The organism is Bacillus sp. B1-WWTP-T-0.5-Post-4 (genome assembly GCF_009183795.1).
GTDB lineage: Bacteria > Bacillota > Bacilli > Bacillales > Bacillaceae_G > Bacillus_A > Bacillus_A cereus.
On the sequence record NZ_WEIJ01000020.1, the window covers coordinates 1 to 42,844 of the forward strand.

A 42,844-nucleotide genomic window follows, 5' to 3' on the forward strand; every position below is an offset into this window, starting at 1 on the left:
TGTTTATCTTTTTAACAAACACTCTACCGTGTTCTTTATTATGGCAATCCACACAGACTGTTTCTAAGTTATCTATTTCTAATGCAAGTTCTGGATGATGTTCTAGTTCTTTTATATGATGGACAACAAGTTGAATCTTCTTACGCTTTGCACTCTCACTGTATTCATTCGTGTCTGTTTGTACTCGACCATTGCGCTTACACTCTTGGCATTCATAGTTGTCACGCTTCTTTACTTGTTCTCGTATACTCTTCCACTCACCACTGTCATAGAACTTACGCTTCTGTTGTTTGGTTTTGTATTCTTGTTTCAATCATTGCACCACCACATTCGAAATGTTTACAACGTAATCCATCCTTAGTTCTAGCTTGTCTCTCAGTGTATTGAACTGTATATCCACATGATACACATCTAAACTTTACAACCTTCTCACGATCATTTCTTTTCGATAACTCATGCACTAACTTACCAAGCAGACTTGTTATAGCCTCTTTCTTCTCTTCCGGCTTTGTTCTCTTATGCAATTTACTTAGAACTTGAACTACCGATCGCAATGATTCTAATTCCACGTAATCTTCAATTTCGTTTTCACCAATAGAATTAAGGATTGTTCCAAGAACAATTGCTTTCTCTAGTTTAGTTAATTGCATCTTTTCTTTTCTCCTTCCTCAATCTTTCCGCGGAATTGAATATCAAGACATTTTTCACAATAGAAACTCCCCAAGATATGGATAGATACTTGTCTGTTATCAGCTTGTATCTGTGTTGTTTTACTATCCATCAATCGATATTTATGTTCACATTCTTTATGCTGATTGATATGTTGTTTGTACTTCTCTAACTTCCACATATCTACAAAAGCACCATTACACTTAGGACAAACAGTAACTTCTTGATATTCTTCTTTAGATGGATAATTTACTCTATCCTGATGACCGCACACTAAACATTTAGAAGTATGATAATAGTTAATCTCATTTCGAACCTCACACATCTATCTCACCCCTTACACTTAAATCCTTTCTCCATTTATCTTTTTCCAACAATTCCTTTATTGATGTTTGTTCCAGGTATTCCACAGAATAAAACATAGGCTTCCCACCATAGAGCTTATAATACTTAACATCTAATCCAGACTTTTTATGCGCTTTTTCAAGTGGTTTAAGATATTTGATATATGCTTTCTTATCAATAGACATAAGACCAAGTGCAGCAATCTTACCGTTTAAAACGCTATCCAATTATCCTCACCCCTTTTTAAAGAATATTCCAATTATATATTTACCAAATAAATACAAGTTGTTATAATAAGGTTAACATTGCCATCAGGAAAAGTGATTCGCACCCCAATGCGAGTTGCTTTTCCTTTTTTTATGGCTATTGTTCTAAGAATTCATCCACCGCTTTTTCAAGCAAACTAACCATTGCTTCTCTCTTTTGCTTTGGTGTTGTATTATCTTGCATTTCATTAAAGATAGGAAGTACACTTTCTAATTTCTTTTTATCAATGCGCTCATTTACAAGATCCTGTCCCAGCATCGAAATGAATGTACCAATTACAACTGCTTGTTCTTGTTTAGTTAGTTTCATTTGTCATCACCTCTGATTAAAATCTTTCTTTAGTATTAGTAAAATCACTAACTTTTTTAGCTATTTCTTTACCATTCAAAGTAATTGGAACTTCTAAAAGTAAAGAACCTTGTTTATCAGATTGTTTGATCAATTTTTGAACATGATTTATATCAGTTTTCATTGCTAATCCTTGCTCTAACATACTAATTTTTCGAATTAATCCCTCTACGCTTGTAGAAACACCAAGTAACGCTTGTTTCAGACCTTCATTATCTCTTTGTAGATCGCTAACGGTTTTTTCTAATCCATCAACTCTCATTTTAAGAAATTGATTATCCATCCTTTATCCTCCTCCAAAATAAAAAGCACCCAAATGGATGCTAAAAGAATCTTATTTTAATAATTTTGTAGTCTGATTTAATTTATACAGGGAAATGAATTAAATATACACAATGACTTCCTATAATATTATTTATGTTGATTAGATAAATCGGGAAATGACTGTTATATCAATATTTGTCTAGTTTACATAAGATATAGTGTTATGCAATTCTTATACATTGGCTTTAAATCAACGTTTTCAGCACTCAACATTTAAGATTTATTGCATAAACTTCACCTTGTTAACTATCCATACTTTTATTCATTTCTTTTAAATGTTTCTCTACGCGTTCATTTCCTAACGTCCAATAACCCTCATCTAACTCAAACCCTATATAATTCCGATTGGTATTAATACATGCGATAGCGGTTGTAAAACTACCCATGCAATTATCTAATACTGTTTCGCCTTCGTTCGTATATGTTTCAATTAGATATTCAAACAATGCAACTGGTTTTTGTGTGGGATGAAACGTCTTACTATCTCTAGGAAAATCAATAATCGACTTTGGATAGTTTTTATATTTAGTTACATGCGGTTTATTCATTGATTCCATATGATCCCCTAAAATACCTAAATTTTTAGGTTTTGTTTTTAAAATTGGCTTATCTAATTTAATTAACCCCTGAGGATTATAAGTAGGAAGTTTTTTATAAAATACTAAAATATTCTCATGATTCTTTAGTGGCATTCTGTTAGCATTTGGGAAACCTGTTGAATGTTTTCCTTTCTTCCATATCCATTCATAACGGAATAATTTAATATTTGATTCAATTAACTTCGTTGTAAATGGTTGGCTTGCTGTTAGTACGATAGCGCCATTATCTTTTATGATTCTTTCGTATTGTTCCCATAACAGATTAAACGGTATAATCTCATCCCAACGACAGGAAGTCGTTCCGTAAGGCAAATCACACAAGATTAAATCAATTGTTTTATCCTCAATCATTTTCATACCTTCTAAACAATCCATATTGAATACTTCATTCAGCAAATACTATCCCTTCCATTTCTGCAGTTAAATTGTATTGAATGTTTTATATTATTTTATAATCCGGTACGTGATATTTTAATATCCACTTATAAACAAAAAGAGCAACCGATACATTCAGTTACCCTTCCGTCAAATCTTTATGTTATTACTATAAACCCTTTTTGCAATAGTTAACATGAACTGAAGTGAACTTAACATTTTGTTAACTTAACTTCTGAGCATATTCAATCATTCGTTTTATTTGTGCGTGTTTATTATAGATATAACGTGGACTGTAATCTAACTCTTCAGCAAGCTTTTCTAATGTCTTGCCCTCCACATACTTACCATACATTATCTTGTGCTCCAAACCGTGGAATGTACTAATTACCTTTTTGAAATCAAACATGTCATTCATCTTGTGAGCTAAGTCATGTTCGCGTACAGCAATACGATCTTCCAGTTTCCCTCCTTCTGAACCTTCAGTTAATCGAACTTCTTGTAAGTCGCCATACACCCACCTTTTCAGTTCACGTTTACTTCTATCTAAATCATTTTCCAAATAGATAATTTCATCTTCTAATTTTTGATAGTCTTTTAACCATTCTAGCAATGTGTATGCCACCTCACTTATTTTAGGATGCCAGCTTGTACAAATATTTTTCTCCATGCCGTTTCAACACGATATTTTTCTACTAATTTACCTCTTCGAGCAATCGCCTTCTTCGTTTTCCGTTTTTTAAGCTTTTTCATCGTTTTTCCCCCTTTGTTTTCACCTCAAAACGTATGAATCATTTTATACACTGTTATTACACGTTTTTAGCTGTTCTAATGCCCACAAGACCTATTGCATTCAGAATTAATTTAAACGTTTAATTTCCTTATTATATAGAGCCATTTTTTCGTAAGAAATGAAAATTAACTTTTTCCATTCCTCTAACTCCTATTTTTCAGAAACATATTCATAAAATTCGATTTCTTTATCGATTTTTTCAATTGACCATTCATCAAAATAATTAAATTCAATATTTGCGCCTTCAACGAATTCAATCAAAGACATTAAATATAAAATCTTTTTATATCTATTCATTCCTCTACCTCCTATTTCAAATCCTCAACCATCCATTGGACATGTTTCACCATTTCATGAATATCAAAATCATTTTCTTTACAAATTTTAATAGTTTCCATTTCTAATACTTGTAAGCTTCCACAATCTATAAAAATATCTGTTAACCTCCTAACGTGGTCATCAAATGTTTTACAATCTTGTTTATTTATCGGTTTACAGTACATTCTTCTAACCTCGCTTTCTATTCAAATGAGGCATTTCAGTCATTCCAATTATGAAAGTATTGATATTTTCAGGTGTTCCAGTAACAATGATCTGTCCTACATCAACAGTCACTTCATCCTCTTTTCGAGATAGGTTTATTACGGTTTCTGGCTTCTTATTAATAATTCTTAACTTGCTTAATATCTTAAAAGTAAGGTTTTTCATATCTCATTCTCCTTTTCTAATAAAATAACGCTTTTGTTTAGTTTTCTTTATCGATATACATCATCACTTCTTCAAAATTAAACATTTCTTTAATTAAAGGATGTATCCATTGTTCCCATGCCACTTCATACGAACAATTAAAAATACGCGCTTGCTCTTTTAATGTTTTCGCTGTTTTTTCAATGCTCATTAAACCTTTAAACCCCATTTAACCTCAACCCCATTTCTTAACAAAATTCAAATTTTGTCTTACTTCACTCTAGATTTAGCTAAACGTTCTGCAGCTTTTTGTCTTTGTTCATCCGACATTACTCGAATTTGTTTCATACTGACTTGTTTTTCTTGCAATACACCTTTTACCGCTATTGCTTGCCCGTCCTCTTCTTCTAAGGTCTGTAATTCACATAGATTGCTAAGTTTTCGAATGTGTTTAGGAACAGTAGAGTAAACCATCCATTTCTTTGTACTGTTGTCAAAAACTAGAGTTGTTTCTTGTTCTTCGCGAGGATATGCCATTGTTTATTCTCCCTTTACATCCACACGATTCTGACTTGCTTCTCGACTAAAACCATCCGGATATCTTTTAGCTAATTTTGCGATATTCATTTCCGCAATATCTTGCAGTGTATATCCCATTTCGTGGGCCATAATACCTACGTAATACATAATGTCTCCCAGCTCTAAAGCTAATTTATAAGTATTTCCGTCTTCTTCTCCTGGACAATGAGACGGTTGAAATCCATGCCCATGATAGATAGCTTTTTTGACTAGATCAGCAACTTCACCAGCTTCCCCTGTAAGCCCTAAAGCTGCATTTGAAACACGTCCGCCAAAATCATTTTTCTTATTCCAAGTACGTAATGTCGCTTCCTGATATTCATCTAAACTAACGATTTTATTTTTATTCATTTCAGCTTGTCCTTCCTTTGATTTATTGATTAATTTAGTTACTTCCATTACACCGTTTGCCATTGCTTTCATTTTGATTTCCCCTTTATATTTGAATTTTAGAAAATACCTGTTTTAAGATAATGTCTAGCTTGATAATAAAAATGATGATAAATCCAATTACCACTGTATTTCTTATCTAAATACACAATTTCAAAATTGTATTTTGCTTTAAATGTGTTAAGTCTTCCAAGTAATGCTAAAGGTTTGTATCTTGAAACATATTGACCTTTTAGCATCTTTTCGTATCCGTTTAGGTCTTCCACAATTAGAGTGAATGGAATTTCCTTACTGCGAATTAATTCATTTTCAAATGCTGTTTGTTTATCCTTTTGTAAGTTACCTGTAATTTCATCCATGTGGGCTTTTCGTTCTACTCGACTATCTAAGTAAATATCACGAGGTATTCCCAACTCTTCATTTTTAGGAATCATACAGCCATAATCACCGGTATCTAACTTTTGATTTTTAAACGGTATACCCTTTTGATGTAAGTAATCACGGATATGGTCATTTACATTCTCACGAGTATCAATCACGATTGTTAGTGTTTTTAAGATCTTATCTATTTCTTTATCTGTGTAATGGAAACGAATCATTTAGATACCCCTTTCTTAAAATATGTCATCGCACGATTATATAAATTGAATGAAAGCTTGTCCGTTAATTCATTTTCATAGTTGGCCACAGATTCTTTTACATATAACCAACCATTCAGCGAAAAATTTAAAGTTAACTCCATAACCATCCTTGCTGCATCCTCGTCATTGTTAAACCAATCATTTATTTTTGGGTTCATATCCTGTTCAATACCAATAAAGAAATTTATGATTTTATCAACGGTTTGCTTTACTGCATGCTCCTGGTCTGAATAATTACCTTGTAAATATTTAACGATCCGTAGCTTATATTCTTTTATTACTGATTCAACTTCAGGGCCAATCTTTTCAGGATTTTCAATAAATAAATCATTTCCATCCAGGATGAGTTTTGCACCCATCGACTGGACATCAATACAAATTTGTTTAGGATGCAAAAACATTCACTCCTTCAAAAAGTTACTTAGTTACCAAAGTTATCGGAAATAGTATTAAAGCTCTATATAATATATTTATTTTTTTATTTATTTATTTTTATGAAGGGGAACAGGTAAAATAAGTAACAAAAGTAACTGTTAATAAATTACAAAACTTAATAAAACCTTATATACCAACGCTTACACCTTTTTTCGATTAATGTTCGTTACGTTGTCAGAGTTACTTTTTGTTACTTCCTCCAGGTGCAAATGATACTGTTCTCCAGAAACTCCAATGCCATAAAAGAAAATTTTATTGCCAGTACCTCGCTTTTTCTTGAATCCTCTTGTTTCTAACTGCCGATAAAATTGACGGTTTTTTATTTCCATTTCATCATTTTTAAAACACCATTCTTTATAAAGTTTATATATCCGTTTCGCTTCTACTTTTGCGTTTTTATCAACCACACATATCTCTTCAAAGAATGGCCCTAACATATCCATGTCTTCACGGTAATCATTAGTTGCTTTCTTAATAGCAGCCGACTCGCCTAGTCCACTAGCCAACCACTTCAGGCAACCTTCCACAGCCCAACGAAGAACACCAGGCATTTCTTTTCGTAACTTTTCAGGAAGATCATAATCAATCTTGTCTTCTGGAATGGTTACGGTGAAAGGAACTAATCTAACTCTTCGCCAAATACCTTCGTCATTATTTTTGATAATTGGTTTATGGTTTGTTGTGAAGAAAACTTTAAACTGTGGTGTAAATTCAAAGTATTCTTGACGTAAGAAACGCGCTGACATCTTCTCTCCACCTGTAATTTGTTTAACAAGTGATTCTGCTAATTGCTGGCCTTCTTCACTCTCAACAGCTGATACAAACCGCGCCCCATCAAGTCGAGCGACATCGTTATTAATACCACTATCATTTTTCTTTTTGATAAAAGTATCACTGTTTGTTTGTCTGCCGTAATCACCCATTAAATCTTGGATGACATTTATAAAAGTTGATTTACCATTTCGTCCATTTCCGAATAGGAAAAACATTACTTGTTCTTTTGTTTCCCCTGTTAAGGAATAACCAATTGACCTTTGAAGAAATTCAATTAACTCATAATCCGGTTCACCTGCAGGTGTTAGGAATATACTTTCTAAGAATGAAATCCAATTCGGACATTTTGCATTTCTGTCATATTCGACTGGTGATATTTTAGTAATAAGCAATTCTCGATCATGTGGCGTTAACTCGCCTGTTTTTAAATTAATAACCCCATTTTCACAGTTGAAAAGGAAACTATGAGAATCTAACTCTTTCTTTTTAACTGATACCATTGGTCTTACGTCCAATATGCTACTAACTCGTATTGAACGCTTTTCACACTTTTTTGCCCAGCTATAAAGTTGTTTAGAAAGTTTTTCATTTTCTTCTTGTTCGGCTTCTTTGTAAAGCCCTCTCAATGTTTGAGCGGTTATAGCTTCAATTTTCCTTTTGCTATCCTCATTCCATTGCTTACCGTTCCAAATAAGCCATTCTAACTCGTTACAGTGACGAATATTTTTTCCATGATAATAAGTAATACGTTCTGCATTTCCTAACTCAGTTAAATGAAACTTAGGTATTTCATCAATAATTTCCTCAGTATCTTCAATTGTTGATATGCCATCAGAAATGTATATTTCATAAGGCTTTTCTTGTGGTGGCTCATAATCAGCTATTGTGGAAGGAGTAGAAAGAATGGCCATTTCAATTGTTTTTTGCCCGTATGTACTGCCATCACTATGATGAATATTGTCCCATTTTTCTCGAAGTAAGTTTGATTCCCTAAACATTGAATCCATTTTGACTGAATCTTTATCTGTCCAGAAAGCTAAGTGATTGCAAAGAGCCATGTCAGTAGAAGAATGATCACCATTTATTAGGTTCCCTTGGAATAAATCTTTAATACTTCCGCCGTTTTTACTATTAAACATCCGTTCCCACAATTCCGAATTAGTAAGGCTGCTTATGTCTTCTCTATCTGATGAAACTGAATTTACTTTACGTTCTGGTTGCGGCTTTTCTTTTAGATATTTATCAAACAAAACTTTGAACTCTTCCGTTCTATCTTCCACATTCTTCTGTTCTAAACAGTCACCTGTGAAAGTGAAATAACGTCCATGTCTATATACTTCCAATCCAAGATCAACGTTTTTACGGCCTGTACCTGGTCCCTTTAATGGTAGTATTCCTTTTGCAATGATGTGGATGCCGTCACCGCTTGGAGAGTATTCTGTGTAGCTATTTAATATCTCAATTACGTCTTCAGCTAAATCTGTAAGTGCTCCCTCTTGGATACAGTGGTCAATGTCTATTCCAACAAATGGATCATCTTTAGAAAACATAAAGCCAATTCCGTCATATCCACCTTGTTCATAAAACTTTATGATTGTTGGAAACGTTGACCAACTTCTTTTGTTATTTGATTGGGCCATTTCCCCATTGATTTGATAAGGAACTTTCGTTTTCTTACCATTTCTTATTTCTGACCGCCATAAGATCCAATGGGGAGCATTTTTTAATTCTTGTGGTATTTGGTTAAAGTTATATTTCATTTGATTACTCCCTTTTGAAAAGGGAGCTCTAACAGCTCCCCTCTATATGAATCTTTTAATTTTATTTTTAAAATGGTACATCTGAATCATTAATTGGAGTTGAAATTACTGGTGCTGAAGCTTGTGAAACTTTGAAACTTTGTACTTCTGCATAACCATTGTTATTTAATTTAATTACTAAACGAAGATGTTTATTTAAGAATGCATCTGCCCATTCTTTAAATGATCCAAATTGAATGCCGTCAGGAAATTGTGCTGCTTTAGATGCTGCCTGGAATCTCCACATTGTTTTATCCGAAACAGTAAAATTATCAAATAGAATCTTTTGCCCTTGGCATGGTTGCTCTACATCAGAACGAATTTCATAATCTACAACTACACGGTTATTACCTGATTGAGCTTTCTTTAATTCGTAATTATGAACAATTACTTCATATTCACCCGCTTTAATTGTTTCGAATTCTTTTACTTGACTGTGATCTACTTTAAACATTTATAATTCCCCCTTAGTTTTGTGGTCCTTTTAATCTTTCTAAAGCAACGGTTAAAAATTTCATATTGAAATCATCTAGTTTTTGATTAGTTTTAAATTCAATTTCAGAAAGCATCTTTGCAGCTTCTTCACTAGAATTAGCAATTTCTTTTATTTCTTGTATAAGCTTGTCCTTTTTGGCAGCTTCCTCGGCCTGTACATCAATACCCAACTCAAGCCATTGATACAATTTGCGTCCTACTTCAGGAGTAATTTTCTGCGGGTGACCCTCAAACATTTGAGTATTATCCTTTGATGTAGTGGCTACATGATCAATATCGATAACGAAATTAAGCATGAATTCATATTCCATTTCATCTTTTTGTACAGGTTTCGTACCAACTTTACGTGGTGCCATTTTCCCATTTCCATCTGGTTCAACTACATACTCAGTTTTAGTTCGTAAAGTTGCTAAAATATGAACATCATTCTGGGTTAATGTTTTTATTAATTGAGTAGTTTCAGAGGAAAGCTTTCCCCAGTTTTGGAACGAGTTACCCGACATGTTCCCATGAGTTTCTACAATACCGCCTTCACCTTGCCAGTTATGCGATAATGAATCGATGATAAGTACCTCGGCACCCGATTGTTTCATAACCTTAACCGCAATGTTGTAACGATCCGTTGTATAAGGTGGCGTAAAGTCTATATGAAGGAAATTCCCTATTTTTATTTCTCCATACACAAGACCTACATGAAGTTTTGAACGCCCGTGTTCTGTATCAATAACGCCAATTTTCTTCCACAGTTCTTCTTCTGATAAATTAGGATAGGCCTCTTGCATCATTCCAAACGCTGTAAGCAACGCACTACCTGTTTTACCTGCTCCACTACAACCAATAAATCCAATAACAGCTTTCATCTTTTCGCGCTTGGCTTCTGTTACTTGAAACATTTAATTCACCTCTACTCTTCCTAATAAATAATCTGTTGATACACCTAAAGCATTTGCTAAATCGCATAATACATAAATGGTTGGTCTGGAATCTCCAATTTCATAATTCGAAATCGTACATCTATCTTTATTAATCATTTCTGCTAATTCCTGTTGAGTAAGGTCTTTCTGTTTTCTTATCTCTCTCAGTCTTGCAGGAAACATGTTATTTACCCCTTTTCCATGCTTTTCAGAATAAAGATTGAAGCTTCAAGATCGAATATTCTACCTGTACTGTCCCGAATATTCTTTTCAACGATAGGCTTCCTTTCTATTAACCTTTCTAATTCTCGTTCGTGTTCGCCTAATCTTCGTTTTTCTACACTTAATGACTTTTCTAATTCTTCAATAGCAGCGTTCATTTACTCACCCGCAACTTTCTTTATGGAATGAGACTCTACATATTGTTTGATGCAATCTGTTTCATCATGTATGTAATCACCATCAATATCGCGGTACTCTTCACCAAAGTAAATTTCTTTACCACAGCTTTCGCAGTTACTCATAACATCACTTACAACTGAATCATGACAATTTCCAAGTACCATTGAGTTTTCTACTATTGGGTATCCCTCCAATTTTTTCTTCCATTCTTTCTAGAGTATAGAGAGAGTAATAGACAACATTTTCACTTATAAATGCCACTTCATATGGAACTTCTTCTGATTCACGGCTCGCTATGATTGGTTTAATCCTGTTTTCACCTAAAATTGCTTCGAATGCTTCATTACTAAGGCGTACTTCATTACCACGAATACTAATGATTCCATCTTCATTTCTACCTTCTCGTATAGCTTGTACAGCCTTACTCACTTCTTTAATGTTCATTAGTAGTTCACCCCTTTATATACTTACAATTGCCCTAGCCCCTAACAAGTCAATTTCTGCTTTCTTAGCTTTACGAGCCTTTAATACTTCCTTTACTTCATCCGTTAGAAATTCTTTCATTTCATCTGATGTAGTTCTCTTTTCTTCCACAAGTTCAGCGATACCAATTGGTTTTAATTCAGATTGTGGACGATCTACCTTTGCAGCAAATCCAGCTTTATCAAACTTTGTAGATGTTCGTCCAACTACTGATAAGACGTGTGCTACATCATTTTTATAAGCAAGTACGTTTCCATGCTTTTTAATATGACTAATAATTGCTTCCGTTTTTTCATCAATTCTTTCTTTTAATACAGCACGTTGTCTTTTCATTTGTTCAATTTCATTGAAGAAACCATTGATTTCCGAATCTTTATAATTAACACTGATATTTACATCCATAGTTACAACTCCCTTTTGATATAAATTCATTTCGTGCTATAATCTTGTTGAAAATTGATTTTATCTAGATCACCTGTTGGAGCAGGTGGTTTTTTCTTTTTGTAGTTATGAATCCTAAACCTTTACGTTTTGGATTCAATTTAATTACCGCTTTATTTTTGATTCTACTTACTGTTGATGTATCGAGACCGATTTTCATACCAATTTCTTTATCTGTGAATCCATAGGATTTTTGCATTAATACAAACTTTTCTTTCTCACATAAACCGCTAACTATTTCTTCAAATGTCAGTGATTCAATTACACCTTCTTCTACTTTAATTGGAGAAACTGCAAAGAATTCATTCACTGTTTCACCATCTTGATGTAAATCAATTGATTGAAAAGAAAATTCATCCCTAACTTCTTTTTTGTTGTTTTTAGGAACTTTAATTGCCAATCCTTTTTCAAACAACTCATTTAAAATTACCCCTTGAATTCCAATTACTGCGTATTGATTAAATGATTTCTCTTTTTCCGGATTGTAGTTTAGGCATAATTGCCACAATCTTATAGATCCAACTTGTATTAGATCCTCTAAATCCATGTTATTTTCCTTTGCAATGCGTTTTGCTGATAATACATTTCCAAACTTTTGTTTAATAGCTGCAATTACTAGATGTTGTTTCTTTCCGAACAACTCTTCAGGTGTCATTGTCTTTTACCTTCCCTTCATTTTTTAATCAAATAACGCTTTTGTTCAGATTTCTAACAGTTCAGGGTTAACAAATATATTCCCAATTACTCTTCCAGATAAAATACTTTCATCAATTGGCCAATTTTCACCATCACCATTTACACTTGCACAAATTCCAATCCGCCCATCTCGTTCTCTGCTACCAATCGGCTCTACAACCCATCTATTTTCTAAAGTTTCTATAATGTCACCCTCGTAAATTTCTGCTCCTTTTGAGTCATTCTGGCCAATAAATTGGATCATGTTTAACTCCTTTAATTCTCTGCCCCAGTATTCATTAGTTTTTGGGTTTTTAATGTGTACAATGTCACTATCGAAATTTATATTTAAAACATCACACATCAATTTCTTATGTTTGTCATACGCACGGAACTTAATCATTGCAATCCCTCCGTTTTTATACAAAATTCAAATTTGATTACCTATTTAACTGAAGTGATAAGTTTTTTATTTTTCTAAAAATCTTTTAATTGGTTTATCTAATAAAACTGCAAGCGACATTACTACACAAATTGTTGCCGCTACGATGAATAATGACATTGTGCTTTCTTCCATCATTTATCTCACCACCAATTTTTTATTTATCTTCACTTTCAGCTAACTCTTTAGCTTTACGTTTCCAATAACGATCTTGAGTTGCTTTTACCTTTTCTTTATTTTTTGCTCGCCACTCTCTCATATAAGCGTTTCTCGCTTCACGAGCTGATGATTCTTTAGTATTTGTCAAAGTTTCTACACCTCCAAAACTTTGCTACAAGCAAAGTGTTATGTAAAATAAAAAGCTGTTAAATCAACAACTTTATCTTAATCATTTTCTTTATCTTTATTTCTACAACCTCATTGTACAATAAAACTTTTCTTGTTGCAAAGTATTTTTTAACAAAAAAAATAAAAAACTTGTCTTGATGCTAATAATTGTTGTACATTATAGGTAATAAAGATAAAGATAAAAATAACAAATTGCGTTTATATATATTGGAAGGAAAAGGGGTGATAATAATGACTGAAACTATTGGAAGCCGAATTAAAGAAATCAGAAAATCTTTAAAGATGAAACAAAACGAACTTGCAGAAGCAATTGGTGTTCACTTTGCAATGATTTCATTATATGAATCGAATAAACGCACCCCTAGTCGTGAAACAGTAGAAAAGATGGCTCCTGTTTTAAATGTTTCAGCTGATTATTTATTGTGTTTATCCGATCATAAAACATTGGATAAAGAGAAATCAGTTAAAGTAACTAAAGATGCTGCTGATCTTATGGAGAAGATAAATAAATTACCTCCTGAGAAACGTAAGTTGATTGAAAACTTGATCGATAATTTTTAAAAACAAAAAAAGAGAGCTTTTCAGCTCTCAACCTTTTTCTCTCATATTCTTCTTTTTTCGGCAATCATCTGTTATGATGAGGGATATATACATACTTTTTTAAACAACTAACTTTATATAAAATAAAAAAACCCCCGACGAAAGTTTTTAGATGGTAGAAGGTTGGTCGCCAGAACACCATTTAAAAACCGGAAACAGAGGTTTTGTGTATACGTTAATTAAATTGATACTTTGATAGTATCATAAACTCAAAAAAACGTAAATACAAATCCTCTATTTTGCTATACCCAATTTTTGTCGGGCAGGTAAATGGAGGATTTTTTGTTATGACTATTACATTTAAAAAAGCTAAAAAGAAAACTAGAAACGAATTACAATTACCAATCTTACACTTTGTTTGTATGGATGACTGGATTGAAAAATTAGGAGATAAAGCATTTACTGCTTGGTTAAAATTCTATACATGGTGTAATCGTGAAGAAGATGCAAACGGCAATCGTCCTGAAGATGATGTAATACCATCTAGTTTAACTAAAGTTCAAAAACGTTTAGGTGTAGGAAAAGATACTTTCTATAATAAAATTTTAAAGCCGCTTTGGAATCACGGTTTAATTGATGTATTCGAATACAAAACGGAAAATTGGAAGGGACAAGGTAGTGTAAACATCATTGTGTATGAGTATCCTCAAAACAATTACGATTTAGCTGTACAACCATTAGAGCAAATCCGTAATTATGATACTGATTACACTTCACAGGCGAAAGTATTCGCGAAACTCGGCGGACGTCCAAAAAAGAATGCATCCGTACCCCGTTCTAAAGTAGAACAGGGGGATGGTTCTGAAATAGAACAGGGGGTGTTCTCAAATGGAACAGGGCCCCGTTCTGAAATAGAACCCAATAATGTTTCAAATAATCTATCTAATGTTTCAAAATCTAATAATGTTTCAAAACTATCAAGTAATCTTTCTATCATAGAGAAGGTTGAAAATACTAACTTACCTGACACTACTAAAACGGTTCTTGGTAAAAATATTGATAGATTGACAGATGATAAATTAAATGTCATTTTAGAACTATTTGATATTTATAATGATGTACTTAAAGAAGTTGCCTTTAATGCTGTTATCACCCGTGTGCTTAAATTAAAAGTACAATCCAGCTTTAGAGGTTTATTAGAAAAATCGTTAAAAACAGAAACATTTTCACAAACACCTAATTCCACGACTACTGTTATTCGTAAAGAATCGTTACCTGATTGGGTTGGAAAAGAAGATAATGAATCAACAATTGTGGAAGGCAATGGACAAGCTTCTGAGGATTTAGAAGAAAATCAAAAACGTTTAGACGCCTTATTAGGTAAAAATAAAAAAGAAGAGAACTAATTAATAGTCCTCTTCCATTAACAGTAAAACAATGTGATGTTTTACCAATGCAATTTGGGAAACTCTTCTACTATGATGGAATTATATTACAACAGGTCCTTATTTCTAAGTAACATGTCAGAATAGACAGCCATATGTTTAGCGTATTGCCCTTGTTCGCGTCCATTTAGCTTGCTGTAGTCTTTTTGGATATCACTTAATAGTAAATCTAGTAAAGGGTCATTCTGTTCGTTCTCAAAGCCGAGAAGCGTGTCTGTTGTAACATTAAAGAATGAAGCAAGAATCTTCAAGCTTCCAAGATCCGGTTCATATCGATTTGTTTCCCAGTTCTTGAGTTGACCACGAGTAATACGTGTCTTTTCAGATAATTGTTCTTGTGTTAAACCATAAGCTTTTCTTAAACGTTGAATGTTTTGACCGACTGAATTTTTCATAGTTTTGAGTATAATTACCAAAATATCACTATACCATATTTGGTTGCTAACATGACATTATATTAGAATAAGTCCTCTAAACTACCTGTAAAAATAGATATAGAACAATTGTTCTGTTAGTGGTAAAATATTCATATACTATTAAATCATTAGTTAATATGCAAAATTGCATACACGTTTTAATGTTGATTTATAGCGATAAAAAACTTTCTCAACATTTGATTAATAATTGTTTTGTTAAAATTCTAAAAAATCGTGATAGTATTTAGTTAACTAAATCGAACGAAAAAAGACCCATATGAGCGTGTTCAAGAGGGACTCTCACCCCACCTCTTAAACCGTTCCCTAACTCACGCTTAGGAAACACTTGCCACATACGAGTCACATCCAAGTATAACACAAAATTAAGATATTCCCTTCTCGTAATCTGTTTCCAACTTGAGAAATTGTTAGGATGGTGTCCTGTTTTCATCAGGAAAGGGAAGTGTTGTTATTGTGAAAGAGTTAATGAAACGTATTAAAAAACAATCTGATAGAAGGGAATTAACATTTCCGGATATTGAACGAAAAACTGGAGTAGATCGTGTAGTAATAGCAGATGCAGTAAGTGGTAAAACAGCAGAAATGAAATTTGATAAGTTTCTACCTGTAGCTTCGATTCTTTTTGAAGATATGGAAGAACGAAAAGAGATTCTAAATGAATTTATCATGCTGTGTACGGGAGACTTAAACATTCGTAAGGCATTATGTTATTGTCAGGGCATTGGTGAGTATGAGGTTATAGATCAACTCATTGAAAAACATAAAGATCATAAAAAATTACAGAAATACTTTAAAATTTATCAACTGTATAACTTGAGGAATCAGAATAAAACTCGTGGACAAGCCATGATCGATAAAATGGATGCGGTTACGTTTTCGACTGATTCAGAAATACAGGTATTAGTAAATATGTTATATAGCTTTTCTATGTATGACATTTTCAATTATAGAGCAATGCTTCCTTATTCTGATAAGGTAGAGAAGAACTTAAATGAAATAAAAAAAGGATTCATCAAATCGTGTTTAGAAATGCATTATAATGACCGAGTTGCATATATCAATCTTTTTAATGAGGAATTACATGCTTGTAGAAGCAAATGCGAAGAGATATTAAACTCTGAACTTGAAGCGCCTATAATAAAAGCTACTGCGTTATGTTGCCTTGGAGAGAGCTATTTGTTTACAGATGTTTTGAAATCTGAAAAGTTTTTATTAAAAAGTCTAAAATACTTAGACGAAAACGGAATTTCAAAAGATAGTAGAAAGTATAAGTCTTTTCAATCTACATTAGCCTTCTTGTATATAGACAACGGCTTTAATTTAGATAAAATAGATTTTTCTTGTATTGATTTATCTGAAGTTGCATATTATGAAGGCTTATATGGAGATAAGAATAAAGCACTAAAAATGTTTGAAGAATTAGCTAAGGAAAGAAAATTAGATTCACCGTTCACAATGTACTATATTTCCAGAATTAGCAATGATATACTTGGGTTAAGAGAAGCCTTGAAACGTTTCGAACGTGTCGGAAACTATCACTATGCTAATGCTGTGAAGCGTGTATTAGTATCATTAGAAAAGAAAGTGGGATGAAAATGAAAAAAATTAGTATAGCAGTTTTATGTATTATGAGTGCTTTTACTCTATCGCTGAATGTAGGAGCGGCAACTAAGGACAGTAAAGAACAACCAGTTAAAAATCAAGTGCAATATATGATGGTTGAACCTGGTGGACATTAATAATAAAAATTGAATAGTTAATAAAAAGTTAGAGGTTGCGATTGCGCAGCCTCTTTCGTGATTTTAGGGAAATGTTGGTTTTTGGACAAGAAACTAAAAATCGACACCTAATATTTACCAACAACTAAGGGAGGAAAAATTACTATGATGAATCAAGGGGCGGCTGTACAAGTAGTGAAAGAAACCAGTGTGGAGGACAAGTTACATATCATCTTAGAAAAAGCGGAGAAAGGTGATTCAGGAGCAATTGCACTTTTAGAACAAATTAATGCTTTGATGAAATAAGAGCTTCGGCTCTTTTTTTATGAGCTAAAATGGCACTAAATTTATGACGCATTTTTAGTATCGTTTTTTCGCACAAAAATATAGCGAATTCTCGTGGCTAAAAAGCGCTCAATTTTACGAGGCATTTTTTTAACAACAAAATTTGTATTTTTTTTCGATTTTGTTATACTTAAAGTAGTTATATTGACGTAAAGTAATATGACCTGAGTAATATTGAATAATAAGTTTGTTCATAATAAAAAAGAGAGAGGTTGCACCCTCTCCCTTGGTAACTGACATCGTAAATCGATCGGTTGCTATATATTATTTTCCTTGAGAATCGTCTTCTTGCTGGCCGGCATTTGGGACGGTTCTTTTATTTGATTTACTTTTGATTTTATCTGCTAGTTTATCTGCGTATGCTGTTAGAACTATTGTTAAAGCTCCCTTAATAGGATCTTGAAGTAAATCATTTAAGTAATTAAATATTTCCGTTATGTCCATCTTTTCACCTCCCCTCTCTTTAAATAATCGAGAAAGGATAGCAATCCGACCACACTAACGATATCAGCTGACTTCATCATAACACGAAGCTTAGTGGAAGAAGTAATAAGTGTTATCAAAAATAGATATATTTTCTACATTTTTTAACTTTTTTCTGATTTTTGTCCTAGAATAAAGCTTCACATAACCGAATGAAAGTATTTTTAAAATCTTTTGATATTAGTTAATTTCATCATAACATGAAAAATGATAAATTTAATAATCCTATTTAATAAAATCTCTTACACTAATTCTTACAAAATTATTAACTCTCCATATTTAAAAAAGTGTTCATTTTCTATTACCCAAAGTATAGTGCGGTAGAACAAAATTTATATTGGTAGGTTAGAAGTATATCTAAAATTGAAACGCCTGTTAAAAAAGACGGTGAAGTTATTATTTTTTACTAGATTAAAATTTCACATACCATAATGAAAGTATTGTAAAAGATTTAAAGGGAAAACAATTGCATGAAAGAATAAGTATGTTAAAGTAGATTAATATAAACATAATCATAAACATTAACATTAATGTAATTATTAATATAAACGTTAACGTTTTTGTTAACGTAAATCTAATGGAGGTGTCACAATGGCTTATAAATTAGCTTTCGTACAGAATAAAGGTGGCGTTTTAAAGTCTTCAATGACTGTAAATTTAGCTGGACTTTATGCGAAACAAGGGAAACGTGTTCTAATTGTGGATGCTGATCAACAAGGTAATTCACTGTTGTCTTTTGGCAAAAATCCGGACAAGTACCGTACTACATTGCATGACGTTTTAGTTCATTTTGCACCAGCAAGTGAAGCAATAATTAATGTTCACCAAAACATCGATGTATTACCTTCTAATGAAATGATGAGCTTTTTAGATTTCGATGTATTACCTAACTTAGATAAATACATAAATCCATTTTTACTTTTGAAGGTGGCGCTGATGTCTGTGGAAGATGATTACGATGTTATCTTATTCGATAGTCCGCCATCTTCAGGGTTAATCCAAAGTAATGTAATTTGCTGTACAGATAAAATTATAATTCCTTTCCAACCTGAACAATATTCTGTACGATCACTAATAAAAATCATCGATGTTATTGGTCAATTTAAAAATAAACATAATCAAAATTTAGAGATTACTGGAGTTGTAGCTACATTAGTTCAAAAGAATACTAAACTTCATACTGAAGCAATGAAACAAGCAAGTCGTTTTTGTGAGAAAGAAGGTATTCACTTCTTTAAAGCTAATATCCCTAGAACTATTCAATTTGCTAACTCAATTGCTTATAATCAATTACCTCTTACACTTACTAAAAAAGATAACGAATTTGCATTTTATTATAAGAATTTATTTAAGGAGTTGACTGAACTTGAAGGAACGCGAATTGGCTGATTTATTTGGAGGTAGCGCCACAAGAAATAGCGAAGAAGAGAATAACGATAACAATAACGTTAATGATAATGTTAACGTAAATAAAAACATTAATGCAAACGATAATGGTAACAATAATCCAGAAGCGCCAAAAGTTAAAAAAACAGAAGTTAAAAAGAAAGCAAATGAAGATATCCTTGAATTATTAAAAGACAACAACGATAAAAAAGTTGTAGGTTTTCATTTAGATAAAGATGTTCGTGATGCTTTTCAAAAAGTATTAGGTAAGAAGCCACCTAGAGGAGCGCAATCAAAACTTGCAAATAAAATATTCCGTGACTTCTTTGAAGAACGAGGTTTATTATAAGTCCTACATTTGTAGGGCTTTTATTTTGGTTAACGATAATATTAATAAATACGTTAAAAATAATGTAAATGTTATTGTTAATAAAAACGTTAATATTAACGTTAACGTGAAAACCCCACAATTAAGTAGGGTTCTCTTATGATTTCACCGCTATTTTATCCATGAAATCATGTATGGATGTTGCTTGAAAAATACGTAAATTGGAGGAAGTTACGTCATACTTTTTATCAGTAATAATGAGTATTGATGGAAAGAATTTAGAGTCCTTTGGTTGCCAGGATTCGTTGTGCCATTCTTGACTGTGGAAGTATAATTCATACCTGTTGATTTTATCTTGCATAATCTTTTTACTGTAAACTGACTTTTGAACTTCAATGAAGAATGGAGATCTGCGCCATATTGTAAATGCATCAGGTTCCATAAATTCTTTTCCATATTTCGGTTCAACTTTAAATAGTTTTGGTTTTTCATAATGAATAAGTTGTTTATATACGTCCACAATGCCGAGGAAGTGGGGGATCTTTTGGCTAGTTTTTCGAAGTGTGCTAGGTTGAGGGAAATATATATATGGCTGCTGTGTGATATTGGCATCTACATGACCATCTCTCCTTAATCGTTTCATGACTGTATTGCAGCAAGTAACTGCATTTTTCACCCCATGAAAATGTAAATCTATAATGTCATCACGTGACATACATCTAAAACGTTTCAAATCGCCCAGTATCGCTTTATCTCTACTCTTCATAATCTAACACCCCAAACAATTGGTTCTCTTCTTGTGGAGGAATCTGAAGCTTCATATCATCTTTTGGAACGCGATAAGGTTCAACGCTTTGTTTCGCTTTGCTTAATTCTAAATAAGGAGCTTGCACTTTCTTTAATCCATTTAGTTTTAAAATCATTTGGCCCGATTGCTCTAAATGTTCTGATCCAGGCGTACCCATGATATTACTGTTAATCGTACTATCACATTTAAAGCCCATTCTTACAGTCATATTAAGTTTTAACTTGCCATCTAATACTTTTGCATCAGGACGTTGCATACTGAGCATGAGGAAGACTCCTAGCGCCCTGCCGACTGCCGATATCTTTTCAATGTTGGTCATACATTCTTTCTCATCTTGAAGCATCGCCACTTCATCAATAGCAAGTAAGATATATGGTTTCTGATTGTTAGGATTCATTTTGTTATATTCATCAATATGTTCCACTTCATACTCTTCCATCAGTTTTCTACGTTCACGTATTTCCTTCCACACTTTCTGCAGCATGATCTTCATTTCTATTTCTTCCATACAAACCTCTTTTACATGCTTCACTCTTCGTAAGAAATGAAATTCAGAGTTTTTTAAGTCGCCCAGGTACAAATGTAATTTATCAGGGGACATGTATTGAATGAGTGTGGATAGCACAACACGTACCATACTACTTTTACCGCTCCCCGTTTCTCCTGCAATTAATAAATGCGGTGTATTTGAATCAACCATGTCATACACAATCATGTTTCCAAATTGGTCACGTCCTACTACAACAGGAAGACGATGTTGTTTTAGTAATGGATGCCATTGTTTAAAGTTGTAATTGTATGGTTTTAATCCAGCATCTGATTGAAATACATTAAGCACAAACTTTTTGATATCACCTTTAATCGCTACATTACGTCCTAATATTTGTTGAAAGCAAAACCATTTCTTTTCAATCGTCTTCGGATCCAAGCCGTTTGGAATGGTAAATACATATCGAACATTTTCTTGTGTGGAAGAAATGGAATGTATCTTTGGATAAATTGGTACCTTCCCACCTCTTGTTTGATGGTCCACATATAAACCCGCCTTTCCAAATACCTCTATAAGTTGATTCTTCAAACTTTGTTTATGAAGCCATTCTTTGATGATTCCCATTTCACCCCCTCCTAGAACATGATTAAGATTTTGATAAATACATAGCCGATGAAACAAACTCCACCTATTCTCATTCCGTGATACATTCCATCGCTTAAAAGTTTAGCTGCTGCAACGTGATCATTTCTTACAAGGTGTTTTTCTAATATCGCTCCACCAATTGTTGTTGCTCCTAAAACTCCTAAAGAAATAAATGTAGTTAACATATAAAACTCCCCTTTATAAACAGAATTTAAAATCCTGATGATACATAGGTTTATCGCCACAATACCTTGATAGCATTACTTTGATAGTTAACTTGATAGCTCCTTTGATAGTACAAATACTAGTTACCTTGATAGCAATTATGCTATTTACTTTGGTAGCTACTTTGATAATAAGTTTGATAGCTACTTTGTTAGCAACCTTGATACATCATATTGTGGATGGCTTGGACATTATTAACACTTTTGTTTAAAAAAATTAAGCTTTGGTAAAAATGTGAGTAACAAAGTGTTTAAGAATAGGAGTGTTTAATTTGTTTGGTTTGGGGAAACCAATATCAAGGTTTGGTAAATTTCTAAGAAAAAACAATATTACTCAGACAGATTTGAAGGACTGGAGCGGAGTAAATCAAAATACACTTAGTCGAATTTCAAGATCAAACAAACACAAGCCATCAATGAGCAATGGTCAAAAAATAATTAAAGCTTTAAAGAAGAAAGGTTATAAAGTTGATTTTGATGATTTCTGGATGTAATTAGAAAATTAATCTTACAATTTTCTTCTTAAATTGGTATGATTTACTTAATTTAAGGGGGATGATTATATGAAGGTTGTCCAGTCAATATTTAGAGGGTTTCGTTTAATCAGTAGGATTGTTAATCCAATACTAAAGGCATTATCTAAAAGTAAATTCTAACTACATAGAAATTAAAAAAGCCGCCCACAGGACGGCTCTTATTTTTTATTAAACTATTCTTTTGTATAGAAATATTTAAGCCCTTTAGCATCTAACCATGCTGTTGCTCGATCTAGTTCATTACCTTGGCGGTAATTTGTCTCAAACCTAACTAGACCTTGCTTGTCTCCACCAGAAATGATACGAGATTCATATCCTAAAGAATCCATCATCCCTAACATTTCTGGTACTAACGCTGTTCCAAATTCATACGTAACAACTTTATTAAATTTATCCACTATAATCTCCACCTTTCCTGCTTCTTGTGTGTTATTTGATTTTTTAATGCTAGATGCTCTATTTGCACATTGATTTTTAAACCACTGAACACGTCCTTCATCTAACATTCGATGTGGACAGTACTTTCCGTTTCGTTCTTGATGAGTCTTAACTTTACTGATCGGTATATCAAACTGAATCATTAATTGAGCAATCACTTCAACTGCATTTAATTCAGCCTTGCGATACCTTTCTCCACCTGATTGCGAATAGCAAATTTCAATCCCAATACTATGACGATTTCCTCTTCCATTAGCACCGTCTCCAGCGTGCCATGCGTTTCTGTTAAAAGGAATTAACTGAATAGCTTCTTTATCATCCACAGCTATATGAAATGATGTTCCAGTACTATTGTTAGCGACATTGTTTCGCTCGTTTATAGCTGGAGCATCGTTATACGTATTGTGGAATGTAATCTCAGTTGGATTCATCTCATGCGGGCATAAAGCATCGTATCGACTTTTTGACACTAACATTTGTTTAATCTCCATTACTGAACATCTCCCTTTTTCTCTTCTTGTTTTTGTTTACCACCTAAAATTTCAACTGCATTTGTTAAAGCTTGTGGCAACGGAATACCCATTCGACCAGCATTTTCTAAAAGTGAAAGTAATTCATTGCCCATGAAGAAGAAAATTGTCGCTTCACGAATAGCGCTATTACTACCTAACGCTGCATCTAATTGAGCTGCCGCTCCAACTAAAAGAAAAAGCACCACCTTTTTGGCGATGCCTTTGAAACCAACTTTACTTTTTAGCTCTCCGTTGTATCCTGCTGCGACTACTCCTGTGATATAGTCGATAGCTGCCATGATTACTAGAACTTTCAATGTTGCATCCCATCCTCCCAAGAAATACCCACAGAAGCCACCAAAAGTGGCAATAAATGTTTTTAATAATACATCAATACGATCCATCTTTTCCTCTCCTTTTTTAGATAATAAAAAAAGACCAGCTTATGGCTGCTCTGGTTTCTCACTTATTAATTTTTGAACTAAATCTGTTAATGTAGACACATCGCTTGCTAGTGTCGCAACTTGCTCTTTTAGTTGTTTATTCTCACCTTTAACAGTAGTTAACTCTTCGTTAAATTGATGATACTGCTGTTGGAAAGCTGCAATAAAGATTGAAACAGTATTATATAAATTAATGGCCCGTTTCTCTTTATCTGTAAATATATCTTCCGTATCATCTGCAATCATACCGAAATACGTTTCAATTTCTTTTGTTGTATATGGTTCTGTTTGTTCTTCCGGCTTGTTCACACGCATTTGATACAGATCATACATGTCGTCCTTGAAGTTGTACTGTTTGATAGCTAAACTCATGATTTTATCAAGAGCTGAGAAAGGGATATCTTTTATGTTTTCTTTCATATTCCTAGCTGATGTAGGATTAAATGCTTTCGCCCACATTTGACCATTGGCATTTACATTTTCTTGCGCTCGCAGCGTTCTTAATTCTATATCTCGCCATCCATTACCATACACATCTTTAATTTGTAAATTCATATCATAGCCTGATACAAGACTTGCTCTTAGCATTAATCTTCCCATGTTTAAATCATGATCATTAACGCCATTGGCAAAGTATATACTGTTACCAGTACTTTTTCTATCAAAATGAAACTCACCATAGTCATTTTTAAAATAATGTGGTTCTGTTGTTGTCACTATAAACTTCCCGTATCCTCGAGCCCATCCTACTGAGTTAAAAACAATGTCATTCAAATTATCAAAGTATAATCTTCCGGCTGCATAGGTATACAGATGTCCACCGTCATTCTGCATTTGAATATATGATGACCATATACTATTACCTTCCGCATTTTGTCCTTTAGATATTCCAAGTGTAGCCCAAGCTTTAGATGGTTCTTCAACGCCATTAATTCGTGGAGTCGTTTGATAAATATAGAACGATCCTGTACCAGCGTATTTTCTATTATCAGAGCCAAGTACGAATGAAGGTTGGATACTTCCATCAGTTGTTTCCATAAATCCTATATAACCACGTGGTCTATCTAAATCAAAAATCTTCATGTCTTGCCTATTTATTTCAACAAATCTGTTTCCACTCGTTTTAAGTGTTACTCCTTCTAAAACTTGCCCTTTGATATGATCTGCTGTAATAAAACCTCTTAGGTTAATCCTGTTCGCATTCAAAGTAATGTTTTCTTTACTCATATTGAATGCTGCGATTACATCATTTTCTTTTACAGATATACTAACGCCCTTTTCAGTTAGCTGAAGACGGGTTTCCATATCTCTTACATAAGATGATGTAGCAAATTGCCCATTTGCTTGCTCTTTTGTATATACCTCTGTCTTTTTGGCTGAAGCATTGATACCCTGTTCATTGATAGTAAAGCGGTTATCAATCAAAGTCATTTTTTGATTAAATTGCTCAGTTGCAAGTTTGTTAGCTAATTCGCCCAATAAATCTTGTTTATTTTTATCGACTGTTTGCTTCAACTCAGGTATCTTAAATCCAGCAACATAATCTTCTACTTGTTTAAGCTCAACTTTTGCACCGATTGCTGTTGCCTGTTGTTCGAGTTTTGAATTTGCTTCAGTAAGCTTTTTCCCTTGATCTGATACTACATTATTTAAATTGCTCACTGTGGAAGATAATCCAGTTGCTGTTTGTTCTACTGTAGTCATGCGTTTTTCGAATCCGGCTTGGCTATCCTGCACCTTAGTTACAGTAGATTTTACGCCATCCACACTTTGCTCTAATTCATATGTTGATTTGCTGAAGTCTGTTGGAACAGATCCTTTTTCGAGTTTAGCTTTCTTGAAACGGAACCTTTTCCCTTTAGATGCTTCATTTCTAGCAAAACGAATTCTAAATCCCCAACCAGTAGCACGAACATCGATTTTGAATGTCCATGACTCACGACGCCAGTCTTTAGCTGGCACAGGCTTTTGTACTGACTCATTCCACGATCCATTGATGTATTGGAATAAAGTGAAATCTAAATTTATATCATTTTGAAGGTCTAAAGATATTGTTATATCTTTACCTTTTTCAAAGTCTCCTATTTTAGTGTTATCTAGATGGAATTGATAAAAGGCATCTGTATGATCTTGACATTCAATCGCTACATATTCGCCAGGCTGAACAAATGAAGTAACTTTATTCAATACCGCGCCACCGATCATCCCGATTGTTTGAGGTCTTTCGTTTGGACCTGTATTAATTAGCCAGTTTTCACCACCTACAGTACGAGCCTCAACCTGTTCTAACTTTGTTGAAATTTTTCCAGCTTCTTCTTTTATTTCTGTTGTAACTTTAGTGAACGTTCCAGAATCTTGTGTATCCTCTGGTGCAGGTCTCCACGGATAACCCTTCTTAGTCATTGAAATCATAGGAGATGATTGCTGGTAAGTAGCTTTTTTATCAGCGTTAGTTAATGTACTGTAATCAAACTCTAGTCGAATCTGAAAGATAGGGTTTTCTTTATTATTAAAATGTTCCTGTTTAACAAGCATCGTAAAATCAAAACGCTTCCAGTCTGTACTTACATCATTACCAACTGAATCAATTTGATTGTAGAAGTAGTTTCTACCAGTAGTTCCAGCAGGACAATCTTTTAAACGCGCACATACGCTATATGTGATAGTGTCTCCTACTTTTACCTTACCTTCATCAAACAATGTCTTCCATTGATAGGCTAGACCATGCCATGAACCAGTGATATCAACAACAGCATTTCCGTTGAATTTATCTTGTGATAACTTAACTGTTCCACCTTTAAAGATAACAGGTGCCACCAATTCTTTTGTTCCGATCATCAAGTTGGTAATATCACTATCTATAACGTCGACTTTTTTCTCTACTGATGTAATTAACTTTGTATTGCCATCCACAGTTGATGAAACCGTATTTAATTTATTGCTAATGTCAGTATCTTTTTTCGTTAACGATTCAATAGAAGTTTTAAATCCATTAGAATCCTGTTCAAACTGAGTTACTTTCTTATCGATTTCACCTTGTTTATTTTCGATATTAGAAATTGTACGACTGACACCTTGTAAACCTTCCTGTACTTTATTGAATTGTCCTGTAGCTTGATTCTGTGCTTCTTGTACCTTTTGGTTTAATTCTGTTTTTGTGGCCTCAATATCTTCATTAACCTGCTCAAGAGTTTCTTTCTTAACTGATTCAACATCTGGTACAACCGACTCCCAAGCTGTACCTGTCCATATTTTTAAAATACCAGGCTTTCCATTGCTAATATCACGCCAAAGTGTTTTATAAGGTTTAAGTCCTGTTGTCGGTGGATTCTTAGCTTCAATGATGTCTACCGTGTTATTTTTAAGATTCTCTTGCACTTTTTCAGCCAATGTTTTCGCTGCTTCGGATTCTTTCTTAGCATTATTAGCTGTTTCGTTTGCATCTTTCACTAATTTATCTAACTGATCTATCAGTTCTTGCTTACTTCCTAGTGAACTAAGAATACGATTGTAAATCTTTCGTAGTTCTTCATTTGGATCAGTAATTTCACGATAATCACCAAACACATATTTATCTTGTGTAGGATCTGTAAAAGATTCATCACCAGCGATTGTTCTCGCTTCTAAATAAAGCTTAGGTGTGAATCCAGTATCTTTAATTCGAATTGTATCTCCCTCATTGATTAACTCGTGAGCTAGTCCAAATACACGCCCTATACTTTGTGCTTGAACATCATAAGAAACCGAGGTATTCACACGTTTTGCTAACTCTGTTTTCATAAGAGTCAATAAACGTTCTGGTGTTATATCTTGTTCTGTTTCTGGTGTGTAAAATCCAAATTTATGTTTCCCTTTTTCGTTCCAACGTTGAAAAGCATCATTATCTACAATATATGGCATACCTTTGTTTATATCTGCAATAGTGAGAACTTCTCCGCCTTCTTTTTTGATAAAGCCGATTAAAGCTGTACAAATGTTTTGTGAGTTTTCAATACGCTTAATTCCAACTAAATCTTTACCTAACGTGACTTCTTTTCCAGTTTCTCTTCCTCTTTTTTTCACCATGTCTACATACCAACCTGCAATTTGAGAACCAACCACCTCAACACGGTATATAATTTCTAGTTCAAATAGGGAAGCAATCTTTTTTAATAAACTCAATGGATCTATAAATTCGTCAATAGTCATAGAGTGAAATCCAGCATACTCCGTTTTGCCACGTTTCCATTTTGTCCCTATAAGAGCAATATCCATAAATTCATTTACTGTCTTACCTTCAATTTTCTGTGGACGAATATAGTCATCTTTAGCAAGATTAATCCATGCACCTGATGCATAAGTAATGACGGATCTATCGTTAGGGTCTTTTTCTACTTCAGTGATTACATACGGAACAATACGCCCATCCCTTACTTCTTTTAATACTAAGTTTTGTTGCATAAGTGTTGCTGCATATGTCGTGTTATCAAATACTTTAAACTCTAAAGTATCGATATTATTCTTGATTTCCCAATGACGTTTATCATCCCAATAATCTTTTGGTTGTATAGCTGAAACGATTTGACTCGTTTTAAAATCAATAACATGCAAGACTCCACTTGGTGTTCTCATCTAAATCGCTCCCTATATTTAACCTTTGCTGTTCCGATATCAGAAGGCATAATTTCTAGTGTATTCAAACCTTTATTAATGACAGGGAAATTACTGAAAATGTCCTTAATATTAATTGCATCCTTCCCCTCAATCGTTACATGACTATTTTCTGTATCAATTACGACTTTATCGCCAACATCTACTATATAAGGCGGTGTGTTTTTCGTATTTAAATTCACTTTCCAAAACTTTAAATCACTAACTGACATCGCTTCTACTGGCGGTACATCCTGCCATTGCATAATGCTAATCTGTATTTGAGCTGCTTTTTCCATGTGATAGTTATTTTCATCAGTCCACCGTGCGAAACGTTCTGAATCATCTTTTTCTGTCCCAGGAAGGAATTTTGAAATATACGCTTCCCATACGTTTCCTGTTCTAGCTATCCACAATCGACCAAAATATTGATTCCATGTATTCGGATAATCACCGCTTTCATAAATCAATCCTGTTTTCCCTGGCTTATTATCGTATCCAATAACCATCGTTCCAAAATTTTGTTCGGCTTGCCAATAGAGATCGTTCATAGCAATTTTTGAAAGTACCTTACTATTTTCATCGAGTATTGCTATCTCAACTCGTCCCATTTCATTGATTTTCTTACTCTTACAAGTAACGTAGGCTTGCATAATAAAATCTTGTACAGGACCACCAGGTATACTCTTTTTAACAGCTGCACCATGCCATCCTTTACCTGTTCCAGTACCAAAATCAGAACAATAAAATTGATATTTATCTGATTTCATTTCGCCAACTGGCTCACCATCTTCCATTGCACTGACTTTACTCCATCCGACTGTAGTAGCCATTTCATCCCATACGATACGCTGATTCCTTTCTACAGGCTTTTCCACAGTTTTTAGTGGCATACCGATACGAAAATAATCTCGATCACTTAAGGATACTCCGCCGAACCATACATCTAAAAAAGTGTTTGGTTTCGTAATGTTAACCTCGATAATAGGATTAGAATGAACGGTTCCTTTGTTTTGAACATTTGCTGTTAACCCAAGCGCACCTGTTTGAAAATCTACTGTTCGAGTAGGTCCTAATTTATAAGGCATTGGACAAATGAATTTCAAAGTACCTTTACCTAACGTAACGAAATCATCAGGATTAAAATCTTCATCAATTATAGCTAAATATGTTCGATCAGGAGTTGCATCAAATACTAGCTCAACTGCTTCTTCTGTAATTAACCATGCTGCTATTTCTTCTTTTAACGTTTCTAAATCTGTTCTATCTGGAACGATAATTCCTACAGGAACAGGAAGTGGACGAGGATCTGTATCCGTTCCTAATAATCTTGCGCCTGGATATCCAGGTATTTTTAAGAAATTACGTTTTAGAGGTGCCCATGTTGGTGGACTCCATCCTTTTTCTATTTGAATATATTCTTTTCGTTGATTGTTAAATGTAAAAGAGCTCATTTTGACACCCCATTTCTTTATAAAATAAAAGAAACCCAAACCTAAAAGGCTGAGTTTCTCTTGTTTTCTCTATCTTGATATTCAGTTGTATATCGATAAGTACCACGTGCAACTTCTCGTCCATCTAAATTAACAGGCACTTCAATTGCTAATCCGCCACCTGGGACCGCAAATTCACCATTTATTCCTTGAGTTTGATACAACCCATTAGCTTGTGCTCCTAAATTACCTACATTAACTGTTGGTACTGCCGCTGCACTCATTGTTTTAGAAGCTTGATTAATAATCCCTATTGAATTTTTCATGCCCTCTGCAAGTCCATCCCCAATACTTTTCCCAGCTCTGTTACCCATTTGACTAAACTGTTTAAAAGTATTATTCACAGTATTAAAGATGTTTTCAAATGCGGAGGATAACATATTATCTTTATTTGGATTTAAATTCGGATCATTATAGAAGTCTTTAAAAATTTGTTCTCTAAATCCAGCAACTTTTTTACCGATTTCTAGCCACTTTCCTGATTCTACAAATTCCTCTTCTAATATTTCTTGAAATGGATCGCCACTCTCTAACACACTACGTATATAACGTGCTACAGGGTTATCAGCACTCATACCGCTATTAACATCATAACCCTCTAGTTCTTTACCAACTGCTTTCAATGCATCTCTCATGTCCACTGGTAAATGTGTAATCCAGTCATTTAGATAATCACCGTCTTCAAATATTGCTTCAAAGTATTTTTGAAGTGGATTATTATTCATCATTCCATTCATATTTGAACGATTAAATGCATTTAAGGTGTTTTCTAGAATACCAAATACAGAATTTGATAGGTCTTGTACTACTTGAAGAACTACACCTGAAGATTGTTGGATACCGACTGCAAGACCACTACCAATATGTTTACCAACTTTATCACGCATCACACGTGATGGACTGTGGATATCAAAGAATCCAGTAAAACCATCTAAAATGCTGTTACCAATTGATCTAACTTTGTCCATTACTTTTCCAGCCATACTACCAATACCGTCAATCAGACCGCTTATAATGTCTTTCCCTATCTTAATTAAATCAACTTTCCTTAAAGTATCAACAATCTTCGGTATAATATCTGTTACGATTGTAGACCCTAATTGTCCTACCATGCTTACAATTCCTTTTATTAAAGCCCAAATCAATTGAACACCAGCTTCAAGGATTTTAGGTAAATTTTTAATTAATTCTCCTGCTAAAGTAATGATAAGTTTTAATGCTGCGGATATTAATTCTGGTAGAACTTTTATAATACCAGTAATTAACATGAGCAAAATTTTGATACCAGCTTCAAGGATCTTTGGCAAGTTAGCGATTAATGTGGATGCAATTTTAACAATTAAATCTAAGGCCGCATTAATAAGTTGCGGTAAGACTTTTACAATTCCATCGATAATAGCCATTAGAATTTTTATACCCGATTCAATTATTTTAGGTAAGTTTGCTAGTAATGTATCTGCTATTTTTGTTATAAGATTTATTGCTAAATCTATTAATTGCGGTAGCATTTTTATGATTCCATCTATTAAGCTTGTTAAAACTTTAACACCTGCTTCAATAATCATAGGTAAATTTGCGGTAATGGCTTCAATCAAAGTCGTAATGACTGTGATAATTGCTAAAGCAATCATAGGTAAGGCTTGTGTAATACCTGTGATTAATGAAACTAATAAATTTATTCCTATTTCAATTAACTGAGGTAAAAATGACATAATCCCATTAATAATGGTCTCGATAATCGTTACAGCTATTGGAATTAATTGCGGAATCATCTGCATAATTCCATTAATTAAAGTCATAATCAATTGAAGCCCTGTCTCGATAAGAGTAGGTAAGACCTGTACAATTCCAGAAATTAATGTTTGAATAATTTGAATCCCCGTTTGAATAATCATAGGAAGATAAGTTGCAATCATTTGCGAAATTGTATTAATGATTCCAACAATGGCTTCAAGAATAATTGGAGCCGCTACAACCAAACCATTCACAAGACTTGAAATCATTTGAGATCCAGCTTCAAGAAATTGTGGTAATGCTGTTGTTACGAAATTTGCTATATTGGTAAAGATATTTGTTATGGTTTCAAGAATTATTCCTGAGTTTGCATTTAAATACTCTGATATCGCTGGCAAATAACGAGATACAGAGACCAGAACACCAGGAAGTCCACCAATAATTGCGCCTGCTATAGAAGGACCAATTGTCTTGAAAATTTCTCCTAATTGACTGAAATCCCCCGAAAAAACAGCTTTAACAGCATCAAAAAGATGAAGACACGCTTCGCGTATTTTATTTACTGCCATACCAATGACTTGTGCTGCATTTTGAAATCCTTCGGGAAGGTGAGTGATCCAATCATTTAAGTAATCTCCATCTGCCGCTGTCCAAAATAGGTATTTACCTAATGATACTAAGATATCGATAAAACTTTGTATTCCACTTATCACACCAGTAATACTATTTTTAAAACCTTCATTTGTTTGCCACAAATTTTTTATTCCGATTACCAATCCTACTATCGCTGCGGTGGCGGCTATAAATCCTCCTACCACTAATGCAACTGGACCAGCAACAGCCCCAATACTTACACCTACTATTCCAGCTATACTGGATAAGGTGACAAATACCGGGGCTAAAGCCATGCAAGCTCCGATTAATATTCCTAATGCAACCGTAATTGTGGTTAATGCTGCGGCTAATGCCGGGTGTGCCGAAACCCAACTTGCAAATGCTCCAATAATGTTGGCTACTATGCCTAAAAGTGGCTCAAGTGCCATTTTCAAATCTCCCATTGCTTTTTGGAACTTTACAGCTGGACTTGCATCCATTTTCTTAATCATTGCATTTAACTCTTCTTGACTCACATTTAAATCTATAACTTTACCTTGAGCATTTAACAATGTATCTATAATGTTTTGCCCTTGATCTTCAAACATTGTCATTTTGTTATCGTAAAGGCTTTTTATCCTCTACTTCTTGCACTTCCTATTTATGCAAGCTCGGCATACGTTTTCACTAATAAGTGTCGCGGTCTCGTGGAGGGATTATATCTTTTCACCCTCTATGCTCTGCCCCTGACTATATTTTATATAGCCTTCGGTTCAAGTTAGGAATCTCACCCTTCTTGCTTAATACCGCAATTTTACTTCGGCACAATTTATCATCTACCGAAGAGCTTAACACCAATCTCATTTCGCTTTGTTTCATTTTCAACCTCATTTAAAGCTTTAGCGATACTTGTCATAGCGGCTGAACCTTCTTTACCACCTTTTGCTACAGATTGTCCCCATTTTTGTAATTGATCGGCTGAAATTTTCGTACCTTCAAGGGATTCCTTCATTGATTTATCGACTTCTTTACCAAACTCGGCCGCTTTAATCCGCCCTTCTTTCAGTCCATCTAAGAGATTATCAATCATTTACATTCAACGTGATTCGCAACGTCACGCCCGTTCTTTTATGAACTGCTATACGTCACCGCATAGATTAGACTATATCTTCAACTACTTGAGTTGCTCCCCGTTTCGAGTGTCATTTGCTTACACCCTACGTCTTTCGACTAGTCGTTGCACGTTCCTTAATTAAAAGGCTTCGCTCAGTATTGTCTCATTTGAGAGTTTCACTGAATTAAAGGAGTTTTTCATTGTATGTCGCCATACAAGGGAACTATAATCTAATTCCAAGTGCCTGTATCAACACCAGCTGCCATAATAGCTTGTACTTCTTCAGCTGTATACCCAGCTCGTGTTAACTGCCCGCCATATTCAGCAATGATATCTAATTGTTCTGGAGGAAATCCCATTTTTAATAATGCATTTGTTAAAGCTAAAGCACTATCATTTGTTATTCCTAATTCACTGCCAACCTCATTTGTTTCTTGGATTAATTCTGTAAAATCAATGCCAGCATAAGAAGTCGCAATTGCTGAAGCTCCCTTTACAATAGCTGTATTTGCTTCATCACTTACATTTTTGTTTAAAGCCCATTGCCTACGCGTTCCTTCAAGAGCTTCCTCCACATCTACACCATATGCTTCAATTCCACGAACAGCTTGTTCAACTGATTTCTTTGAAGAAGGTGGAACTTCAAATGTTACGTCAATTTTTGTTTTTAGTTTAGAAGTATCAAGAGCCTTTTCGATTACTCCTGATATACCGCCAGCTGCCATCGCTCCACCTAACATATTTTCTAAACCGATATCTAATTCTTTGAAGCTTTTCCCGGCTCTTTCAGCTTCACGTGAAAGGTCCCTTAAATCATTTCGAACTTGTTGTATTGAATTACCATCATCAACAGAACGAAGCGCACGTTGTAACTTTTCAATATCAGCTTCTGCTCCCAATGCTTCACGACCAATAAGACCAATTGCTTGATCTAACTGCCTACTGGTAGCCGTGCCACTTTTAATTGCATTCACAAGACGATTTCCTAACGCTCCTGCAAAATCATCAACGCTTTTCCCTGTAGCTCTAAATAAGGTTTCTAATTGTCTTGTTGAACTTGCTACATTCTCTTGTTCGGCTTTTAATCCAGCAAGTTTCCCTTTCAGGCCATTAAGCGATCCTTCTGTAAATTCAATTTCACGCCTAAATGCACGATATTGTTCTTCAGAAATCTTTCCGTTTTGAAACTGAGCTTGTACTTGTTGTTCGGCTGCCTTCAATTTATCTAGCTTTTGGGTTGTATTTTCAATTGCTTGTGTAAGTAATTGTTGCTTTTGCGCTAATGCTTCAACATTACCTGGATTAAATTTTAAAAGACGTTCAACATCTTTTAATTCTTTTGTTAAATCGTTACTTCGTTTGTTTACATCTTTTAACGCGTTTTGTAACGGCTCTGTATTTCCACCAATTTCAATCGTAATCCCTTTAATTCTTCCTGCCATTTTCTCACCTCTCTTCTTTAGAAATTGTTAAAGTCTGCTTGCGTTGCTTTACGCGTTTTTTCTTGTGGTGGTTTCTGCATTTCTAAATACTCATCGATATAATCAAGGCACATACCAATTGTCATATCTTCTAAATCAGCCTTTGTAAGTTTGCATTTATAACACAAAACAAGGAACGTCTCAGTGGTGAATACATCACCCTGATCCGCTCCTTGTTGACAATTAGTATTGCTATCTACAACTTTTTTTTAGATTGAATTGTGGAAGCTATCATATCTTGAATATCTTCTAAGATTTCAATGATTGGAAATTCATCAAATGAATCTAACCATACCATCGGTTCTGGTATCTTTGGATCAGCTGTTTTCGCCATAGTCCAAACAAGATTATAAAACACTTCGAAATCCACACTATCTAACTTACTTGGATCTAGATTTTCCATATCGATTTTCCCAAGTGGTGCTAACTTGAGAAGTTGTGCAAAATAATCCTTTCCAAATTGCGCTTTAAATCGGACTGGTGTCCCTCCTGTACTTTTCAAACGAATATCTTGACCATCTACTGTAATTGTCTTTTCCATTTACTATTACGCTCCTTTTGGTGCTGCTGGTTTTTTAACGTATACTTCTTTGTACCAATTATCATAAATTGCTTGAGTTGTTTTAGATGTTGTTTTTGTTTTAACCATTGGTCTTCCACCAGGAGCTAAAACGATTGGACTAGAAACAAACTTCAGTTCATTTGTATTTGGTTCGGCTGAATTTGTTTTTGTTTTAGATGCAATTGTTGGACGACTCGCTGCACAGTTATACATAACATGTCGAGTAGCATTTACATCGCCATCGAATTCAAATAGTAATGCAAATGGTTTCCCTTTAGCATCAGCTAATTCATTTAATACACCATCTGTCTCATCTAATTGTTCGCCTAACGCATCAATAGCAAATTGCTCTGGAATAGTGGCAATATTTAATGTTCCATCGTAACCTTGGTTATTACTTGCTGCGTAATAAAGCATGTCATCTGCATAGAATTCAATTAAATCACCACGCGGCTCAAATGTTAGTTCAACCCCACCAGGCAATGGAATCGGTGTTGCAAACTTTACTAAAAAATCTTGAGTATCAAATGGGACATAATGTACATTCTTTAAACCAAACGTAACTTTATTTTCTTTAAGCATTTATATCAACCTCATTTCATATATTTTCTGATACATATTTTCAGATTCAATAATTCCTTCAATCGGTGAGTCATAAGGAATCTCATGATCGTCTAGAACTTTTTCAAGTTTGGCCTCTACAACTAAGTTTTTTTTAGTTGTATAAAGCTCTATATTTAAATCATTTATTTTGTGATAAACCTTGTTATCAGCCATTAAATTTGCTGATCCATCCACAAGGAAACATATATAAGGTGGCGCTGGAACTGGCTTGGTCGGCGTTGCTGTGAAATGCGAATAAGCCACAGGATAACCTGTAGCCTCAAGGATTTTTGTTAATTCACCTAACGTCATTGTTGAACCGCCCTTTCAATACGTCTTGGCAATTCATCAATTACATATTCTTCAACTGGACGGATATGCACCTGTGCCGGAACACGCCCACCGCCAACTTTCGCATGTCCTTTTTCTAACAGGTGTGTTAATTGTCCTTGAGTATTATGGATAACAACACCATTGCCTTCTTTTTTCTTACGCCAACCTTTACGATATGCACCTGTTTTTTTAGGACTTTTCTGCTTTAATTTTTCTATGGCAACATCAGAAACTTCTTCTTGCGCTGTCAGTAATTCCTCTTCCACAACATTCGCATATCTTTGTAATTCTCTAGCAATCTCACTCGCAAAATCATTCATATTAAGTATGCTCCTTTGCGATAATAGTCAATGTTTGATACATTTCATCATCATTCATTGGCGGTTCGATAATGTCAAAGATACGATTTTTCATTTTAATTCGCATTAACTCTGTAATACCTGTTGTATAAGGAGTCACAAACCTATAAATTCGTGTAGACTGTGAAGCTGAAGCTTCAATGTACTCCGAACCTTTTACCGTTTTTATCATTGACCAGGCTTTTTTTACTTCTTGCCAATTACCTGTTTCAACCTCTTGATTCAATTCATCTTTTATTACTTCAGGTTGTTCAACGATAATTCGATTTCTAAAATCACCTGTATTCAGTGGTTTCTTGTACTGAAAAGGACGCATATTAATCACCGTCCAATTTAATTTCTTCTAATGCTTTATCGATACCTAAACTATTAATCTGACTTAAAAAATTCTTGTCAAAATACTCTAATGCATCGTTATAGACATAACGAGAACGTTCAAAGACTAATTCTTTGAACTCCTCGTCTTTATTTAAATCATAATTCCCACAAACCCTAAGTAATGCCTTGTTAGACGTAGAAAGGATGCGCTTTAGGTTATCATCTTCCTCATCCCCTAAGTGCATCCTATCTTTAAATTCTTGTAATACTACATCTGAAATTACTGTTTCCATTCACATCATCCTTGTGTCGGTGGCGTTACTTCTTCAAGTTTCAGTGTATAAACTTGTGAAGTGTATTTATCCTTCGGTTTACCTGTAGCATATTGTTTAGCAATATAAACAGTTGCATCTTCTAAAGCTAATGTTTCTTCATACTTCTTGATTGGCTCTGTTCCACCCATTGCCGCAACATATTGACCTTTAACAAAGAATAATACTTTTCCTTGAGGTACAAACACTGATTCTGTAAGGATTGGGTTAAATGGCAAGCTAGTTACATATACTCCGGCTGCATTTTGAATTGTCGCGTTTGCCTGAATATCAAAAGTATCAAACGGATTAGTTACCATAACTACTTTACCAGCAATATTTTTTGGTCGATCTGCGTCTGAACCATCAGCATTTAATTTTTTAGCTAACAATTTAACAACGCCTTTTAATTCGTTGATTGTTTTACGACCTGGTTCAAATGTTAAAGTACCTACTGGCTTTTTATCTGGATACACTCCGCCAACTACACTTCCACTTGGATCTTTTAATAACCCAATAGGTTCATTCTTACCTGTACCAGCTACAAATCCACGTTCTAAGCCTACTTTCATCGCTTCTGTAATCATTGTGCGAACATATCGTTCTACCCATACTGGACCAAGTTTTAACATGTCATTTGCTAACGGAATAAATGCCGTTAATTTAAGTTGTGAAATGCTATCTTTACGGAATGTAGCATTTAATTGACCTTTAATACCATCAAATAATGGCCCCCATACCGCTGCACCTTCTGGATCTCCGTAAACGAATTCTGTTACTGCACCTAAATTCTCTAAACCAATATGTTGTAAGAAAGGATGATCTTCAACTAAGTCATCAAAAATACGTTCTTGAGTTGTTTTAGGTAAAGTTTCAGTAGACTTAAATCCACCTTCTTCAACTACTGCATTAAAGAACTTCATTTCTTCACTTGTTAATACATTAGCACCACGAGACTGCATAATAGAACGATCTACCATTGATTCATTCACTTGATTTAAAATATCTGCTCGTACATCTGTAGCAAGTGCTCCAATCATAGAATTTAATGCTGCTGTTTGTTCTTCTGGTGTACCTTCCTGTGTAGCTTTCGCAAATGCTAGTTTCTTTTCTTCAAAATTATTAAATTTAATAACCATATTTTATTTTCCTCCTAAATTTAAAAAGAGCGTACTCAAATTCTGTTTTGTATTAACAGGTACTTGAATAGGCTCTTTTGGATTTGTATTTGTTTGTAAATCATTCAGAATTTCGGTTTTTAGGCCTAATAGTGCAGCGTTTAAATCTTCTTTTGTAATTCCTTGGCCCTTGTTCATTGTTCCATTTCTAAAACCATCGATTACTTTCTGTGGAAGCATGGCAGCAGTAGCAGTTGAAGCTGTCATTTTAACTGGATTCTCCATAAACATGATTTCATCCACAAAATTATTTTCTAATGCTTGTTGTGGTCCCATCCATGTTTCATCAGCCATCATATTAAGTAACTCTTCTTCTGATTTACCACTTTTAATGACATAAGCATTTACAAGTGTACGATCAGTTACTTTTAACATCTCAGCTGCTTTTGACATATCACGATGATCTCCACCACTCAACATAGAAGCGTTATGAATCATAATCTGTGCTGTAGGGGAAATACGCACCTTATCACCAGCCATCGCAATAATAGAAGCTGCACTTGCCGCTAAACCAACAATTTGAACTTCCACATGACCAGGATAATTTTTTAATGCTGTGTAAATTTCCGAACCCTCATCTACATAACCACCAGGACTATTGATTGACACAATTAAATCCTCACTATTTGCGTTATCAAGTTGTTTTGTAATCTTCCCTGGGCTTGTTGCATCCATTTCAAACCAATCATAAATCCAAGCTTCATCATTTGAAATAATTGGCCCTTTAACGTCAATTTTCACCGTCATTTGTATTCTCACCTCCTTCAGATTCAGTTAATTTCGTATAGTTTTTCGTAATATGATGTGTATTTAAATTAGGATCATCTGAAATTTCATATCCTACTTCTAATCGAATTTCATTTCCTGTAAATGCACTTGAAGAAATGAGTTTATCAATACTTGTAGCGAGATCAAATATACTTTGATAAGATACAGCTTTAACTTCAATTTTTTTACCTAAAAGATACTCTTCTTTTTCAAAAAATTTAACGTTAGCTTCATCAGAAATCTTTTTCAACAAAGGTTTCACTGTGAAAAGCATGTAGTTTTTAGTTTGTTTTTCTACATCAGCCATTTCACCATAGATTAAAGCTGTAGGTATCCCCATTGCCATTGCTACTTGATTTAAAAAACCATTTGTAACTTTATTTATTTCTTCCACACTAGGGCCATTAGCAGATCCATTATAAACTTCTTTGTACTCGATTCCTTTTTGCTGCGGAACAATAGCAATATCTTTCTTACCAATTGCTTGATACATGTCATCTATGAATTTCTGTAACTTATCCACTTGTTCTTGTGTTTTAGCACCGATCATATCCATATCAACTACGCCACGAATTTGATTTTTTCGTTTCTGAGAACTTAAAATTCTTCCGAATAAGTCGCCATAATCAGCAAATAGTCCATCGATAAGTGGTGATAACTTATCATTTCGATATTTCAAATGGATAACTTCACTTTGTTTAAAACTTCTCTTAAACTGATAATCTTTTACTGTGACATTCGTAAATGTATCTTCAAACACAGCATATTCGTTATGTTCAAAGTCATCAGCAATAAGTAAATCTCCATCATCAGCTTGAATAGCTAAACATTCATTATCATAAACAAGCTTTCGAATGAATATTTCCCAAAATGTACTTGCTGTCATGTTTTTATTCGGCCTAACATTTAACCGATAATATAGTTCGTTTTTTTCGAACTCATCACCATTTTTCACCCTAAATTCTGATTGACTAATTGTTCTCCCTAATAAAGATATACAAGTATCAATAGCTAATCGCTTCATGTGGACTCTGTTTGCTGTATCAATAAACATATCTACATCAAACATAAATTTAATTTCCTTGTTTTTGTTTAATACATCACTGATCCATCCAATTATCATCACCCCCTTTATTAGAATTTAATATCACCTATAATGAAATCTGTTACTTCTTGTATTTCATCAGCCCTATAAAGAGCGTGTACAAAACACTGGAAACCATCAGTCTTTCTACGAACCGGCTCCTTCTTCTCATAAACTTTGTTACCATCAGCTTTAATAACAACCAATACGTTTTGTGTATACCAACGCATCATAGGATTATCATCAAAAACGATTTGTTTATTTGCGAATGCCATTTCAATTCGAGGTGCTAGCAAACTATGAATCGCTCTAGGATTCCTTATAACTTCTATTTCAAAGCCTTCAGCCTCTAAAAGTGGCCTTATTGCTTCCATACGGAAATTATCAGCAATAACTTTTTTCAATCCATATGATTCACGCATTTCAACAAACCAATCAACGATGTGTTGAGGATTAATAGTTGGTTCATCCACAACAGTTAATAAACCTTGCTCTTCCCATTCCCTAATTGGTGCATATTTCTCTTTTTTAAATTCCTTTGCTTTTTTAGAATATCCATAGTAAATATCAACAAACTCTTTTCGAACAAACGAATGAGTTTTGAAAATATATTCACCATCTACCCTGAATAAAAGACCACAAGCAGCGAAATCCCTAATACTAGCAAAATCTAGGGCTCCAATACATTCTTGGCCGTACAATTCAGGAAACGGACGATTTGTTGCTTTAATTTCTTCCCACTTTGCAACCGAACGTTCTAAATCTGACACAGGTAAATTCATTCGTTTTGTCATGAATTCAATTCGGTTATCTGGATCATCTTCTAAATCTTCATATTCTTCCTTCATCGTTTCAAATAAGCCTTCAGCATATTCACTTAATGGCTTTGATAACATAGGATTTGCGAATTCCCATTTATCTAAATCGTCAACTTCTCTTTCGTCATTAAGCTTACAGATAAAGGGGAAAACAGCATTTGGGCGCGCTTCACCTCTTAAAACTTTCATTGCTTTTTCTTTTAATTTATCTAAGAAACCATCTCGTACATATCCATCTGTACCAATATAAAACTCACGCGGATTCTTTCTTTTTCCCAAGCCGCTGATGTGGACGCGGACATCTTTATTACTTTCATATCGATGTATTTCATCGAAAACTACCGCACCGTCTCGCAAACCATCTTTTGTATCTCCGTTTGATGTTCTAAACTTCAATACACTTGTAGTAGCTCTTGAAGTAGTTTGTGTTTCAGTTGCTTTGAAAGCCTTTTTTAACGTTTCATGTCTGCGAACTGTTTTCTTTACTTCATCAGGGCTTGTCTTCGCTTGTTCTTCACTATTTGCAACAACAGATATGTTATATTCAGGTATCCCATGTAATTCACTAATTAAAAAATGAGCGATAACTGATATTAAACCGTTTTTACCACCACCGCGCCCTAACATCCACAAGAACTTGCGATAAAATACACGGCCATTCTTCTTATAAAGTAAAAAAACGAATGCTATTAAGAATTTTTGAAATGGTTGCAAAGGAAAATACCACTTCTCACCGAAATTGATACAATCCTGAATCATTTCATCATCAAAATACAAATCGTCTCTGTTTAAAACATATTCTTCTAGATAATTAATTAACAGTTCTCTTTCTTTGTTGAACTTTACCTTTCCTGAACGATAAAGATCAATGTATTCTTCCACATACTTTTGCTTAATCATGTTAAATCACTTTTGCTATATCCAGTATTTGAATTATCAGTCTTAGGAGGATTAAAATCTAATCCTAAATCCTTTCCTAATGCAATTAATGAACTGTTAATTTTATTTTTCTCCGCAATCGCTGGGTTTGGTTTGGTGAACTTTTGCGATCCGTTAATTGTAGTAATCATTGTCCCAAACTCTTCAATAGCTTCATCCAATTGATAGTACAATTCTAAGAGGTTTAAATACCTCTCAACCTTCTCAACTTGAATGCTATTTTCTTCATCTATTCGATTTAATAGTTCTCTTTTTACTTTCGCTTTGTTCTTCACAGTCACCACCCCCCTTACGTGCGTAAATTTAGCAAAAAAACCTGACAGTTAACCCCCTCCTCCGGTGCCCCTTAGAGCATTTTTTCATGAAATTATTTAAGGGGGGGTGTTATTACCGAACCATTTTTACCACTTTTCATCGTTTTCCCATTTGTTTATCTTTTTAACAAACACTCTACCGTGTTCTTTATTATGGCAATCCACACAGACTGTTTCTAAGTTATCTATTTCTAATGCAAGTTCTGGAT

The 42,844-nt window shown here is 34.1% G+C and carries 59 protein-coding genes and 1 pseudogene; 7 read left to right on the forward strand and 53 right to left on the reverse strand.

Annotation, left to right across the window (positions count from 1 at the left end; genetic code table 11):
• The 28 genes from GBN91_RS27775 to GBN91_RS29090 all read right to left on the reverse strand — a co-directional run.
• On the reverse strand, positions 1-313 hold a 313-nt coding region (locus GBN91_RS27775), incomplete at its 3' end, for an HNH endonuclease (RefSeq protein WP_152122772.1).
• Positions 276-650 (reverse strand): hypothetical protein, encoded by a 375-nt coding sequence (locus GBN91_RS27780; RefSeq protein WP_152122774.1) that lies wholly within the window; start codon positions 648-650, stop codon positions 276-278. The genes GBN91_RS27775 and GBN91_RS27780, both read right to left, overlap by 38 nt.
• A complete protein-coding gene (locus tag GBN91_RS27785; protein WP_152122776.1) occupies positions 641-994 on the reverse strand; it encodes a hypothetical protein in 354 nt (117 codons plus the stop codon). Before GBN91_RS27785 ends, GBN91_RS27780 begins: the two co-directional genes overlap by 10 nt.
• Positions 987-1,241 (reverse strand): hydrolase, encoded by a 255-nt coding sequence (locus tag GBN91_RS27790; protein ID WP_152122778.1) that lies wholly within the window; start codon positions 1,239-1,241, stop codon positions 987-989. Before GBN91_RS27790 ends, GBN91_RS27785 begins: the two co-directional genes overlap by 8 nt.
• Positions 1,242-1,377: 136 nt before the next feature.
• A complete protein-coding gene (locus GBN91_RS27795) occupies positions 1,378-1,590 on the reverse strand; it encodes a hypothetical protein (RefSeq protein ID WP_152122780.1) in 213 nt (70 codons plus the stop codon).
• A 16-nt stretch (positions 1,591-1,606) separates the two neighbouring features.
• Entirely contained in the window at positions 1,607-1,912 is a 306-nt protein-coding gene (locus tag GBN91_RS27800; protein ID WP_226800219.1) for a hypothetical protein, read from the reverse strand.
• Between the two features lie 283 nt (positions 1,913-2,195).
• The gene (locus tag GBN91_RS27805) at positions 2,196-2,927 is read right to left on the reverse strand and encodes a DNA-methyltransferase (RefSeq protein WP_226800221.1); all 732 of its coding nucleotides are present in this window, start codon (positions 2,925-2,927) and stop codon (positions 2,196-2,198) included.
• Positions 2,928-3,150: 223 nt separating this feature from the next.
• A complete protein-coding gene (locus GBN91_RS27810) occupies positions 3,151-3,540 on the reverse strand; it encodes a hypothetical protein (protein ID WP_152122784.1) in 390 nt (129 codons plus the stop codon).
• A 17-nt stretch (positions 3,541-3,557) separates the two neighbouring features.
• Positions 3,558-3,680 carry a DUF3983 domain-containing protein gene (locus tag GBN91_RS27815; RefSeq protein WP_152122786.1) on the reverse strand — a complete coding sequence of 41 codons (123 nt, stop codon included), beginning with the start codon at positions 3,678-3,680 and terminating at the stop codon, positions 3,558-3,560.
• A 190-nt stretch (positions 3,681-3,870) separates the two neighbouring features.
• Complete coding sequence (locus GBN91_RS29080; protein ID WP_193222135.1) at positions 3,871-4,017, reverse strand: hypothetical protein; 147 nt, start codon at positions 4,015-4,017, stop codon at positions 3,871-3,873.
• Between the two features lie 11 nt (positions 4,018-4,028).
• Positions 4,029-4,223 (reverse strand): hypothetical protein, encoded by a 195-nt coding sequence (locus tag GBN91_RS27820; protein WP_152122787.1) that lies wholly within the window; start codon positions 4,221-4,223, stop codon positions 4,029-4,031.
• Positions 4,224-4,227: 4 nt separating this feature from the next.
• On the reverse strand, positions 4,228-4,428 hold the full coding sequence (locus GBN91_RS27825) for a hypothetical protein (RefSeq protein WP_152122790.1): 201 nt from the start codon (positions 4,426-4,428) through the stop codon (positions 4,228-4,230).
• Between the two features lie 37 nt (positions 4,429-4,465).
• Positions 4,466-4,636, reverse strand: coding sequence for a hypothetical protein (locus GBN91_RS29085; protein WP_193222136.1), 171 nt, complete (start codon positions 4,634-4,636; stop codon positions 4,466-4,468).
• 41 nt (positions 4,637-4,677) lie between these two features.
• Entirely contained in the window at positions 4,678-4,944 is a 267-nt protein-coding gene (locus tag GBN91_RS27830; RefSeq protein ID WP_061132175.1) for a hypothetical protein, read from the reverse strand.
• A gap of 3 nt (positions 4,945-4,947) precedes the next feature.
• On the reverse strand, positions 4,948-5,409 hold the full coding sequence (locus tag GBN91_RS27835; RefSeq protein ID WP_152122792.1) for a nucleoside triphosphate pyrophosphohydrolase family protein: 462 nt from the start codon (positions 5,407-5,409) through the stop codon (positions 4,948-4,950).
• 26 nt (positions 5,410-5,435) lie between these two features.
• Entirely contained in the window at positions 5,436-5,975 is a 540-nt protein-coding gene (locus tag GBN91_RS27840; protein WP_152122794.1) for an ERCC4 domain-containing protein, read from the reverse strand.
• Entirely contained in the window at positions 5,972-6,412 is a 441-nt protein-coding gene (locus GBN91_RS27845; protein WP_152122796.1) for a hypothetical protein, read from the reverse strand. The genes GBN91_RS27840 and GBN91_RS27845 overlap by 4 nt, the downstream gene beginning before the upstream one ends.
• Positions 6,413-6,592: 180 nt before the next feature.
• Positions 6,593-8,986, reverse strand: coding sequence for a phage/plasmid primase, P4 family (locus tag GBN91_RS27850; RefSeq protein WP_152122798.1), 2,394 nt, complete (start codon positions 8,984-8,986; stop codon positions 6,593-6,595).
• Between the two features lie 67 nt (positions 8,987-9,053).
• A complete protein-coding gene (locus GBN91_RS27855) occupies positions 9,054-9,479 on the reverse strand; it encodes a DUF669 domain-containing protein (RefSeq protein WP_152122800.1) in 426 nt (141 codons plus the stop codon).
• A gap of 13 nt (positions 9,480-9,492) precedes the next feature.
• Entirely contained in the window at positions 9,493-10,413 is a 921-nt protein-coding gene (locus tag GBN91_RS27860; RefSeq protein ID WP_152122802.1) for a DEAD/DEAH box helicase family protein, read from the reverse strand.
• On the reverse strand, positions 10,414-10,617 hold the full coding sequence (locus GBN91_RS27865) for a helix-turn-helix domain-containing protein (RefSeq protein WP_152122804.1): 204 nt from the start codon (positions 10,615-10,617) through the stop codon (positions 10,414-10,416).
• A 5-nt stretch (positions 10,618-10,622) separates the two neighbouring features.
• Positions 10,623-10,814 carry a hypothetical protein gene (locus GBN91_RS27870; RefSeq protein ID WP_152122806.1) on the reverse strand — a complete coding sequence of 64 codons (192 nt, stop codon included), beginning with the start codon at positions 10,812-10,814 and terminating at the stop codon, positions 10,623-10,625.
• Positions 10,815-11,000: a hypothetical protein gene (locus GBN91_RS27875; RefSeq protein WP_086408491.1), complete on the reverse strand. Its 186-nt coding sequence runs from the start codon at positions 10,998-11,000 to the stop codon at positions 10,815-10,817.
• Complete coding sequence (locus GBN91_RS27880) at positions 10,978-11,280, reverse strand: hypothetical protein (protein WP_074620193.1); 303 nt, start codon at positions 11,278-11,280, stop codon at positions 10,978-10,980. Before GBN91_RS27880 ends, GBN91_RS27875 begins: the two co-directional genes overlap by 23 nt.
• A 15-nt stretch (positions 11,281-11,295) precedes the next feature.
• Positions 11,296-11,721: a hypothetical protein gene (locus GBN91_RS27885; RefSeq protein WP_152122808.1), complete on the reverse strand. Its 426-nt coding sequence runs from the start codon at positions 11,719-11,721 to the stop codon at positions 11,296-11,298.
• A 64-nt stretch (positions 11,722-11,785) separates the two neighbouring features.
• Positions 11,786-12,415: a sigma-70 family RNA polymerase sigma factor gene (locus GBN91_RS27890; protein WP_152122809.1), complete on the reverse strand. Its 630-nt coding sequence runs from the start codon at positions 12,413-12,415 to the stop codon at positions 11,786-11,788.
• 45 nt (positions 12,416-12,460) lie between these two features.
• On the reverse strand, positions 12,461-12,838 hold the full coding sequence (locus tag GBN91_RS27895) for a YopX family protein (protein ID WP_152122811.1): 378 nt from the start codon (positions 12,836-12,838) through the stop codon (positions 12,461-12,463).
• 196 nt (positions 12,839-13,034) lie between these two features.
• Positions 13,035-13,184, reverse strand: a complete 150-nt coding sequence (locus GBN91_RS29090) for a hypothetical protein (protein ID WP_193222138.1) — start codon at positions 13,182-13,184, stop codon at positions 13,035-13,037.
• A gap of 272 nt (positions 13,185-13,456) precedes the next feature.
• On the opposite strand from GBN91_RS29090, the gene GBN91_RS27900 reads away from it, so the two are divergent.
• Positions 13,457-13,786 carry a helix-turn-helix domain-containing protein gene (locus GBN91_RS27900; protein ID WP_152122813.1) on the forward strand — a complete coding sequence of 110 codons (330 nt, stop codon included), beginning with the start codon at positions 13,457-13,459 and terminating at the stop codon, positions 13,784-13,786.
• Between the two features lie 326 nt (positions 13,787-14,112).
• On the forward strand, positions 14,113-15,171 hold the full coding sequence (locus tag GBN91_RS27905; RefSeq protein WP_152122815.1) for a hypothetical protein: 1,059 nt from the start codon (positions 14,113-14,115) through the stop codon (positions 15,169-15,171).
• An 86-nt stretch (positions 15,172-15,257) separates the two neighbouring features.
• On the opposite strand, the gene GBN91_RS27910 is transcribed toward GBN91_RS27905, so the two are convergent.
• Positions 15,258-15,605 carry a helix-turn-helix transcriptional regulator gene (locus GBN91_RS27910; protein ID WP_152122860.1) on the reverse strand — a complete coding sequence of 116 codons (348 nt, stop codon included), beginning with the start codon at positions 15,603-15,605 and terminating at the stop codon, positions 15,258-15,260.
• 495 nt (positions 15,606-16,100) lie between these two features.
• Between GBN91_RS27910 and GBN91_RS27915 the strand changes: the two genes are divergently transcribed.
• A complete protein-coding gene (locus tag GBN91_RS27915) occupies positions 16,101-17,240 on the forward strand; it encodes an AimR family lysis-lysogeny pheromone receptor (protein ID WP_152122817.1) in 1,140 nt (379 codons plus the stop codon).
• A gap of 290 nt (positions 17,241-17,530) precedes the next feature.
• Positions 17,531-17,671 (forward strand): hypothetical protein, encoded by a 141-nt coding sequence (locus tag GBN91_RS29095; protein ID WP_193222139.1) that lies wholly within the window; start codon positions 17,531-17,533, stop codon positions 17,669-17,671.
• A 303-nt stretch (positions 17,672-17,974) separates the two neighbouring features.
• On the opposite strand, the gene GBN91_RS27920 is transcribed toward GBN91_RS29095, so the two are convergent.
• On the reverse strand, positions 17,975-18,154 hold the full coding sequence (locus GBN91_RS27920) for a hypothetical protein (protein WP_152122819.1): 180 nt from the start codon (positions 18,152-18,154) through the stop codon (positions 17,975-17,977).
• A gap of 630 nt (positions 18,155-18,784) precedes the next feature.
• On the opposite strand from GBN91_RS27920, the gene GBN91_RS27925 reads away from it, so the two are divergent.
• Together GBN91_RS27925 and GBN91_RS27930 are read left to right on the forward strand one after the other, a co-directional pair.
• Positions 18,785-19,582: a ParA family protein gene (locus GBN91_RS27925; protein WP_152122821.1), complete on the forward strand. Its 798-nt coding sequence runs from the start codon at positions 18,785-18,787 to the stop codon at positions 19,580-19,582.
• Positions 19,560-19,928: a hypothetical protein gene (locus GBN91_RS27930; protein ID WP_152122823.1), complete on the forward strand. Its 369-nt coding sequence runs from the start codon at positions 19,560-19,562 to the stop codon at positions 19,926-19,928. The genes GBN91_RS27925 and GBN91_RS27930 overlap by 23 nt, the downstream gene beginning before the upstream one ends.
• A 136-nt stretch (positions 19,929-20,064) precedes the next feature.
• On the opposite strand, the gene GBN91_RS27935 is transcribed toward GBN91_RS27930, so the two are convergent.
• Genes GBN91_RS27935 through GBN91_RS27945 form a run of 3 tightly spaced genes read right to left on the reverse strand, consistent with a single transcriptional unit; the run spans position 20,065 to position 22,035 of the window.
• Positions 20,065-20,673, reverse strand: coding sequence for a replication-relaxation family protein (locus GBN91_RS27935; RefSeq protein WP_152122825.1), 609 nt, complete (start codon positions 20,671-20,673; stop codon positions 20,065-20,067).
• The gene (locus GBN91_RS27940) at positions 20,663-21,829 is read right to left on the reverse strand and encodes an FtsK/SpoIIIE domain-containing protein (RefSeq protein WP_152122828.1); all 1,167 of its coding nucleotides are present in this window, start codon (positions 21,827-21,829) and stop codon (positions 20,663-20,665) included. Before GBN91_RS27940 ends, GBN91_RS27935 begins: the two co-directional genes overlap by 11 nt.
• 11 nt (positions 21,830-21,840) lie before the next feature.
• The gene (locus GBN91_RS27945; protein ID WP_152122830.1) at positions 21,841-22,035 is read right to left on the reverse strand and encodes a hypothetical protein; all 195 of its coding nucleotides are present in this window, start codon (positions 22,033-22,035) and stop codon (positions 21,841-21,843) included.
• A gap of 311 nt (positions 22,036-22,346) precedes the next feature.
• On the opposite strand from GBN91_RS27945, the gene GBN91_RS27950 reads away from it, so the two are divergent.
• On the forward strand, positions 22,347-22,568 hold the full coding sequence (locus GBN91_RS27950; protein ID WP_072191408.1) for a helix-turn-helix domain-containing protein: 222 nt from the start codon (positions 22,347-22,349) through the stop codon (positions 22,566-22,568).
• Between the two features lie 215 nt (positions 22,569-22,783).
• On the opposite strand, the gene GBN91_RS27955 is transcribed toward GBN91_RS27950, so the two are convergent.
• The 20 genes and pseudogenes from GBN91_RS27955 to GBN91_RS28045 form a co-directional block, all read right to left on the reverse strand.
• On the reverse strand, positions 22,784-23,539 hold the full coding sequence (locus GBN91_RS27955; protein WP_152122832.1) for an N-acetylmuramoyl-L-alanine amidase: 756 nt from the start codon (positions 23,537-23,539) through the stop codon (positions 22,784-22,786).
• Positions 23,539-23,964 (reverse strand): phage holin family protein, encoded by a 426-nt coding sequence (locus tag GBN91_RS27960; RefSeq protein WP_016513771.1) that lies wholly within the window; start codon positions 23,962-23,964, stop codon positions 23,539-23,541. The genes GBN91_RS27955 and GBN91_RS27960 overlap by 1 nt, the downstream gene beginning before the upstream one ends.
• A 39-nt stretch (positions 23,965-24,003) precedes the next feature.
• The gene (locus tag GBN91_RS27965; protein ID WP_152122833.1) at positions 24,004-28,614 is read right to left on the reverse strand and encodes a phage tail spike protein; all 4,611 of its coding nucleotides are present in this window, start codon (positions 28,612-28,614) and stop codon (positions 24,004-24,006) included.
• Positions 28,611-30,086, reverse strand: coding sequence for a distal tail protein Dit (locus tag GBN91_RS27970; protein ID WP_152122836.1), 1,476 nt, complete (start codon positions 30,084-30,086; stop codon positions 28,611-28,613). Before GBN91_RS27970 ends, GBN91_RS27965 begins: the two co-directional genes overlap by 4 nt.
• Before the next feature lie 41 nt (positions 30,087-30,127).
• Positions 30,128-33,067 carry a phage tail protein gene (locus GBN91_RS27975; RefSeq protein WP_152122838.1) on the reverse strand — a complete coding sequence of 980 codons (2,940 nt, stop codon included), beginning with the start codon at positions 33,065-33,067 and terminating at the stop codon, positions 30,128-30,130.
• Positions 33,068-33,285: 218 nt separating this feature from the next.
• A complete protein-coding gene (locus GBN91_RS27980; protein WP_152122840.1) occupies positions 33,286-33,543 on the reverse strand; it encodes a hypothetical protein in 258 nt (85 codons plus the stop codon).
• Positions 33,544-33,800: 257 nt separating this feature from the next.
• A pseudogene (locus tag GBN91_RS27985) lies at positions 33,801-35,009 on the reverse strand (hypothetical protein); the annotation flags it as partial.
• 17 nt (positions 35,010-35,026) lie between these two features.
• On the reverse strand, positions 35,027-35,176 hold the full coding sequence (locus GBN91_RS29100) for a hypothetical protein (protein ID WP_000338226.1): 150 nt from the start codon (positions 35,174-35,176) through the stop codon (positions 35,027-35,029).
• A gap of 68 nt (positions 35,177-35,244) precedes the next feature.
• Positions 35,245-35,589 (reverse strand): hypothetical protein, encoded by a 345-nt coding sequence (locus GBN91_RS27990; RefSeq protein ID WP_000415940.1) that lies wholly within the window; start codon positions 35,587-35,589, stop codon positions 35,245-35,247.
• 6 nt (positions 35,590-35,595) lie between these two features.
• A complete protein-coding gene (locus GBN91_RS27995) occupies positions 35,596-36,192 on the reverse strand; it encodes a major tail protein (RefSeq protein ID WP_089148342.1) in 597 nt (198 codons plus the stop codon).
• Complete coding sequence (locus tag GBN91_RS28000; protein ID WP_152122845.1) at positions 36,193-36,525, reverse strand: hypothetical protein; 333 nt, start codon at positions 36,523-36,525, stop codon at positions 36,193-36,195.
• Positions 36,522-36,866, reverse strand: coding sequence for an HK97 gp10 family phage protein (locus GBN91_RS28005; RefSeq protein ID WP_152122846.1), 345 nt, complete (start codon positions 36,864-36,866; stop codon positions 36,522-36,524). Before GBN91_RS28005 ends, GBN91_RS28000 begins: the two co-directional genes overlap by 4 nt.
• A gap of 1 nt (position 36,867) precedes the next feature.
• Positions 36,868-37,221, reverse strand: a complete 354-nt coding sequence (locus tag GBN91_RS28010; protein ID WP_152122848.1) for a phage head closure protein — start codon at positions 37,219-37,221, stop codon at positions 36,868-36,870.
• A gap of 1 nt (position 37,222) precedes the next feature.
• Entirely contained in the window at positions 37,223-37,516 is a 294-nt protein-coding gene (locus GBN91_RS28015) for a hypothetical protein (protein WP_152122850.1), read from the reverse strand.
• A gap of 5 nt (positions 37,517-37,521) precedes the next feature.
• On the reverse strand, positions 37,522-38,673 hold the full coding sequence (locus GBN91_RS28020) for a phage major capsid protein (RefSeq protein WP_098223524.1): 1,152 nt from the start codon (positions 38,671-38,673) through the stop codon (positions 37,522-37,524).
• Between the two features lie 3 nt (positions 38,674-38,676).
• Complete coding sequence (locus tag GBN91_RS28025; RefSeq protein WP_152122852.1) at positions 38,677-39,459, reverse strand: head maturation protease, ClpP-related; 783 nt, start codon at positions 39,457-39,459, stop codon at positions 38,677-38,679.
• On the reverse strand, positions 39,443-40,603 hold the full coding sequence (locus GBN91_RS28030; protein ID WP_152122854.1) for a phage portal protein: 1,161 nt from the start codon (positions 40,601-40,603) through the stop codon (positions 39,443-39,445). Before GBN91_RS28030 ends, GBN91_RS28025 begins: the two co-directional genes overlap by 17 nt.
• Before the next feature lie 11 nt (positions 40,604-40,614).
• Positions 40,615-42,282, reverse strand: coding sequence for a terminase TerL endonuclease subunit (locus GBN91_RS28035; protein ID WP_152122856.1), 1,668 nt, complete (start codon positions 42,280-42,282; stop codon positions 40,615-40,617).
• Entirely contained in the window at positions 42,279-42,596 is a 318-nt protein-coding gene (locus tag GBN91_RS28040) for a P27 family phage terminase small subunit (RefSeq protein ID WP_097981711.1), read from the reverse strand. The genes GBN91_RS28035 and GBN91_RS28040 overlap by 4 nt, the downstream gene beginning before the upstream one ends.
• Positions 42,597-42,722: 126 nt before the next feature.
• The coding region (locus GBN91_RS28045; RefSeq protein ID WP_193222137.1) for an HNH endonuclease at positions 42,723-42,844 on the reverse strand (122 nt) is incomplete at its 5' end.

Bases quoted from the DNA above. Each gene is read 5' to 3' on its own strand.
- GBN91_RS27880 (WP_074620193.1), bottom strand. From the start codon at position 11,280: ATGAACATTAAAGAAGTGAGTAAGGCTGTACAAGCTATACGAGAAGGT.
- GBN91_RS27780 (WP_152122774.1), bottom strand. From the start codon at position 650: ATGCAATTAACTAAACTAGAGAAAGCAATTGTTCTTGGAACAATCCTT.
- GBN91_RS27840 (WP_152122794.1), bottom strand. From the start codon at position 5,975: ATGATTCGTTTCCATTACACAGATAAAGAAATAGATAAGATCTTAAAA.
- GBN91_RS27815 (WP_152122786.1), bottom strand. From the start codon at position 3,680: ATGAAAAAGCTTAAAAAACGGAAAACGAAGAAGGCGATTGCTCGAAGA.
- GBN91_RS27830 (WP_061132175.1), bottom strand. From the start codon at position 4,944: ATGGCATATCCTCGCGAAGAACAAGAAACAACTCTAGTTTTTGACAAC.
- GBN91_RS27995 (WP_089148342.1), bottom strand. From the start codon at position 36,192: ATGCTTAAAGAAAATAAAGTTACGTTTGGTTTAAAGAATGTACATTAT.
- GBN91_RS27920 (WP_152122819.1), bottom strand. From the start codon at position 18,154: ATGGACATAACGGAAATATTTAATTACTTAAATGATTTACTTCAAGAT.
- GBN91_RS29085 (WP_193222136.1), bottom strand. From the start codon at position 4,636: ATGGGGTTTAAAGGTTTAATGAGCATTGAAAAAACAGCGAAAACATTA.
- GBN91_RS27870 (WP_152122806.1), bottom strand. From the start codon at position 10,814: ATGAACGCTGCTATTGAAGAATTAGAAAAGTCATTAAGTGTAGAAAAA.
- GBN91_RS29080 (WP_193222135.1), bottom strand. From the start codon at position 4,017: ATGAATAGATATAAAAAGATTTTATATTTAATGTCTTTGATTGAATTC.
- GBN91_RS27850 (WP_152122798.1), bottom strand. From the start codon at position 8,986: ATGAAATATAACTTTAACCAAATACCACAAGAATTAAAAAATGCTCCC.
- GBN91_RS27825 (WP_152122790.1), bottom strand. From the start codon at position 4,428: ATGAAAAACCTTACTTTTAAGATATTAAGCAAGTTAAGAATTATTAAT.
- GBN91_RS27835 (WP_152122792.1), bottom strand. From the start codon at position 5,409: ATGAAAGCAATGGCAAACGGTGTAATGGAAGTAACTAAATTAATCAAT.
- GBN91_RS28035 (WP_152122856.1), bottom strand. From the start codon at position 42,282: ATGATTAAGCAAAAGTATGTGGAAGAATACATTGATCTTTATCGTTCA.
- GBN91_RS28015 (WP_152122850.1), bottom strand. From the start codon at position 37,516: ATGGAAACAGTAATTTCAGATGTAGTATTACAAGAATTTAAAGATAGG.
- GBN91_RS27795 (WP_152122780.1), bottom strand. From the start codon at position 1,590: ATGAAACTAACTAAACAAGAACAAGCAGTTGTAATTGGTACATTCATT.
- GBN91_RS27970 (WP_152122836.1), bottom strand. From the start codon at position 30,086: ATGAGCTCTTTTACATTTAACAATCAACGAAAAGAATATATTCAAATA.
- GBN91_RS27865 (WP_152122804.1), bottom strand. From the start codon at position 10,617: ATGTTTCCTGCAAGACTGAGAGAGATAAGAAAACAGAAAGACCTTACT.
- GBN91_RS27895 (WP_152122811.1), bottom strand. From the start codon at position 12,838: ATGATTAAGTTCCGTGCGTATGACAAACATAAGAAATTGATGTGTGAT.
- GBN91_RS27980 (WP_152122840.1), bottom strand. From the start codon at position 33,543: ATGATTGATAATCTCTTAGATGGACTGAAAGAAGGGCGGATTAAAGCG.
- GBN91_RS27785 (WP_152122776.1), bottom strand. From the start codon at position 994: ATGTGTGAGGTTCGAAATGAGATTAACTATTATCATACTTCTAAATGT.
- GBN91_RS27975 (WP_152122838.1), bottom strand. From the start codon at position 33,067: ATGACAATGTTTGAAGATCAAGGGCAAAACATTATAGATACATTGTTA.
- GBN91_RS27820 (WP_152122787.1), bottom strand. From the start codon at position 4,223: ATGTACTGTAAACCGATAAATAAACAAGATTGTAAAACATTTGATGAC.
- GBN91_RS27955 (WP_152122832.1), bottom strand. From the start codon at position 23,539: ATGGAGATTAAACAAATGTTAGTGTCAAAAAGTCGATACGATGCTTTA.
- GBN91_RS27900 (WP_152122813.1), top strand. From the start codon at position 13,457: ATGACTGAAACTATTGGAAGCCGAATTAAAGAAATCAGAAAATCTTTA.
- GBN91_RS27945 (WP_152122830.1), bottom strand. From the start codon at position 22,035: ATGTTAACTACATTTATTTCTTTAGGAGTTTTAGGAGCAACAACAATT.
- GBN91_RS27925 (WP_152122821.1), top strand. From the start codon at position 18,785: ATGGCTTATAAATTAGCTTTCGTACAGAATAAAGGTGGCGTTTTAAAG.
- GBN91_RS27800 (WP_226800219.1), bottom strand. From the start codon at position 1,912: ATGGATAATCAATTTCTTAAAATGAGAGTTGATGGATTAGAAAAAACC.
- GBN91_RS27805 (WP_226800221.1), bottom strand. From the start codon at position 2,927: ATGGATTGTTTAGAAGGTATGAAAATGATTGAGGATAAAACAATTGAT.
- GBN91_RS27960 (WP_016513771.1), bottom strand. From the start codon at position 23,964: ATGGATCGTATTGATGTATTATTAAAAACATTTATTGCCACTTTTGGT.
- GBN91_RS28020 (WP_098223524.1), bottom strand. From the start codon at position 38,673: ATGGTTATTAAATTTAATAATTTTGAAGAAAAGAAACTAGCATTTGCG.
- GBN91_RS27990 (WP_000415940.1), bottom strand. From the start codon at position 35,589: ATGGAAAAGACAATTACAGTAGATGGTCAAGATATTCGTTTGAAAAGT.
- GBN91_RS27855 (WP_152122800.1), bottom strand. From the start codon at position 9,479: ATGTTTAAAGTAGATCACAGTCAAGTAAAAGAATTCGAAACAATTAAA.
- GBN91_RS28025 (WP_152122852.1), bottom strand. From the start codon at position 39,459: ATGACGGTGAAAATTGACGTTAAAGGGCCAATTATTTCAAATGATGAA.
- GBN91_RS28010 (WP_152122848.1), bottom strand. From the start codon at position 37,221: ATGCGTCCTTTTCAGTACAAGAAACCACTGAATACAGGTGATTTTAGA.
- GBN91_RS27885 (WP_152122808.1), bottom strand. From the start codon at position 11,721: ATGGATGTAAATATCAGTGTTAATTATAAAGATTCGGAAATCAATGGT.
- GBN91_RS28000 (WP_152122845.1), bottom strand. From the start codon at position 36,525: ATGACGTTAGGTGAATTAACAAAAATCCTTGAGGCTACAGGTTATCCT.
- GBN91_RS27965 (WP_152122833.1), bottom strand. From the start codon at position 28,614: ATGAGAACACCAAGTGGAGTCTTGCATGTTATTGATTTTAAAACGAGT.
- GBN91_RS27935 (WP_152122825.1), bottom strand. From the start codon at position 20,673: ATGAAGAGTAGAGATAAAGCGATACTGGGCGATTTGAAACGTTTTAGA.
- GBN91_RS28030 (WP_152122854.1), bottom strand. From the start codon at position 40,603: ATGATAATTGGATGGATCAGTGATGTATTAAACAAAAACAAGGAAATT.
- GBN91_RS28005 (WP_152122846.1), bottom strand. From the start codon at position 36,866: ATGAATGATTTTGCGAGTGAGATTGCTAGAGAATTACAAAGATATGCG.
- GBN91_RS27860 (WP_152122802.1), bottom strand. From the start codon at position 10,413: ATGTTTCAAGTAACAGAAGCCAAGCGCGAAAAGATGAAAGCTGTTATT.
- GBN91_RS27910 (WP_152122860.1), bottom strand. From the start codon at position 15,605: ATGAAAAATTCAGTCGGTCAAAACATTCAACGTTTAAGAAAAGCTTAT.
- GBN91_RS27940 (WP_152122828.1), bottom strand. From the start codon at position 21,829: ATGGGAATCATCAAAGAATGGCTTCATAAACAAAGTTTGAAGAATCAA.
- GBN91_RS27890 (WP_152122809.1), bottom strand. From the start codon at position 12,415: ATGACACCTGAAGAGTTGTTCGGAAAGAAACAACATCTAGTAATTGCA.
- GBN91_RS27875 (WP_086408491.1), bottom strand. From the start codon at position 11,000: ATGGTACTTGGAAATTGTCATGATTCAGTTGTAAGTGATGTTATGAGT.
- GBN91_RS27905 (WP_152122815.1), top strand. From the start codon at position 14,113: ATGACTATTACATTTAAAAAAGCTAAAAAGAAAACTAGAAACGAATTA.
- GBN91_RS29095 (WP_193222139.1), top strand. From the start codon at position 17,531: ATGATGAATCAAGGGGCGGCTGTACAAGTAGTGAAAGAAACCAGTGTG.